Consider the following 57,093-nt stretch of genomic DNA (forward strand, 5'->3'; position numbering starts at 1 on the left):
CTGAGCAGGCTCTCGCCCTGGAAGTCCAACACCTGGCTGTCGCCGGAGTAGGCGAAGCCCTTGCCATCGGTGCCGACCCGGTTCACCGCCGCGACGAAGCACAGGTTCTCGATGCCCCGCGCCGGCAGCAGGCGGTTCCAGTGCAGGCGCCGCGCCGCCGGCCAGTTGGCGGTGTACAGCAGCAGGTCGGTGTCCTGGGCGTCACGGCTCCACACCGGGAAGCGCAGGTCGTAGCAGATCAACGGGCGGATCCGCCAACCCTTGAGCTCGAACTGCACCTGGCGCTCGCCAGGAGTGTAGTGCTTGTGCTCGCCGGCCATGCGGAACAGGTGACGCTTGTCGTAGTGCAGGATCTCGCCGTCGGGCCGTGCCCACAGCAGGCGGTTGCGGTGGCTGCCGTCGGCGGCCTGGATGATCACGCTGCCGGTGATCACCGCGTTGGCTTTCTTCGCCTGGGCCTTGAGCCACTTGTAGGTCGGGCCGTTTTCCGGCTCCGCCAGGCTTTCGGACTCCATCGAAAAACCGGTGGTGAACATTTCCGGCAGGACCACCAGGTCCACCTCGCCGGCCTGGCCGATCAGCTCCTCGAAGTGCGCGTAGTTGGCCTCGCGGTCGTGCCAGGCCAGGGTGGTCTGCACCAGGGCGATTTTCAGGTTCGACAGTTGGCTCAGATCGCGCATAGTTTCTCCGCTGCCTGGCGCAGCGTCTCCTCGCGTTTGGCAAAGCACAGGCGCACCAGGCGTTGCTCGGGGATGGGTTGCTGGTAGAACACCGACACCGGGATGCTGGCCACGCCATGCTCACGGGTCAGCCACAGGGCCATGTCGACATCGTTCAGGTCGGGGCGGATCTGCGAATAGTCCACCAGCTGGAAGTAAGTGCCCGGGGTGCGGGTGAAAGTGAAGCGCGAGGCCTGCAGCAAATCGCAGAACAGGTCGCGCTTGGCCTGGTAGAAAGCCGGCAGTTCGTCGATGTGCTCAGGGTGCTCGGCCATGAAGTCGGCCAGGGCGCACTGCAAGGGAGTCACGCCGCAGAAGTTGACGTACTGGTGCACCTTGCGCAATTCGGCGCTGAGCGCCGGTGGCGCAACCACGTAACCGGTTTTCCAGCCGGTGACGTGATAGGTCTTGCCAAACGAGCTGATGACGAAGGCTCTGCTGTACAGCTGCGCGTGGGCCAGCACGCTGGCGTGGCGCACGCCATCGTAGATCAGGTGCTCATAGACTTCGTCGCTGATCAGATAGATATCGCGGTTGCCGATCAACGCGGCCAACTGGTCCAGGTCTTCGCGGCTGATCAAGGCGCCGCTGGGGTTGTGCGGCGAATTGAGGATGACCATGCGCGTGCGCGGACTCAGGGCGTCGCTGAACCTCTGCCAGTCGATGCTGAAGCTGCCGTCGCGCAGCGGCACATGCACGCAGCGGCCACCGGCCAGCTCCACCGATGGCTCATAACTGTCGTAGCTGGGGTCGAAGACGATCACCTCGTCACCGGGGTGGATCACCGCCTGGATGGCGCAGAAGATCGCCTCGGTGGCGCCCGGGGTAATGGTCACCTCGTGATCGGCATCCACTGCCACGCCATACAGCCGGGCGATCTTGGCTGCAACCTGCTGGCGCAGGGCTGGCAGGCCGGTCATCGGCGAATACTGGTTGTGCCCGGCGGCCACATGCCGGCCAACGGCATCGAGCAGGGCCTGGGGTCCATTGAAGTCAGGGAAGCCCTGGGACAGGTTGAGTGCACCGGTCTGCATGGCCAGTTGCGACATGGTGGTAAAGATGGTCGTGCCGACGTTCGGCAGTTTGCTGCGGATCATGGAGCCCTCTTTCCTGGGGTTTGTCCGGCACGGGGTTGGGTCCGAGCATAGCGGATCGAGCAGTCAGGAAAAAGGTTGAAACAATAGGGGGATTGCGGTGGGTCAATCGTTGCAACCCAACAGCAGAATGAAGCGTGGGAGCGGCGGTGCGCCGATGCGACTTGCCCCGCGATGAGATCAGATCAGGCAGTCAACTGACCTGAACACTCTCATCGCGGGGCCCCTCCCAACGAGGGTTCTGCAAGCGTTGTTACTAACGCTTGTCGCGGCGCTTCTTCTCGGCCTTCTTGTGGTGCGACATCAAGCGGCGCTTTTTGTTGACCTGGCGATCGGTGAGGGTGTTCTTCTTGCCCTCGAACGGGTTGTCACCGCCCTTGTACTCGATGCGGATCGGCGTGCCGACCAGCTTGAGCACCCGGCGGTAGGTGTTCTCCAGGTAGCGCGAGTACGAGTTGGGGATCTTGTCGGTCTGGTTGCCGTGGATCACGATCAGCGGCGGGTTGGCACCACCGAGGTGGGCATAGCGCAGCTTGATGCGGCGACCGTTGACCAACGGCGGCTGGTGCACGCTGATGGCGTCTTCGAGGATCTGCGTCAGGCGGCTGGTCGGCCAGCGGGTGACCGCCGACTTGAACGCGGCCTGCACCGACTTGTACAGGTGGCCCACGCCGGTGCCGTGCAGCGCCGAGATGAAGTGGATGTCGGCGAAGTCGACGAAGAACAGCCGGCGTTCCAGCTCGGTCTTCACGTAGTCGCGCTCGCCCGGCTCCATGCCGTCCCACTTGTTCAGGGCGATGACCACGGCGCGACCGGCGTCCAGGGCGAAGCCCAGCAGGTTGAGGTCGTGGTCGACCACGCCTTCGCGGGCGTCCATGACGAAGATCACCACGTTGGCGTCCTTGATCGCCTGCAGGGTCTTCACCACCGAGAACTTCTCGACTTCCTCGTGGATCTTGCCGCGCTTGCGCACGCCAGCGGTGTCGATGAAGGTGTACTTCTCGCCATCACGCTCGAACGGGATGTAGATACTGTCGCGGGTGGTGCCCGGCTGGTCGTACACCACCACGCGCTCCTCGCCGAGCATGCGGTTGACCAGGGTCGACTTGCCGACGTTGGGGCGGCCGATGATGGCGATCTTGATGCCGTCTTTCTCGCTCGGGCCGGGAATGCGCGTGGCTTCCTCGCCTTCGGCGACATCCTCTTCGAGGGCTTCTTCCTCGGGGTCACGGGGAATATGGCCGAGCAGCGATTCCATCAGGGCGTTGATGCCGCGGCCCTGGGAGCCCGCCACCGGGATGGCGTTGCCCATGCCCAGCGGCGAGAACTCGGCGCGGGCGATATCGGGATCGATGTTGTCGATCTTGTTGGCGACCAGGATCGCTTCCTTGTTCCGCTTGCGCAGGTGATCGGCGATCATCTGGTCGGCGGCGGTCATGCCGGCGCGGGCATCGACCAGGAACAGCACGTAGTCGGCTTCCTCGATGGCCATCAGCGACTGCTCGGCCATCTTCTCGTCCATGCCCACTTCGTCACCGGTGATACCACCGGTGTCGATCAGGATGTAGGAACGACCTTGCCAGCTGGCATCGCCGTACTGGCGGTCACGGGTCAGGCCCGACAGGTCGCCGACGATGGCGTCGCGGGTCTTGGTCAGGCGGTTGAACATGGTGGATTTACCGACGTTCGGCCGGCCCACCAGGGCGATTACGGGAACCATGCGGCTCTCCACTCTTGAATTCTTGAAAATGCAAAGGCCGCTGCAAGGCAGCGGCCGGAGTTCGGGCGGCGCTTCATGCGCCGCGGCCTGAGCCCGCGAGCGAGCTCAAGCATAGCTTCAGCGGATGGTCAGTGCCTCGAGCTTGCCGCTGTTGCCGAAGACGTAGATGGTGTCGCCGACCACCAGGGGTCGGGCGCGCAGGCCATCGCTGTCGATACGCTCACGGCCGACGAAGCGGCCATCGACCTGGCTGAGCAGGTGCAGGTAACCCTCGAAGTCGCCCACCGCCACGTAGCTGGAGAACACTTCCGGCGCCGACAGCTGACGGCGGGCCATCGAATCGTTGCTCCACAGCGAGCTGGAAGAACGCTCGTCGACGCTCTGCACGGTACCCGACGCTTCGCTCACGTAGACGTTGCCGAAGCCTTGAGCGACACCCACATAGCTGGAAGCATCGCGCTGCCACAGCACGCGGCCGCTTTCCAGGTCCAGGCCGGCGACGCGGCCCTGGTAGGTGCTGACGTAGAGGGTGCCACCGGACAGCAGCAGGCCGCCGTCGATGTCCACCACACGGTCCAGCTCGGAACGGCCCTGCGGAATCGCCACGCGGCTCTCCCACACCGGCACGCCGTTGCTGATATCGACCGCCACCACCTTGCCGGTGGACAGGCCGGCCACGGCCAGGCGGTTGGTCACCACCGGCGCGCCGGTGCCGCGCAGGGTCAGCACGGCAGGGCTGTTCTCGTAGATCCAGCGACGGTCGCCGGTGGCGGCGTCGAAGCCGACCAGACGGTCGTCCTGGGTCTGTACCACCACCACGTCACCGTTGTTGGCGGGCGGCGCCAGCACTTCGCTGCTGACGCGCGAGCGCCAGCGCTCCTCGCCGGTGCTGGAATCCAGGGCGATGACCTCGCCCTTGAGGGTCCCCAGCATGACCAGGCCGTAGCCCACGCCCACCGCGCCGGATACCGGCAGCTCGAGGTCCTTCTTCCACACCACGTCGCCGGTGATGCGGTTCAGCGCGAAGACCTCGCCGTTGACGTCGGAGGCGTAGATGCGGTCGTTCTCGATGGCCGGCACCAGGGTGTTGTAGGTCTCGCCCTGGCCGTCACCGATCGAACGGCTCCACTGCTTCTTCAGCACCACTTCCTCGGTGAACTTGGTCAGCTCGGCCGGGGGCAGTTCCTTCTTGCTGTTGCTGCTGCAACCCGCCGCCAGCACGGCGAGGGTGAGCACTGCTGCTTGTTTCCAACCCTTCACTTCAGGCGTCCCCTTTGGCCAGGTCATCCAGCTTCAGTTGCAGGCCACCGATCGCGGCGTCGTCGGACAGCGCGGCCTTGGCTTTTTCGTAGGCGCTGTGCGCGTCGTCGGCGCGGCCCAGCTGTACCAGCAGGTCGCCCTTGAGTTCTTCGCGGCTGGCCAGGAAGGCCTTGTCGGTATCGCCCTCGAGCAGCTTGAGCGCGTCCTCGGCCTTGTCCTGGGCCGCGAGCACGCGGGCCAGACGCTGGCGCGAGATCTCGCCGAGGGTGGCGTCGGCCGGCTTGTCCAGCACGCTCTTCAGCTCACTGGCCGCATCGTCCAGCTTGCCGCTTTCGACCGCGACCTTGGCCACGAACAGGCTGCCGTACTGGGCGTAGGCGGTGCCGCCGAACTCGCTCTTGAGCTTGCCGGACAGCTCGGCGACCTTGCTCGCGTCGGGCTTGCCGTCAGGCGTCAACGAGGTTTCCAGCAGCGCCTGGTACAGCGCCGAGGCGCCCTGGGACTGGTTGGCCTGATACTTGTGCCAGGTCTGCCAGCCCAACACCACCACGCCAGCCAGCAGGGCGCCGGTCAGCAGCGGCTTGCCGTTGCGGTTCCACCAGTCCTTGGCTGCAGCCAGGCTCTCATCATCGGTACTCGACACCCCAATACTCCTATTCGCCTATTCGTTGTCAGACCGCGTCACGCCTGGGCGATCGCGGTTTCCAGGTGCGCGGCAAGCGCATCCCAGGCAATGTTCTGTTGTTCACCCTGGCCACGCAGGGGCTTCAGACCGATCTGCTGCTTCTCGAGCTCGTCGTCACCCAGAATCAGCGCGAACAACGCGCCGCTCTTGTCGGCCTTCTTGAACTGGCTCTTGAAGCTGCCGCCACCGGCATTGACCGCCAGGCGCAGGCCCGGCAGGCGATCGCGCAGGCTTTCGCTCAGGCGCAGGCCGGCCAACTCAGCCGGCTCGCCGAAGGCGCACAGGTAGACGTCGATGGTGCGGCTGATCGACTCGGGCACCTTGCCCAGGGTCTCCAGCAGCAGGATCAGGCGCTCGATGCCCATGGCGAAACCGACGCCCGGGGTCGGCTTGCCGCCCATCTGCTCGACCAGGCCGTCATAACGACCACCGGCGCAGACGGTACCCTGGGCGCCGAGCTTGTCGGTGACCCACTCGAACACGGTCTTGCTGTAGTAGTCCAGGCCGCGCACCAGCTTGGTATTGATCACGAACGGAATGCCGGCGGCGTCGAGGCGGGCCTTCAGGCCCTCGAAGTGCACGCGGGACTCTTCGTCCAGGTAGTCTTCCAACTTCGGCGCGCCGACCAGCACCGCCTGGGTGTTCGCATCCTTGCTGTCGAGGATGCGCAGCGGGTTGCTTTTCAGGCGGCGCTGGCTGTCCTCGTCCAGTTGCTCGAGGCGGGCCGAGAGGAACTCGACCAGCGCGTCGCGATAGCGGGCGCGGGCTTCGCTGGTGCCCAGGCTGTTGAGCTGCAGCTCGACCGCGTCCTGGATGCCCAGCAGGCCCCACAGGCGCCAGGTCAGCATGATCAGTTCGGCGTCGACGTCCGGGCCATCGAGGTTGAACACCTCAACACCGATCTGGTGGAACTGGCGGTAGCGGCCCTTCTGCGGACGCTCGTGACGGAACATCTGGCCGATGTACCAGAGTTTCTGCACCTGGCCGTTGCCGGTGATGCCGTGCTCGAGCACGGCACGCACGCAGGCTGCGGTGCCTTCGGGGCGCAGGGTGAGCGAGTCGCCGTTGCGGTCCTCGAAGGTGTACATTTCCTTCTCGACGATATCGGTGACTTCACCGATCGAGCGCTTGAACAGCTCGGTGAACTCGACGATCGGCGTGCGGATCTGGCTGTAGCCGTAGCTGTCCAGCAAGCCGGCCACGGTGCCCTCGAAATAGCGCCACAGCGGCGACTGGTCGGGCAGGATGTCGTTCATGCCACGGATGGCTTGCAGCGATTTGCTCACGAGTAGTCCTTACGAATCTGTGTCTCAGCCGCGGGCGATCAGCGCCGCGTCGGCCTCGGCCTTCTCGGCCGCTTTCTGGCGGATGAGCTTTTCCAGCTCGTCGACCAGGTTGTCGTTGTTCAGCTTCTGCGATGGCTTGCCATCGATGTAGACCAGGTTCGGCGTGCCGCCGGTCAGGCCCACGTGCGATTCCTTGGCCTCGCCCGGACCGTTGACCACGCAACCGATCACCGCCACGTCCAGCGGTACCAGCAGGTCCTCCAGGCGCCCTTCCAGTTCGTTCATGGTCTTGACCACATCGAAGTTCTGCCGCGAGCAGCTCGGGCAGGCGATGAAGTTGATGCCACGGGAACGCAGGTGCAGCGACTTGAGGATGTCGTAGCCGACCTTCACTTCCTCGACCGGATCGGCGGCCAGGGAGATGCGGATGGTGTCACCGATGCCTTCGGCCAGCAGCATACCTAGGCCGACGGCGGATTTCACCGTCCCCGAGCGCAGGCCGCCGGCTTCGGTGATCCCCAGGTGCAGCGGCTGGATGATCTGCTTGGCCAGCAGGCGGTAGGCCTCGACGGCCATGAACACATCGGAGGCCTTGACGCTGACCTTGAAGTCCTGGAAATCCAGGCGGTCGAGGTGCTCGACATGGCGCAGCGCCGACTCGACCAGCGCCGCCGGAGTGGGCTCGCCGTACTTCTTCTGCAGGTCCTTTTCCAGGGAACCGGCGTTGACGCCGATACGGATCGGGATGCCGCGGTCGCGGGCCGCGTCGACCACGGCGCGCACACGGTCCTCACGGCCGATGTTGCCCGGGTTGATGCGCAGGCAGTCGACGCCAAGCTCAGCCACGCGCAGGGCGATCTTGTAGTCGAAGTGGATGTCGGCGACCAGCGGCACACTGACCAGTTTCTTGATGCGGCCGAACGCCTCGGCGGCGTCCATGTCTGGCACCGAGACACGCACGATGTCCACGCCGGCATCGACCAGGCGCTGGATCTGCGCCACGGTGGCGGCGACATCGTTGGTGTCGGTGTTGGTCATGCTCTGCACCGCGATGGGCGCATCACCACCCACCGGCACATTGCCGACCCAGATTTTGCGGGATTCGCGACGTTTGATCGGAGATTCGCCGTGCATGACTTACTGTCCCAACTTCAGGCGAGCGGTTTCGCCACTGGTGAACGGGGCGACATCGACCGCCTGGCCGTTGTAGCTCACCTGGGCGCCGCGGGCGAAGCCCAGGCGCACCGCGAACGGTGGCTTGCCGGTCAGTTCCAGGCTGTCGCCCTTGCGCTTGATGGCGCTGAACAGCACCTTGCCGTTGCCGTCGGTGACCTGGGTCCAGCAATCGGCGGTGAATTGGATATGGACCTTGGCACTGCCGGCCGGGGCCGGTGCGGCATCAACGGGCGCAGCTGCTGCGGTCGGCGCGACAGGAGCGGCTGGCGCTGCAGCAACAGGCGCGGCAACCGGTGCCACGGGAGCGACGGCGGTCGGCGCGGCGCTGGTGGCTGGCGCGGCGGGTGTCACGGCCGCAACTGGCGCCTGGGCCTCGGCGACCGGCGCCTGCTCGGTAGCGTTAGGTTCCAGTGGCAGAGCCTGGCCCTCGGGCTGCTGGCCCTCGCTCACGGCCTGGTCTTCCGGCTCGTCCAGCGGATGAATCTGCGTGGTGCCGTCGGCGCTCTCGACTTCGACATGCTCCAGGGCGATCTTGGCCAAGTCCTTGCCGCGCAGGCTGCTCTGGTCCTGCCACCAGAAGAAGCCACCGCCGACCACCGCGACCAGCAGCAACAGGCTGACCACCCGCAGGATATTGTGCGACAGCCGCACCGGCTCTTCGATGCGACCGAGGGCGTGCACTTCGCTGCCCTGGGCGTGGGTGCCGGTGATCTGGTCGAAGGCCTCGACCAGGGGCGCCTGGTCCATGTCCATCAGCTTGGCGTAGGCGCGGATATAGCCACGGGCGAAGGTGTGCCCGGGCAGCTTGTCGAAGGCGCCGTTTTCCAGGTTGTTCAGCGAAGATACCGTGAGGTTGAGCTTGCGAGCGACCTCGGCCTGGCTCCATTCGCGCTTTTCGCGGGCCTGGCGCAAGACATCACCGGGGTTCTGGCGAGTCGCTGCTGCTACTTCAGTGTGCGCGGCTTTCATCGTTGCTCCGACAGGTATTGCTGATATTCCGGCGTACCGGGATAAAGTCGTTGTAATTGCTGGCCCAAACGGGTCGCGGTGCCCTGTTCGTCGAGGGCGATTGCCAGGCGATGGCCCAGCAGCAGGCTGCGGGCATCCTGGTCGCTCAGCTGGCTGAATCGATCGTAGTAATCCCGGGCCGGCACATAATGCCTGTTTTCGTAGGACAACTCAGCCATTTCGAGCAATGCCCTCGGTTGCCGCCGATTGAGCCGAAGGGCTTTTTCCAGGTAGACACGCGCCTGCTCACCCTGCCCCAGCTTCAAGGCGGTGAGCCCCAGGTTCTCGTACACGCGGGAACGCTCAGGATACAGGGTATCGGCGACAGCCTGGAGGAACATCGCCCGGGCCTCGTCGAAACGGCCCTGAGCATATAGGAAACTGCCGTAGTTGTTGCGGATTCGTGTGTCATCCGGGCGGATGGCCAAGGCCTTGGCGAAGTGCTCGCCGGCAAGTACCGGCTCATCCTCGGCCTGGAACACCAGGGCCAGTGCCGCATGGGCCTCGCCGTCACGAGCGTCCAGGGCCAAGGCCTTGCCCAGCGGCGCCTTGGCGCGCTCAGTTAAACCTTGTTGCAAATACCCCAGCCCCAACTGCACGTAGGCTTGCCCCGCCGCCTCACGCCCCTGGCGGCTGGCCAGAGGGTCACCCGCGCCGCCGGACACGCAGCCGGCCAGCAGCGAAAGCGTCAGGATCGACAGCGCGGCGCGCAGGCTCATGGGGCAGGTGCTCGTCAGGGGCGCGCGGCGCTGTCTTGCGGCTCGTCGGCAGCCAGCTGGCGTACGGCGATGTAGCGCTCGCTGCGGCGGGTACGGTCGTTGACCTGACCCACCAGCTGACCGCAGGCGGCATCGATGTCGTCACCGCGGGTGGTGCGCGTGGTCACGTTGAAGCCGCCGTGGTGCAGCAGGTCCTGGAAGCGACGGATGGCATTGTTGCTCGGTCGCTCGTAGCCCGAGTGCGGGAACGGGTTGAACGGGATCAGGTTGATCTTGCACGGCACATCACGCAGCAGCTCGATCATCTGCGCGGCGTGCTCGGGCTGGTCGTTGACGTCCTTGAGCAGGGTGTACTCGATGGTGAGCACGCGCTTGCCGCCGAGGGTGGACATGTAGCCCATGCACGACTCCAGCAGCATCTTCAGCGGGTACTTCTTGTTGATCGGCACCAGCTTGTTGCGCAGTTCGTCGTTCGGCGCGTGCAGCGACAGGGCCAGCGACACGTCGATGTGCTTGGCCAGTTCGTCGATCATCGGCACCACGCCCGAGGTGGACAGGGTGACGCGACGCTTGGAAATGCCATAGCCCAGATCTTCCATCATGATCTTCATGGCGGCGATGACATTGTCGAAATTCAGCAGGGGTTCGCCCATGCCCATCATGACCACGTTGGTGATGGCGCGGTCGATCTTGGCCGGAACGGTCCCGAAGGATTTGTTGGCAAGCCACACCTGGCCGATCACTTCGGCGGCGGTGAGGTTGCTGTTGAAGCCTTGCTTGCCGGTGGAGCAGAAGCTGCAGTCCAGGGCACAGCCGGCTTGCGACGACACGCACAGGGTGCCGCGATCGTCGGTAGGGATGTAGACGGTCTCGACGCAGCTGCCGGAGGCAACGCGGACCACCCACTTGCGGGTGCCGTCGGCGGAAATGTCTTCACTGACCACTTCCGGGCCCCGAATCTCGGCAACGGCCTCGAGCTTTTCGCGCAAGACCTTGCCGACATTGGTCATGGCGGCAAAATCATCGACGCCAAAATGGTGAATCCATTTCATCACCTGACCGGCACGGAAGCGCTTCTCCCCGATTGAGTCGAAGAACTGTTCCATTTCCGCCAGGGTCAGCCCCAGCAGGTTGATCTTGTCAGTCGATGTCGTCATGGATTCACCCTCACCCGTAAGCCTTCGCTTAGCGAGTGGTTACCTCGGTAGCAGCGAAGAAGTAAGCGATTTCGCGAGCAGCGGCGGCTTCGGAGTCCGAACCGTGAACGGCGTTGGCGTCGATCGACTCGGCGAAGTCGGCGCGGATGGTGCCGGCAGCCGCTTCTTTAGGGTTGGTGGCACCCATCAGCTCACGGTTGGCCAGAATGGCGTTTTCGCCTTCCAGAACCTGTACAACGACTGGGCCGGAAGTCATGAAGGCAACCAGGTCACCAAAGAAGCCACGCTCTTTGTGCTCGGCGTAGAAGCCTTCGGCTTCGGCTTTGGACAGCTGCTTCATTTTCGAGGCGACGACGCGCAGGCCGGCTTTTTCGAAGCGAGTGGTGATCTCGCCGATGACGTTCTTGGCAACGGCGTCAGGCTTGATGATGGAGAAAGTACGTTGAACAGCCATGGAAAACTCCAGAATATTGAGTGTTGCGAAAAATTAAACCCGCGAATTATACGCGGGTTCCAGGGGATTGCCTAACCTGCAGCGTGCGCTCAGTCGGCTTCTTCGATCCAGGCCGCCTGGATGGCCTCGAGAACCTTCTCGCCGCAACGCGACGGATCGTCATCGAAGTCCGGCAGCGCCATGACCCAGGCGCGCAGATCGACGAAATTCACGTAATGAGGATCGACCTCGGGCTTGCTTTCCGCAAGCTGGATGGCGATCTCAAGTACATCAACCCATTTCAGACTCATGTACAGGCCCTCAGTGCGGCGCTTCGGCGGCGTGGTTGAGCGAATACTTGGGAATCTCGATGGTGAGGTCCTCATCGCCGACAACCACCTGGCAACCCAGGCGCGACTGCGCCTCCAGGCCCCAGGCCTTGTCCAGCATGTCCTCTTCGAGCTCGTCGGCTTCTTCAAGCGAGTCGAAGCCCTTGCGGATGATGCAGTGGCAAGTGGTGCAGGCCTTGACACCGCCGCAGGCGCTTTCCATCTCGATGTGATGGTCGTGGGCCAACTCCAGGATATTGGTCCCGGTCGGCACTTCCACGGTCAAGCCCTCGGGGCAGAACTTCTCGTGCGGCAGGAATGTCACCAGCGGCATCGGTTACTCCTCGATCTCATTCAGGTTGCGCCCGGCCAGTGCGGCTTTGACCGTCGAATCAAGGCGACGGGCGGCAAATGCATCGGTCACCTGCGACAGACGCTTGGTCTGTTGCTCGATGGCGGCGCCATCGGTGCCGGTCAGCAAATCACGTAGTTCCTGCATCTGGAATTCGATCGCGTCGCGCTCGTCACTGCTGAGCAGGCGCTCGCCATCGGCGTCCAGGGCGCCCTGCACCGCCTCGAGCAGGCGCTCGGCGTCGACCTGGTGCTCGCGCAGTTGGCGGGCGTGCTTGTCGGAGCCTGCATGCTCGAAGGAGTCCTTGAGCATGCGGGCGATCTCGCCGTCGGTCAGGCCGTAGGACGGCTTGACCTGGATGCTCGATTCCACGCCCGAACCCAGTTCGCGGGCCGCGACGCTGAGCAGGCCGTCGGCGTCGACCTGGAAGGTCACGCGGATCTTCGCCGCGCCCGCGACCATGGCCGGGATGCCGCGCAGCTCGAAGCGCGCCAGGGAACGGCAGTCGCTGATCAGCTCGCGCTCGCCCTGCAGGACGTGGATCATCATGGCCGACTGGCCATCTTTGTACGTGGTGAATTCCTGGGCGCGGGCCACCGGAATGGTGGTGTTGCGCGGGATCACCTTCTCCATCAGCCCGCCCATGGTCTCAAGCCCCAGGGACAGCGGGATGACGTCGAGCAGCAGCAGCTCGCCGCCTTCGCGGCGGTTGCCGGCGAGGGTATCGGCCTGGATGGCGGCACCGATGGCCACCACCTGGTCCGGGTCGATCGAGGTCAGCGGGGTACGACCGAACAGCGCGCCGACCGCCTCGCGCACGCGCGGCACACGGGTCGAACCGCCGACCATGACCACCGCGCCGACCTCTTCCAGCTCGATGCCGCTGTCGCGCACGGCGCGGCGGCAGGCCTTGAGACTGCGGGCGATCATCGGTTCGATCATGGCTTCGAAGGCGGCACGGGTCAGCTCGCCCTGCCAGGCGCCATGGTGGACGCTGACCGCTTCACTGTCGGTCAAGGCTTCCTTGGCCGCGCAAGCGGTCTGCAGCAGCAGGCGCTGGGTGGCCGGATCGAGGTCGGCGGACAAACCGGCCTGCCCGATGATCCAGCCAGCGATCGCATGGTCGAAGTCATCGCCACCCAGGGCAGTGTCGCCACCGGTAGCCAGCACTTCGAAGACACCAGCGGTCAGGCGCAGGATGGAGATATCGAAGGTACCGCCGCCCAGGTCGAAAATCGCCACGACGCCTTCGGCATCCTGATCCAGGCCATAGGCCACGGCAGCCGCGGTCGGTTCGTTGAGCAAGCGCAGGACATTGAGGCCGGCCAGCTTGGCGGCGTCCTTGGTCGCCTGGCGCTGGGCATCGTCGAAATAGGCCGGGACGGTGATCACCGCGCCGACCAGCTCGCCACCGAGGGTTTCCTCGGCACGCTGACGCAGCACCTTGAGAATATCGGCCGACACTTCCACCGGGCTTTTCGGACCCTGGACGGTGTCGATGAACGGCATGTGCGACTCACCGCCGACAAAACGGTACGGCAGTTGCTCGCCCAACTGCTTGACGTCCGCCAGGCCACGCCCCATCAGACGCTTGACCGACAGGATGCTGTTGAGCGGGTCGCTGGGGGCAGCTTCGCGCGCGGCCAGGCCGACTTCGACAGCGTTGTCGAGATAACGCACGGCGGATGGCAGGATGACACTGCCCTGGGCATCGGGCAGCGGTTCGCTGCGCCCGCTGCGCACGGCGGCGACGAGAGAATTGGTGGTGCCCAGGTCGATGCCCACCGCCAGGCGGCGCTGGTGCGGCTGGGGGCTCTGACCGGGTTCGGCGATCTGCAGTAGGGCCATGCTTATCTGAGTACCTTAGGCGTCATCACGGGCAACGCCGGGGTTAATCGTCGAGGCGCTCTTCGAGTTGGCGCACTTCTTGGGCGAGCTTGTCGAGGAACTGCATGCGGCGCATCAGGCGCTCGGCCTGCTCACGCTCTGCAGCAATATCCCAGCAGGCGGCGAAATCCTCGTTCAGCGTGTCCTGGGCGACCCTGAGGCGCTTCTTGAACACGGCGACACCGTCGAGATCGGCTTCGTCCTGCAGGTCTTCGAGTTCTTCGCGCCACTGCATCTGCTGCAGCAGGAAGTCCGGGTCGTGCACCGTGACTTCCTGAGGCACCTCATGGCCGCCGATGGCCAGCAGGTAGCGGGCCCGGCGCGGCGCGCTGCGCAAGGTCTGGTAGGCGTCGTTGAGGGCCGCCGACTTTTCCAGCGCTACGCGCTGCTCGCGCTCGGAAGCGTCGGCGAAACGGTCCGGATGGACCTCGCGGGCCAGCTCGCGGTAGCGAACGGCCAATTTGTCGAGGTCCAGACGAAAACCAGGCTGCAGGTCAAACAGGGCGAAATGACAAGGAGTACCCACGGCCAGCCTCAAACGTTGAAGCTTTCGCCGCAGCCACACTCACCGCGCACGTTGGGGTTGTTGAACTTGAAGCCTTCGTTCAACCCTTCCTTGACGAAGTCCAGCTCGGTGCCGTCGAGATAGACCAGGCTTTTCGGGTCGATGATGACCTTCACGCCATGGTTCTCGAACACCTGGTCTTCGGCGGCGAGCTCGTCGACGAACTCCAGCACGTAGGCCAGGCCCGAGCAGCCGGTGGTGCGCACGCCCAGGCGAATGCCCTCACCCTTGCCGCGCCCGTCGAGGGAGCGGCGAATGTGGTTGGCGGCGGCTTCTGTCATGCTGATAGCCATCGGAACTCCTTACCTCGCGACAGTCGACTTAGATCAAGCCTTTCTTCTGCTTGTAATCGCGAACAGCTGCCTTGATGGCATCTTCGGCGAGCACGGAGCAGTGGATCTTGACCGGCGGCAGTGCCAGCTCTTCAGCCAGCTGGGTGTTCTTGATGGTTTCGGCCTCGTCCAGGGTCTTGCCCTTCATCCACTCGGTGGCGAGGGAGCTGGAGGCGATGGCCGAACCGCAACCGTAGGTCTTGAACTTGGCGTCTTCGATGACACCCTGCTCGTTGACCTTGATCTGCAGGCGCATCACGTCGCCGCAGGCCGGGGCGCCAACCATGCCGGTGCCGACATCCGGATCGTCGGCGTTCATCTTGCCGACGTTGCGCGGGTTTTCGTAGTGGTCGATGACCTTTTCACTGTATGCCATGGTGCAATTCCTTCCTCATCAGGGAGCCGCTCTTGCCGGCGACTGCTTAGTGGGCGGCCCACTCGATCTTGGAGATGTCGACGCCGTCTTTGTACATGTCCCACAGCGGCGACAATTCACGCAGCTTGTTCACGGCTTCGCAAACTTTCTGCGCGGCGTAGTCGACTTCTTCCTCGGTGGTGAAGCGACCGAAGGAGAAGCGGATCGAGCTGTGCGCCAGTTCGTCATTGCGGCCCAGGGCGCGCAGGACGTAGGACGGCTCGAGCGAAGCGGAGGTGCAGGCCGAACCGGACGAAACGGCGATGTCCTTCAGCGACATCAGCAGCGACTCGCCCTCGACGTAGTTGAAGCTCAGGTTCAGGTTGTGCGGCACGCGCTGGGTCTGGCTGCCGTTGACGTACAGCTCTTCGAGGTCCGAGACCTGCTTGAAGAAGCGGTCGCTCAGGGCCTTGATGCGCACGTTTTCAGCGGCCATTTCCTGCTTGGCGATGGCGAAGGCTTCGCCCATGCCGACGATCTGGTGGGTCGGCAGGGTGCCCGAACGCATGCCGCGCTCATGGCCACCGCCGTGGATGATGGCTTCCAGGCGCACACGCGGCTTGCGGCTGACGTACAGCGCGCCGATGCCTTTCGGGCCATACACCTTGTGCGCGGAGAACGACATCAGGTCGACCTTGAGCTTCTGCAGGTCGATCTCGACACGGCCGGCCGATTGGGCGGCATCGACGTGGAACAAGACGCCGCGCGAGCGGGCCAGTTCACCGATGGCGGCGATGTCGTTGATCGAGCCGACTTCGTTGTTCACGTGCATCAGCGAGACCAGGATGGTGTCGTCGCGCAGCACGGCCTCGACCATGGCTGGGGTGACGATGCCGTCTTCGCCAGGCTCGAGGTAGGTGACTTCGAAACCTTCACGCTCGAGCTGGCGAGCGGTGTCCAGGACCGCCTTGTGCTCGATCTTGGAGGTGATGATGTGCTTGCCCTTGGTCTGATAGAAGTGCGCCACGCCTTTCAGGGCGAGGTTGTCGGACTCGGTGGCACCGCTGGTCCAGACGATCTCGCGCGGGTCGGCGTTGATCAGTTCGGCGACCTGGCGGCGGCCGTTCTCGACTGCTTCCTCGGCCTTCCAGCCGAACACGTGGGAGCGCGAGGCCGGGTTGCCGAAGTTCCCGTCAACCAGCAGGCACTCGGCCATCTTCTGGGCGACACGGGGATCGACCGGCGTGGTCGCGGAGTAATCGAGGTAGATCGGCAACTTCATTGAGTATCTCCTATCAGGCGGTGGCGTCGCTCGTCGCTGTGGTTTCAGTCGACGGCGGACGTCTCAATCTTGTCCAACTGGGCAACTCGGCCTGCGACACGGCGCAGGTCCTGGCGCTGGGCGACTTCCTGCACCTCGCGGCGCATGACGAGGTCGGCCAGGCTGATGCCACTGAGGAATTCATGGATCTGCTGGCTCAGGTCGCACCACAGGTGGTGAGTCAGGCAGGTATCACCGGCGTGGCAGTCCCCCAGCCCCTGGCAACGGGTGGCATCGACCGATTCGTTGACCGCGTCGATGACCTGGGCCACCTGGATGGTTTCCATGCCCCGCGACAGCTGGTAGCCGCCGCCCGGACCGCGAACGCTGGATACCAGGCTGCTGCGGCGCAGCTTGGCGAACAGCTGTTCCAGATAAGAGAGGGAAATGCCCTGGCGCTCGGAAATGTCGGCCAAAGACACCGGCCCCTGCTGCGCGTGCAACGCCAGGTCGAGCATGGCGGTCACGGCGTATCGGCCTTTGGTAGTCAGTCGCATGGCGTATGGGTACCACGGGAGTTACAGGATGTGTGCGAGTATGCGATTCCCGAGCATTTAAGTCAACTATTAGACCTAGTGCTTTAGTCGGGTATGCATGCGGGAGGCGGGCGCGAGTGTAGCAGACAAGGGGCGCAAGCACACGCCCCTTGTGTCGGTCCGGCGCAATCAATGCGACTGAGTGTCGCCCTGCTTGAGTTCGGCGCAGGCCGCGGCGAAGTCGTCGTCGGGCAGCGCCGGCAGCTCCTTGGCACAGTAGTCACTGCCCATCCGGGTCAGCGCGCCGCACATGCCCTCCAGGCGCTCGTCGACGGCCTGCAGGTGGTCGAGCATCTGGCCGATGGCGCGGGCCACCGGGTCCGGCATGTCGCCGCTGACACCATAGGCATCGAAGCCGATCTTCTCGGCCATGGCCTTGCGCTTGGCCTCGACGGCGTCATCCTCGGTCTTGACGATGATCCGCCCCGGAATGCCCACCGCCGTGGCGCCGGCCGGCACTGCCTTGGTGACCACGGCGTTGGAGCCGATCTTGGCCCCGGCGCCGACGGTGAACGGGCCCAGCACCTTGGCCCCGGCACCGACCACCACGCCGTTTTCCAGGGTCGGGTGACGCTTGCCCTTGTTCCAGCTGGTGCCACCGAGGGTGACGCCCTGGTACAGGGTCACGTCGTCGCCGATCTCGGCGGTCTCGCCGATGACGATGCCCATGCCGTGGTCGATGAAGAAGCGCCGGCCGATGGTCGCGCCCGGGTGGATCTCGATGCCGGTCATCCAGCGACCGAAGTTCGACACCAGCCGCGCCAGCCACTTGAAGTCGCGTCGCCACAGGGCATTGCCCAGCCGATGCAGCCAGATGGCGTGCATCCCCGGGTAGCAGGTCAGGACCTCGAAGGCGTTGCGCGCCGCCGGGTCACGATGGAAAACGCTCTGGATATCTTCACGCAGACGTTCGAACATCTGTCAGTCCTTCCGTTTATGCGGCTCGCCCCGTGCGACCTTCTGGGTCTCGGTAAGGATGCCGCGCAAAATGCTCATTTCCGGACGCTCCACCGAGCTTCGCCCATACAGCCGGCGCAGGCGCGCCATCAGGTGCTTGGGTTTCTCGGGATCGAGGAAGCCGATGTCCACCAGGGTCTTTTCCAGGTGGTCGTAGAACAGCTCCATTTCGTCCATGGTCGCCAGCTCGCTGGCGTCGACCTTCTCGACCTTCGCCGCCCTGCCCTGCCCTGCCAGCCAGGCCATGCGCACCTCATAGGAGAGCACCTGGACGGCGGCGGCCAGATTCAGCGAGCTGAAGTCGGGGTTCGAGGGAATGTGCACGTGGAAGTGACATCGCTGCAGTTCTTCGTTGGTCAGGCCGGCGTGCTCGCGCCCGAACACCAGGGCGATCTCTTCGCCGCCCATGGCCTGGGCCACGGCCTTGGCCCCGCACTCGCGCGGGTCGATCAGCGGCCAGGGGATGCTGCGCTCACGGGCGCTGGTACCCATGACCAGGCTGCAGCCGACCAGTGCCTGCTCGAGGCTGTCGACCACCTGGGCGTTGTCCAGCACGTCGTCGGCGCCCGAGGCGCGGGCACTGGCGTCCGCGGCCGGAAACTCTTTTGGCTGCACCAGCACCAGACGCGACAAGCCCATGTTTTTCATGGCTCGCGCAGCGCCGCCGATGTTGCCGGGGTGGCTGGTATTGACCAGAACAACACGAATATTTTGCAGCAAGGTGTCGTGCTCTCGGATGCGGAAACAGGAGGGTTCGATCTTACAGAACCGACCAGCGTAACGCCATGAAAGCAAATGTGACACTTCTGTCGTGAAAGATTTCTGCTAGAATGATCGGCTTTCCTCTTTAACATCTCCAGGTGACCTTCCCATGCAGCCTATGCTGAATATCGCCCTGCGCGCCGCTCGCAGCGCCAGTGAACTGATTTTCCGCTCCATCGAACGCCTGGATAGCATCAAAGTCGACGAAAAGCAGGCCAAGGACTACGTGTCCGAGGTTGACCGCGCCGCGGAGAAGGTCATCGTCGAGGCCCTGCGCAAGGCCTACCCGAACCACTCGATCCAGGGCGAAGAGACTGGCCTGCACGCCGGCACCGGCGAAGAAGGCAAGGATTACCTGTGGATCATCGATCCGCTGGACGGCACCACCAACTTCCTGCGTGGCGTTCCGCACTTCGCCGTCAGCATCGCCTGCAAATACCGCGGCCGCCTCGAGCACGCCGTGATCGTCGACCCGGTTCGCCAGGAAGAATTCACCGCCAGCCGTGGCCGTGGCGCCCAGCTCAATGGCCGCCGCCTGCGCGTCAGCTCGCGCACCAGCCTGGAAGGCGCACTGCTGGGCACCGGCTTCCCGTTCCGTGACAACCAGATGGCCGACCTGGACAACTACCTGGGCATGTTCCGCGCCCTGACCGGCCAGACCGCCGGCATTCGCCGCGCCGGCTCCGCCAGCCTGGACCTGGCCTACGTCGCCGCCGGCCGCTTCGACGCCTTCTGGGAGTCGGGCCTGTCCGAGTGGGACATGGCCGCGGGCGTGCTGCTGATCCAGGAAGCCGGTGGCCTGGTGAGCGACTTCAACGGTGGCCACGACTTCCTCGAGAAGGGCCACATCGTCGCGGGCAACATCAAGTGCTTCAAGGCCGTGCTGACCGCCATCCAGCCGCACCTGCCAGAGCACATGAAGCGCTAAGCGCTGATTGCGAGCACAAAAAAGCACCCCTCGGGGTGCTTTTTTTGTATCTGCGATCGACGCCTTCTGTGGGGGCGGCCTGCGAAAGGTTTACTGACCTGGCTGGTTCTGGCTCAAGACCAGCTTGCCATTCTTGTCCAGCGGGATGGTTGAGCCCGGCTCGTGGTCCATCTTCACCTTGCCCACCTGGTCGCCGATGGAATAGGTCACGTTGTAGCCAACCACCTTCTCGCTGATGTCGTTGACCGTGTTGCAACGGGTTTGCGTGGTGGTGTAGGTATCACGCTCCTGCATGCCTTCCTGCACCTTGTTGCCGGCATAGCCGCCACCGACCGCACCGGCCACGGTGGCAATCTTCTTGCCGGTACCGCCACCGATCTGGTTGCCCAGCAGGCCACCGGCGATGGCACCGACCACCGTACCGGCAATCTGGTGCTGGTCCTTGACCGGCGCCTGGCGCGTCACGGTGACATCCTTGCAGACCTCACGCGGCGTTTTCACTTGCTGCTTGATCGGCTGCACGTCGGTGACCTGGGCGTACTCAGGCCCCTTGTTCACCAAGCTGTAGGTCGCCACAGCACCTCCGGCAGTCACACCGACAGCACCCAGAACCGCACCCACCAGCATTGACTTGTTCACGTGAACCTCCTGATCGTACCCGCGGACTCCGGCCCGCCTTCTCCCTGCCTTGGAGCAAAAAAAAAGGCGCGAGTTCAACACTCGCGCCTCTCTTTGCGCCGAATGGCGCGGAACAAGCCTTACGGACGGTCGTCCACACCCTCGGTCTTGACCGGCGGGATCAGGTCTTCGCTGCTCAGGTTCAGCCAGATCAGCACCACGTTGGCGATGTAGATCGACGAGTAGGTACCCGCCATGACACCGATGAACAGCGCCAGGGAGAAGCCAAACAGGTTGTCGCCGCCGAAGAACAGCAGCGCGGCGATGGCCAGCAAGGTCGACACCGAGGTGGCGACGGTCCGCAGCAGGGTCTGGGTGGTCGAGATGTTGATGTTCTCGATCAGCGAGGCCTTGCGCAGCACGCGGAAGTTCTCGCGCACCCGGTCGAACACGACGATGGTGTCATTGAGCGAGTAGCCGATGATCGCCAGTACCGCCGCCAGCACCGTCAGGTCGAAGGTGATCTGGAAGAACGACAGGATACCCAGGGTGACCACCACGTCGTGGACCAGCGAGATGATCGCGCCCACGGCGAACTTCCACTGAAAGCGGAACGCCAGGTAGATGAGGATGCCGCCCAGGGCCAGGAGCATGCCGAGGCCACCCTGGTCACGCAGTTCCTCGCCCACCTGCGGGCCGACGAACTCGACGCGCTTGACCGTGGCCGGGTTGTCGCCACCGATCTTCTGCAGCGCCTCGGCCACGCGGTTGCCCAACTGCGGGTCATCGCCCGGCATGCGCACCAGCAGGTCGGTGGTGGCGCCGAAGCTCTGCACCACGGCATCGTGGAAGCCGGAACCGACCAGTTCGGTACGGACCTTTTCCAGGTCCGCCGGACGCTCGTAGGTGAGCTCGATCAGCGTACCGCCGGTGAAGTCCAGGCCGAAGTTCAGGCCCTTGTGCCACCAGCTGAACAGCGCCAGCACGGTGAGGAGCACGGTAATGGCGAACGCGACATTGCGCACGCCCATGAAGTTGATGGTTTTCATCGCAGCTCCCTCAAACCCACAGCTTCTTGATGTCACGCCCGCCGCAGGTCAGGTTGACCAGTGCGCGGGTCACCATGACGGCGGTGAACATCGAGGTGAAAATCCCGAGGGACATGGTGACCGCGAAGCCCTTGACCGGGCCGGTACCCATGGCGAACAGGATGCCGCCGACCAGCAGGGTGGTCAGGTTGGCGTCGACGATCGCCGAGTAGGCGCGGTTGAAACCTTCGTGGATGGCGCGCTGCACCGACATGCCGGCGGCGATCTCTTCGCGGATACGCGAGAAGATCAGCACGTTGGCGTCCACCGCCATGCCCATGGTCAGCACGATACCGGCGATGCCCGGCAGGGTCAGGGTGGCACCCAGCAGCGACATCAGCGCCAGCAGCAGGACCATGTTGCCTGCGAGGGCAATGGTCGCCAGCACGCCGAAGGCGCGGTAGATGGCGATGATGAACAGCGAGACGAACAGCATGCCCCACAGGGACGCATCGATACCCTTGGTGATGTTGTCGGCGCCCAAGCTCGGACCAATGGTGCGCTCTTCGGCGAAGTACATCGGCGCGGCCAGGCCACCGGCACGCAGCAGCAGGGCCAGTTCGGACGATTCGCCCTGGCCGTTCAGGCCGGTGATGCGGAACTGGCTGCCCAGCGGCGACTGGATGGTCGCCAGGCTGATGATCTTCTTCTCTTCCTGGAAGGTCTGCACCGCGACTTCTTTCTCGACGCCGTCGACCACCTGCTTCTGATAGCGGGTGACCGGCTTCTGCTCGATGAAGATCACCGCCATGCTGCGCCCGACGTTGCTGCGGGTGGCGCGGCTCATCAGCTCGCCGCCGTGGCCGTCTAGGCGAATGTTCACCTGCGGGCGACCGTGCTCGTCGAAGCTGGCCTGGGCGTCGGTGACCTGGTCACCGGTGATGATCAGGCCGCGCTCTACAGGGGCGGAGCGGCCGCCTTCGCGGAACTCGAACACCTCGGTGGTGGCCTTGGACGCACCCGGCTCGGCACCGAAGCGGAACTCCAGGTTGGCGGTCTTGCCGAGGATACGCTTGGCTTCGGCGGTGTCCTGCACGCCCGGCAGCTCGACCACGATGCGGTTGGCGCCCTGGCGCTGGACCAGCGGCTCGGCCACGCCCAGCTCGTTGACCCGGTTGCGCACGGTGGTCAGGTTCTGCTTGATCGAGTATTCGCGGATCTCGGCGACTTTCGCCTGGGTCAGCGCCAGACGCAGCACGGCGAGCTCGTTGCGCTCGGTGGTGGTCAGGTCGAAATCATTGAAATTCTTGCGGATCAGGCTGCGGGCCTGTTCGCGGGTAGCATCGTCGGCGAAGCCCAGCATGATGCCGCCGTCCTGCTGGGGCAGGCTGCGGTAGCGGACGCGCTCTTTGCGCAGCAAGGTCTTGACCTCGCCTTCGTAGACTTTCATGCGAGCGGTCATGGCCTTGTCCATGTCCACTTCCAGCAGGAAGTGCACACCACCGGACAGGTCCAGGCCCAGCTTCATCGGGCTGGCACCCAGGTTGCGCAGCCACTGCGGGGTGGTCTGGGCCAGGTTCAGGGCCACGACGTAGTCGTCGCCGAGGGCCTTGCGCGCCACATCCTTGGCCGGCAGCTGGTCTTCCTGATTGGTCAGGCGCACCAGGGCACTGCCCTTCTCGCCCAGGCTGCCGCCTTTGACGGTGATGCCGGCATCGGTCAGGGCCTTGGTCACGCGATCGAGATCGGCCTGGCTGACATGCAGGGCGGAGCTGGCGCCGCTGATCTGCACCGCCGGATCATCCGGATAGAGGTTGGGTGCGGAATAAATGAAGCCGATCGCCAGTACCACCACGATCAGCAGGTATTTCCACAGAGGGTATTTGTTCAGCATCACGCCGCCCGTTCAAGACGCGGGGCGCTTTGCGCGCCCCGACTGGAAAAGAAAACCGGTAACTCAGATAGCCTTGAGCGTACCTTTCGGCAGGGTCGCCGCCACGGCACCCTTCTGGAACTTCAGCTCGACGTTGTCGGACACTTCCAGGACCACGAAGTCGTCGGCAACCTTGACGATCTTGCCGGCGATGCCACCGGTGGTGACTACTTCGTCACCTTTTTGCAGGTTGCTCAGCAGGTTTTTCTGTTCTTTGGCACGTTTGGCCTGCGGGCGCCAGATCATCAGGTAGAAGATGACCAGGAAACCAACCAGGAAGATCCACTCGAAGCCGGTACCGGCTGGGCCGGCGGCTGGGGCTGCAGCGTCCGCGTAGGCGGCGGTAATCAAGAAGCTCATTGGGCACTCCTAATGAATATTTTCTAATAATGGATGCGAACAGTCAGTCCAAGGGCGGCACAGGCAGCCCGCGCTTGGCGTAGAAGGCGTCGACAAAGGCGGCCAATTTACCCTGTTGAATAGCCTCGCGTAAACCGGCCATCAAGCGCTGGTAATGGCGCAAGTTGTGGATGGTATTCAGCATGCTGCTCAACATTTCGCCGCACTTGTCCAAGTGGTGCAGATAGGCGCGGGAGAAGTTGGTGCAGGTATAGCAATCGCAGGTCGGATCCAGCGGCGATTCATCGTGGCGATGGAACGCGTTGCGGATCTTGATCACCCCGGTATCGACGAACAGATGGCCGTTGCGCGCATTGCGCGTGGGCATCACGCAGTCGAACATGTCGACGCCGCGGCGCACACCCTCTACAAGATCTTCCGGCTTGCCTACCCCCATAAGGTAACGAGGTTTGTCAGCCGGCATCTGCGCGGGCAGGTAGTCCAGCACCTTGATCATCTCGTGCTTGGGTTCACCCACCGAAAGGCCGCCGATGGCCAGGCCGTCGAAGTCGATGTTGACCAGTGCTTCCAGCGAGCGCATGCGCAGGTCCTGGTACATGCCACCCTGGACGATGCCGAACAGTGCCGCGGTGTTGTCGCCGTGGGCGTTCTTCGAGCGCTGGGCCCAGCGCAGCGACAGCTCCATGGAGGTGCGCGCCACATCGTGCTCGGCCGGGTACGGCGTGCACTCGTCGAAGATCATCACGATGTCCGAACCCAGGTCGCGCTGGACCTGCATGGACTCCTCGGGGCCCATGAACACCTTGGAACCGTCCACTGGCGACGCGAAGGTCACGCCTTCCTCCTTGATCTTGCGCATGGCGCCCAGGCTGAACACCTGGAAACCACCGGAATCAGTGAGGATAGGGCCTTTCCATTGCATGAAATCGTGCAGGCCGTTGTGTTTCTTGATGACCTCGGTGCCCGGGCGCAGCCACAGGTGGAAGGTATTGCCGAGGATGATCTCGGCGCCGATGGCCTCGATGTCACGCGGCAGCATGCCCTTGACCGTGCCGTAGGTGCCCACCGGCATGAAGGCCGGGGTCTCGACGGTGCCACGGGGGAAGGTCAGCCGGCCACGACGGGCCTTGCCGTCGGTGGCCAGCAGTTCGAACGACATTCGACAGGTGCGACTCATGCTTGATCCTCTGGGCCGCGTGGCGCCGGATTGCGGGTGATGAACATGGCATCACCGTAACTGAAGAAACGGTACCCGTTCTCGACCGCCGCCGCGTAGGCGGCCATGGTCTCGGGGTAACCGGCGAAGGCCGAGACCAGCATCAGCAGCGTGGACTCCGGCAGGTGGAAGTTGGTGACCAGGCAATCGACCACATGGAACGGCCGGCCCGGGAAGATGAAGATGTCCGTGTCGCCACTGAAGGCCTTGAGCTCGCCATCGCGCGCCGCGCTCTCCAGCGAACGCACGCTGGTGGTGCCCACGGCGATCACCCGGCCGCCACGGGCGCGGCACGCGGCCACGGCGTCGACCACGTCCTGGCTCACTTCGAGCCACTCTTTATGCATGGTGTGGTCTTCGATCTTGTCGACCCGCACCGGCTGGAAGGTGCCGGCGCCCACATGCAGGGTGACGAAGGCGCGCTCGACGCCCTTGGCGGCGATCTTCGCCAGCAACTCTTCGTCGAAATGCAGGCCGGCGGTGGGCGCGGCCACGGCGCCGGCGCGCTCGGCGTAGACGGTCTGGTAGCGCTCGCGGTCGGCGCCCTCGTCGGGACGGTCGATGTACGGCGGCAGCGGCATGTGACCGACGCGCTCGAGCAGCGGCAGCACCTCTTCGCTGAAGCGCAGTTCGAACAGCGTGTCGTGGCGCGCGACCATCTCGGCCTCGCCTCCGCCGTCGATGAGGATCTGCGTGCCTTCTTTCGGCGCCTTGCTGGCGCGCACGTGGGCCAGCACGCGGTGGCTGTCGAGCACGCGCTCGACCAGCACTTCCAGCTTGCCGCCGGAGGCTTTCTGGCCGAACAGCCGCGCCGGAATCACCCGGGTGTTGTTGAACACCATCAGGTCGCCGGGGCGCAGGTAGTCGAGCAGGTCGGTGAACTGCTTGTGGGCCAGTTCGCCGCTGGGGCCATCGAGCACCAGCAGGCGGCTGCCATGACGCTCGGCCAGTGGATGGCGGGCGATCAAGGAATCGGGGAGTTCGAAAGAAAAATCGGCGACGCGCATGATGATGTTCGGGTTCGACAGGGCCGGGAAGTTTAGCCCAATGCGTGAAAATTGACCATGAAAGCCGATTGACCACCTTGGGCGACCTCTCTATACTGCGGCGCCACAAGCCCTGATGGCGGAATTGGTAGACGCGGCGGATTCAAAATCCGTTTTCGAAAGGAGTGGGAGTTCGAGTCTCCCTCGGGGCACCAAGATCCAGAAAAAACCGACCTTATGGTCGGTTTTTTTGTGCCTGCAAATCAGTGCATCCGTCGATGTGCTCGATCCCTCGTCTTTTCATCCCCTCCCTCGGTCATGCGCTTTACCAAAACCGTTTCAGATGCCGATAATGTCAGTTTGCAATCAGCCTAGCGCTTTATCCCAGCCTCGAAACGGAGTTCGCATGATCCAGGCAGAACAGACCTTGCCTTCCACACGTAGCAGCCGAATCACATCTCTCGTGGCCAAGGTAATGACAGGGATAGGTGTACTGCTCGGCGGCATGTGGGCTGTCATCACTTACCTGGTGCCTGATCCCAGCGTGTTTGGCTTTGGCTTCATCAACTGGCGCAATATCGTGCTGCTGGTGAGTACCTTCACGCTGCTTGGCAGCCTGTCGATCTGCTGGCAGATGCGCAACCTGCCCAAAGTACTGCACGGCACGCTGCTGACCTTCCTGATCGCCGCGGTCTCGTTCATTTTCTTCATTCTGGGTACGGAGTATGCGAAGCCTTCCTTCGAGTTCGCCAAGGTGCAATCGACCGTGGTCGAAAACGAAGGCAACAACCTGCTTGGCAAGCGCCTTGAGGTGGTGGATGACGTCAGGTTCGAACTGATCGGTTGCGAGAACATTGGCCGCTTCCCCAACTGCACCTTCGAGCTGACCAACCAGGGCATGGACCGTGATTTCCGCTTCGATAACGCTTCCCGCCTGTTCGACGAAGCAGGCGCCCCGTTGCGTGTCGGCGAAATGCGCGTAGGCCAGCAACGCAACAATCCATGGGGTGAGTTCCAGCTGATTCGTACTGTGCCCACCCGTGTCACGTTGGTTTTCCAGGAAGCTGATCGCAAGATCGAGCGCTCGCCATCCATCAAGCTCATCTTCCGTACTCGCATGAATGAAGAGCAGGCACTCAAGTTCAATGAAGTTTCGCTGAAGTGAATCAGGCGGCTGATAGCCGTACGAGTGATGCGATATACCTGTAGGTAGGCTCTCTCGGACATCAGGACTCGCAAAGAACCGACCTTATGGTCGGTTTTTTTGCGCCTGCAAATGGCAGCTGCCCTTCCCTCAGCTCTCGCCATTGCCTCGCACCTGGCAAAAATGCCAGTTACCCCGGCTCGAGACCATGGGTATGTTGACCGTGAAGGACGCAATCAGGCGCCCAACTGCCAGGGTATCAAGCGCATGTGTACACGGAACGTATCCATCCTGTTAGCAGGCGTGCTGTGCTGCCTGTCCACGACCAGCGTCATGGCCGCCACCGCCGAGTCGGTACAACACTTTATCGCCCCCTGCTTCAGCCCTGTACAGAAGGTCAATTGCGAGGTGTCCGGAGTTGTGCGCAGCGGTGCCGGGTTGATCCTCGTGAATGACAAGCGCATGCCCACCCCCGCTGGCTCCGCAGTGTTCACGATGCAGCTCAAGGACGACCGGGCCATCGGCCCTCCTACCTACTTGGAAAACCAGGTCTTGAGCCAGGCCGACAAATACGAAGCCCTGACCACCACCCTGGACGGCAAATTCGTCATCGCCAGTACTGCATTCAACAAGGAAGGCACCCTCGATAATCCCGGGCTCGATGTGCTCAATACCTTGGTGTACTGGCCTGTAATCGCGCCGGACCAGGCCAAGGTCCTGTCACCCTCAACGCGAGGCGGTATCACCAGCTCGCGCGAACTGCGGGAAAAGATCTTCAAGGCGATCGACTTGCACAAACAGCAGGAAGGAGGCGCCCATTCGCCCGCCACGTCTTATTTCCAGGTCGAAGCACTGACAACCGCCCCCGACGACACCTTGTTGATCGGCCTGCGCAAGTACGGTCAGGACAGCAAGACGGCCACTTTCTCATTCCTGCTGCTCTCGGTTTCGTTGAAGCAGCTCGATGGAGAACTGATGCTGGGCGATGCGTTCAAGGTCATCCTGAACCTCACACCCGACAAACTCGCGCGTGAACTGGGACTGCCCGACGGCTCGCTTGCGGAGCTTGGACTGTCAGGCATCGAGTTCGACCGTTACAACAATGACCGTTTCTATGCCGTCACCAGCTTCGAAAAAGGCGATGTCCTCGGTGGTTACCTGTGGATGCTACCTCTGGAAAAAGGCGCTGCAGGACAGCCACAACCCGTTAGAGGCAAGGATGGAGCACCGATAAAGTTCGCCAACAAGCCGGAAGGTGTCGAAGTACTCGATCAGCACCGAGTATTGGTCGTACACGATGATGATCGGGTCAAGGTGAAGGACGACGAAAACGGCAGCGTGCGCAAGGACTACGAGTTTACCTACAGTGTCATCAACCTCGCGCCAACGCAGTAGGTCTTGTATGCCAGGGCGCCAAGAGGCATGAAGCCTTGCTCACAGTAGCGACGCAGTGACCCACAGCCTGTACGGCAGAGAACCACTGGCTATGCCCGGCTCATCCGCCGATGGATTTTTAAGCTGCCTATACGGCAGTGAACCCGGAACAATTTCAAGCAGCCTTGGAGAGAATTATCTGAGCTGCCTACACGGCAGCTCAGATAATGATCGCAGAAGCCTGTTCCATGGCTGATTTGTTCACTGCCGCGTAGCAACTCAAAACTCGACCAGGTACGCAATAGCCGCCAGCGCCTTTTTCTAAGCTGACTACACGGGTGAGCGAGGGGAACAGGGCTGCAACCAAGTGAGAATTTCTGAGTGCCCCTTACAACAGCCCAGAAAACCTTCGCCGCTAGCCCCCTTCCTGCACAGAAAATCACACAAGGTACAACTTACTGTGTAGCCAGAGCTGCCGCTCTACACTAAGTTTCACAAACCGTGACTTTCTGTTGATCGATCCATGCCTGCGCAGCCGCTTCAGTACCTCTATCGAAGCCTGCACCACCTCGCCACGCCCCAGCGCTATCTGTTCACGCCAGCGGATATGCGTGCCCTGGTGCCCGGCTTGTCCGACGGCGCCTATCGCTCGCTGCTGAGCAGGGCGTCCAGCGACAGCATCCTGATCAGGGCGTGCAGAGGGCTTTACCTCTTCACTCCAGCCAAACCCAACCCTGGGCTCGTGCTCTATCACACCGCGGCCCGCTTGCGAGCTGACAACCTCAACTACATCAGCCTCGAGTGCGCCCTCAGCGATATCGGAGTGATCTCTCAGGTACCACAGAACTGGCTGACTATCATGTCGTCAGGACGAAGCCAGACCATAAGCTGCGCAGCTTTCGGCACGGTCGAGTTCGTCCATACCACCCGTACCGCTCTCGAACTCAACGGCCAACTCGACTACGACGACCGCTGCCGCCTATGGCGCGCCAAAGCCTCGCTGGCCTTGGCCGACATGAAGCGGACCAGACGCAATCTGGAGCTGATCGACTGGAAAACGGCCAATGAACTTGTTTGATCGACTTGTCCTGCACGCCCTGGGCAACACACCTGAGGTCGCTTCACTGTAAGCAGCCTGCCCAGAATTGACATCCCGCTATCAGTTGCACAGGGTTGGCAATTTCTCAAAACTGCGGAACATCATCCATGCCACTTAGCCATCGACCCGTTCGCCCTGCCGACATCGCCACGCTCTGCGACTTCCCTCAAGGCCCGGACGAACTGTTCTATATGTTCCCCAAAGCCACCTACCCGCTCACTCCCGCGCAACTGAGCGAAGCCATCGCCCAGCGCAGCGGCTCGACGGTGGTCGAAATCGACGGGGTGATCGTTGGCTTCGCCAATTTCTACAAGGCCGAGTATGAAGGCGTCTGCGCACTGGGTAATGTGGTTGTAGCCCCAACTGCGCGGGGTCAGGGCGTGGCACGTTATCTGGTGCAGTGCATGATCGACTTGGCTCTCCAAGCCTTTGCGGCGCGGGAGGTCTGGGTGTCGTGTTTCAATCACAACACCGCAGGGCTGCTACTTTATCCACAGCTGGGTTTTGTGCCGTTCGGGATCCAGGAGCGGCGGGCGCCGGATGGGTCCCGGGTAGCGCTGGTGCAGATGAAGCAGGAGTTGAGCTGAGGTTGAGGTGATTTACGTGTGTGCGGTGTGGCCTGGATTGGGGCTGCGTTGCAGCCCTTCGCGGGGCAAGTCCGCCTAAAATCGCCCGCGCAACCTTTGAGCGATCGGTAAATTCCCGTTACACCCTGCGACGAATCCCACCGAACCTTGCCCCTCCCGCGACGTCGGAACCTGCATCCCCCGCATCGAGGTTCCCCCACGTGAACGCCCTCCTCGCCCGCAAATTCCGCCTGGTGGTCAAGACCTTCGGCTACATCGGCTGGTCGCTGTTCTGGCTGTTGATCTGGGACGTGCTGGTCACCATCGACTTCATGCTGTTCTTCAACAGCAAGTTCAGCCTGCCGCTGATCCCGCTCACCCTGCTGGGCTCGGCGCTGGTGGTGCTGGTGAGCTTTCGCAACAGCAGCGCCTACAACCGCTGGTGGGAGGCGCGCACGCTATGGGGGGCGCTGGTGAACAGCTCGCGCAGCTTCGCCCGGCAGGTGCTGACGCTGGTCGATGATCCGGTCGATGGGCCGAACCCGGTGAAGGCGACCTTGCTGCGCCGGCATATCGCCTACGTGAACTGCCTGGCGGCGCACCTCAAGGGCGAGCAGTGCCCGGATGAGCTGATGGCCTTCATACCGCCCGGGGAGTTCGAGCGGCGCAATCGTTCGAACAATTTCGCCAATGATATCCTCGGCGGCTCGGCGGCCTTGCTGGCCCAGGAGTACCAGGCCGGTCGGCTGGACAGCATTCGCCTGGCGCGGCTGGAATCGACCCTGGTGGACATGTCCAACGCCCAGGGCGGGATGGAGCGGATCGCCAATACGCCGCTACCCTACCCTTATGTGTACTTCCCGCGGCTGTTCATCACGTTGTTCTGCCTGATCGTGCCGGTGGGGCTGGTGGAGTCGCTAGGCTGGTTCACGCCGCTGGCCTCGACGGTGGTCGGCTTCATGCTGCTGGCCATCGAGCGGATCGGCACGGACCTGCAGAGCCCGTTCCGCTTCAGCGAGCACCAGATCCCGATGGACACGATCTGCGAGACGATCGAACGCAACCTGGAGTCGATGCAACGGGAGGCGCAATGCGGCGCCTTGGCGCACTGATCCGCCCGCCCTTCTTTATTCCCGCCGGGCGTACTCCCGGCAATCCTCCCAGCCGATTCCGCTCTGGGCCGTGTGCTGCAGCAACCACTCCAGCGCCGGCTGCGCCTTGGGCTGGTTGTCGCGGAACTGGATCACGCCCTTGCGCCACAGCAGCATCAGCGTCAGCACCCGCTGTGCCGAGGCCTCGGCGGTCAGCGGCCCGTCATCCTGGGCATCGATGTCCCACAACGATACCCGCAACTGCTGGCTGTCCATGAACGCCTCGCCATCGGCGCGGCGCTGGCCGTAGGGCGGGCGGAACAAGGGCACGTACTGCTCCGCCAGGTCGGCCTGGACCCGTGCCTGGCTGCGTCGTAGCGAATCCTGCCAGTCCTGCCACTGGGCGTGGGAGCGGTACTCCCAACCCTGGACACCCACGCACTGGCCGGCATACAGCTCATCCACCGGGCCGGCGTCGCGACGTTGCTGCAGACGATTGCCGAGCACGAAGAAAATCCCGTCGAGCTTTTGCCGCCTCAGGTAGTCGGCCACCGCATCGGTGCTGCCGCCCTGCGGCCCCGGGCCGCCAACGAAGGTCAGGAGGAACATCCGGTCGTTGAGTGCCTCGCCATTGCGCTCGCGGCTGGATAGCTTGGCCACCTCGCTGGTGGTCTGCGGGAAAAGCGCGGCCTTGCGCAACTGCTCATCCAGGTACCGCGTGTGGAACTGGTGACTAGGTTCGACCCATCCCGCATAGAACGTGCCGACATCCTCGGCGAAAACGGCGGACTGCGTGCGCAGGTCGGCCATGGAATCGACCGGGTAGCAGAACGAGGCATCCTGCTCGCAACTCTTCTGCGCCTGTTGATAACTTGTCCACAGGCGCTGCCACAGACGTGCCCTTACGGCCCGCACGACGGTCAGGTTGACCTGGCGCAGGCCGAGCCGGGCCGTCAACGCCTGCTCGTCGAGCATCTCGCTTTCGTGCAGCACCCGGGCGAACGACAGGATCTCCGCCCGCGATGCCACGTCGAACAGCGTCGGGTTGTCCAGCTGCTCAGGCCACAGCGCTCGATCGAAACTGACGAAATCCGCCGGGGCCGCCTGCGCGCCCAGGCTGAGCAGCCCGGCGAACAGGGCAAACGCGATACGCACGATGAGCAATCTCCTTGAAGGCATGGCGCGCACTATAACGCGACCAACCGCGGTTTAATGTGGCGATGTTCGGTGACTATCGTCGCCATAGTTTGGCGTTGTGCCAGCGGCCCCGTAGAATTCGCCCGACGATTCCAGGAGCCGACCCGATGCTGACGGTGATTTCCCCCGCCAAGACCCTCGACTACGACACCCCGCCGGTAACCCAGCGCCACACCCTGCCCCAGTACCTGGACGATTCCCAGGAACTGATCGGGCAACTGCGCGAACTGGCGCCGGCGCAGATCGCCGAGCTGATGCACCTCTCCGACAAGCTCGCCGGCCTCAACGCCGCCCGCTTCGGCAGTTGGACCCCGGACTTCACCCCGGCCAACGCCAAGCAGGCACTGCTGGCGTTCAAGGGCGACGTGTATACCGGGCTCGACGCCGAGAGCCTTAGCGAGGATGACTTCAGCTACGCCCAGGACCACCTGCGCATGCTCTCGGGCCTGTACGGCCTGCTGCGCCCGCTGGACCTGATGCAGCCCTACCGCCTGGAAATGGGTACCAAGCTGGCCAATGCCCGTGGCAAGGACCTGTACGCCTTCTGGGGCACGCGCATCAGCGAGTGGCTGAACCAGGCCCTGGCCGACCAGGGTGACGACGTGCTGCTGAACCTGGCCAGCAACGAGTACTTCAGCGCGGTGAAGAAGAGCGCGCTCAAGGCGCGGGTGATCGATGTCGACTTCAAGGACCTGAAGAACGGCCAGTACAAGATCATCAGCTTCTACGCCAAGAAGGCCCGCGGAATGATGAGCCGCTTCGTGATCCAGGAGCGGATCAACGATCCGGAGCAGCTCAAGCGCTTTGATGTGCAGGGGTACTACTACAGCGCCGAGCAGTCGAAGCCGGATCATCTGGTGTTCCTGCGCGATCACGCTGAGGGTTGATGGCCCCGGGGGCTGCTTCGCAGCCCCACCCCACCCTTGCCCTGCAACGGGGCACGCGCTCACCCTTGAATTCGCCAAATTACAGACGCCAAAAAACCACCAGCCCTATCCATATTGCAAAACGCCATAAGACCGTTCGTAGTTTTTTGACGAAAATTGAAAAAAATTTTCGCATGATGGCCTAAAACCATCCCCCTGCGATTTCGCCCTTTATATACGGGGACGAAACTGCCGCGTGCTATCAGATTGAAAGTATTTCCCTCTGAAAAAATATTTAGAAATCTTTCATGGTGACGAAACCGCCCCCGGAACTTCTGCCAAGGGAGATGGCTCATAGCACCCGTAACGCGTTTCAAGCGCCCGGCGTGAGAGATGACTTACAGATGACAAAGGGCCGCCATTCTCAACCGGCCCGAAAACTTCAACGGCGGTACAGGAAGTGCCAAAAGCCATTATCCATGCAGGAGACAAGCGCCCCTAAAATTCGTCCTAGTGGTTGATTTCAAAGGATTTATCCACTTGAAAAAACAAGCACAGCACTTCACCAGCGGTGAATTGCAATAACGACGGCTGCATTTCAGGGCACGCCATTTTTAATATTGGCCTTTGACTGCCAACTTTGAGTGCATAACTTCTGCGCTCCGGATTTATTCATGCCTGCGTTCGGTGAAGTGTCAATTCGCCATGGATCCGTGCGCCCGAAAACTGCTGGTCAATCAACCCAGTCGGCTCTTCGCTGAAGGGCTGACGTGATAAACACATGAGGTGAATGCGATGCGTATCAGCATCTTTGGTTTGGGTTATGTGGGTGCAGTCTGTGCAGGTTGCCTGTCGGCACGAGGCCATGACGTGATTGGTGTGGACGTTTCCAGCACCAAGATCGACCTGATCAACCAGGGCAAGTCGCCCATCGTCGAACCGGGCCTCGAAGAACTGCTGCAACAGGGCATCGCCAACGGCCGCCTGCGCGGCACCACCGACTTCGCCGAAGCCATCCGCGCCAGCGACGTGTCGATGATCTGCGTGGGCACGCCGAGCAAGAAGAACGGCGACCTGGGCCTGGAATACATCGAGTCGGTATGCCGCGAGATCGGCTACGTGCTGCGCGACAAGGCCAGCCGTCACACCGTGGTGGTGCGCAGCACCGTGCTGCCGGGCACCGTGAAGAACGTGGTCATCCCGATTCTGGAAGACTGCTCGGGCAAGAAGGCCGGCGTCGACTTCGGCGTCGCGGTCAACCCGGAGTTCCTGCGCGAAAGTACCGCGATCAAGGACTACGACCAGCCGCCGATGACCGTCATCGGCGAACTGGACAGCGCCAGCGGCGACGTGCTGCAGGCCCTGTACGAAGAGCTCGACGCACCGATCATCCGCAAGCCGGTCGAAGTGGCCGAGATGATCAAGTACACCTGCAACGTCTGGCACGCGACCAAGGTCACCTTCGCCAACGAGATCGGCAACATCGCCAAGGCCGTCGGCGTCGATGGCCGCGAGGTGATGGACGTGGTCTGCCAGGACAAGGCGCTGAACCTGTCGCAGTACTACATGCGCCCAGGCTTCGCCTTCGGCGGTTCGTGCCTGCCGAAGGACGTGCGCGCCCTCACCTACCGCGCCGCCAGCCTCGACGTGCGCGCCCCGCTGCTCGACTCGCTGATGCGCAGCAACGAATCCCAGGTGCAGAACGCCTTTGACATCATCGAGAGCCACGACAAGCGCAAGGTCGCCCTGCTCGGCCTTTCGTTCAAGGCCGGCACCGACGACCTGCGCGAAAGCCCGCTGGTGGAGCTGGCCGAACGCCTGATCGGCAAGGGCTACCAGCTCGACATCTACGACCAGAACGTCGAGTACGCCCGTGTCCACGGTGCCAACAAGGACTACATCGAGTCGAAGATCCCTCACGTTTCCTCCTTGCTCAACGCCAACTTCGAGCAGGTGGTGGACAACGCCGAGATCATCATCCTGGGCAACCGTGACGAGCAGTTCCGTGCCCTGGCCCAGCAGGCACCGGAAGGCAAGCAGGTGATCGACCTGGTCGGTTTCATGAGCAAGCCGACCTGCGCCACCAGCCGCACCGAAGGTATCTGCTGGTAAACCCGGCCGGGCGGCGCGTCCCTCCCCAGCGCGCCGCTCGACCTCCCCCGAATTCTCGACGGATGCCGAACATGCAAAGGTTCCAGACCATGCTGCTGCAATGCGCCGGCTGGCTGCTCTACATGAGCCTGCTCATGCTGATCGCCCTGGCCCTGCCCAGCGACATCTTCGACTCGCAGTCGAAGCACTTCATCTTCCTGGTCGGTGCCGTCGGCATCTGGCGTTACTCCATGGGCGCCACCCATTTCATCCGCGGCATGATCTTCCTGTACATCGTGTACCCCTACCTGCGCCGCAAGGTGCGCACGCTGGGCCAGGCGGCCGACCCGTCGCACGTGTACCTGATGGTCACCAGCTTTCGTATCGAGGCCCTGACCACCGCCCAGGTGTACAGCTCGGTAATCCGCGAGGCCATCGACTGCGGCTTCCCCACCACCGTGGTCTGCTCGCTGGTGGAGAAGTCCGACGAGCTGCTGGTGAAAAGCCTGTGGGCCAAGTACAACCCACCGTCCCACGTGACCCTGGACATCGTGCGCATCGCCGGCACCGGCAAGCGTGACGGCCTGGCCTATGGTTTTCGCGCCATCTCGCGGATGCTGCCGGACGAAAACGCCGTGGTGGCGGTGATCGACGGCGACACTGTGCTGGCCGAGGGCGTGGTGCGCAAGACCGTGCCATGGTTCGGCCTGTACCCCAACGTCGGTGGCCTGACCACCAACGAGTTCTGCGAAGTGCGCGGCGGCTACATCATGAGCGAGTGGCACAAGCTGCGCTTCGCCCAGCGCCACATCAACATGTGCTCCATGGCACTGAGCAAGCGCGTGCTGACCATGACCGGGCGCATGTCGATGTTCCGCGCAAGCGTGGTGACCAACCCCGAGTTCATCGCCGACGTCGAGAGCGACTCGCTGATGCACTGGCGCCTGGGCCGCTTCAAGTTCCTCACCGGCGACGACAAGTCCAGCTGGTTCAGCCTGATGCGCCTGGGCTACGACACCTTCTACGTGCCCGATGCCGCGATCAACACGGTCGAGCACCCGCCGGAAAAAAGCTTCATCAAGGCCAGCCGCAAGCTGATGTACCGCTGGTATGGCAACAACCTGCGGCAGAACTCCCGCGCCCTGGGCCTGGGCCTCAAGCGCCTGGGGCTGTTCACCAGCATCGTGCTGCTCGACCAGCGCGTGTCGATGTGGACCAGCCTGCTGGGCCTGACCGTGGCGGTGATCGCCAGCTTCAAGTTCGGCCTGCAGTTCCTGCTGGTGTACCTGCTGTGGATCGGCATCACCCGGCTGATCCTCACCGTCATGCTGCTGTGCTCGGGCCACAACGTCGGCCCGGCCTACCCGCTGATCCTCTATTACAACCAGATCGTCGGCGCGGTGATGAAGATCTACGTGTTCTTCCGCCTCGACAAGCAGTCCTGGACCCGCCAGCCCACTGCCCTCAAGCGCGACCTCGCAAGTTTTCAACAATGGTTCAACACCTGGTCCTCGCGGACCATGACCTTCTCGGCCGCGAGCATCTTCGTCGCCGTGCTGTTCATGGTCGTGTGAGCCCCCGGATCGGACAACAGGAACGAATATCGCCATGAATACCGCCGTGAACGTCAATGTCGTGCATGAATCCGAAGCGCAGCGCCAGCACGCCCGGGTGCGCATCCCCGCCAAGCTGCGCTACCTGGATGGCAACCGCGAAGCGCAGGAGGTGAAGGTTGACGACCTGTCCGCCGGAGGCCTGTCCTTCCACGCGAAGAAACCACTGCCGGAAGGCGAAGTGCTGCGCGGTCGCCTGCAGTTCGTGGTCGACAACCTCGGCCTGTCGATGGACGTCGAACTGCTGGTGCGTACCAGCAGCCGCGAGACCGGCCGCACCGGTACCGAGTTCCAGAACCTCGAGCCGCGCGACATCGCCACCCTGCGCCACATCATCACCAGCCACCTGTCCGGCGAGCTGATCAGCGTCGGCGATGTGCTCAGTACCCTGCAGCGCGACAACTTCACCAAGGCGCGCAAGCAGAAGGACGGTGGCTCCGGTCTTTCCGCCTTCGGCCGCCTGCGTGCGGTCACCGTGACCGCCGGGGTGTTCGTGGTCGGCCTGGTGGCCTTCGGCTTCGTCGCCAAGTCGCTGTACGGCCTGTATTTCGTCAGCCATGCCGAGGCCGGCGTGGTCGCGGTGCCCACCACCAACGTCACCATGCCCCGCGACGGCAGTCTGCAAAGCCTGGTGGAGAACGGCGCGACCGTGGCCAAGGGCGCGCCGCTGGCGACCTTCAACACCAGCATGCTCGACCTGCTCAAGGGCCATCTGGACGACGCTCAGCTGGAGCCGGCCAAGGTCGAGGAACTGTTCGGCAAGCAGCTCTCCGGCACCCTCACCAGCCCGTGCGACTGCGTGGTCTCGCGCCAGCTGGTGGATGACGGCCAGTACGCCAGCAAGGGCCAGCCGGTGTTCGCGCTGATCCCGCGCACCAGCGTCCCGACCATCGAGGCGCGCTTCAGCTATCGCCAGTTCGACGAAGTGAAGCCGGGTACCCAGGTCAACTTCCAGATCGCCGGCGAGGACGAAGTGCGCACCGGGCGGATCACCGGTAGCTCCAGCCTGGACACCGACAACCTGGCCTCCGACATCCGCGTGCAGATCAAGCCCGACGGCAGCCTGCCGGCCGAGCTCGCCGGGCGCCCGGCCGCGGTCAACAGCGACCGTGGCCCGTCGCTGAACTGGCTGATCGACAAGGCCGTGGCCCGTGGGCTGTAAGAGGATCATGCCGATGACCAGCAGACACCCCGGCTCCCACAGTGAGGCCTTCAGCCTCGGGTTATGCACCCTGGCCCTGGCCATCACCCTGGCTGGCTGCGCCGGCCTGCCCGACCAGCGCCTAGCCAATGAAGCGCTCAAGCGTGGCGACACCGCCACCGCCGAGCGCAACTACAAGGCTCTGGCCGACCTCGGCTACAGCGACGCCCAGATCGGCCTGGCGGACATCCAGGTCGGTACCCGCGACCCGGCCAAGCTCAAGCAAGCCGAAGCCACCTACCGCGCCGCAGCCGCCACCTCGCCCCGTGCCCAGGCGCGTCTCGGCCGCCTGCTGGTGGCCAAGCCCGACAGCACCCAGGCCGAGCGTGAAGAAGCCGAGTCGCTGCTCAAACTCGCCGCGCAACAGGGCGAAGGCAACACCCTGATCCCCTTGGCGATGCTCTACCTGCAGTACCCGCAGAGCTTCCCCAAGGTCAACGCCCAGCAGCAGATCGACCAGTGGCGCGCCGCCGGCAACCCCGAGGCGGGCCTGGCCCAGGTCCTGCTGTACCGCACCCAGGACACCTACGACCAGCACCTGGGCGATGTGGAGAAGATCTGCAAGGCGGCACTGGCCAGCACCGACATCTGCTATGTCGAACTGGCCACCGTCTACCAGAAACGCGCCCAGCCCGACCAGCAGGCTGCCCTGCTCGAACAACTCAAAGCCGCTCATGCCCGTGGCGCCGTGCCGGCCACCCGGGTCGACAGCGTCGCCCGGGTACTGGCCGACCGCAGCCTCGGCCAGACCGACGAGAAGACTGCCAAGGACCTGCTCGAGCAGGTCGCACCGGCCAACCCGACATCCTGGGTAAGCCTGGCGCAACTGCTCTACGACTTCCCCGAGCTGGGCGACACCGACCAGCTGATGGCCTACATCGACAAGGGCCGCGAGGCCGAGCAGCCCCGCGCCGAACTGCTGCTGGGCCGGCTCTACTACGAAGGCAAGAGCGTGCCCGCCGACGCGCAGAAGGCCCAGGAACACCTGCAGGCCGCCGCCGATGCCGGCGAGGTGAGCGCCGACTACTACCTTGGCCAGCTCTACCGCCGTGGCTACCTGGGCCAGGTCGAGCCGCAGAAAGCCGTGGACCACCTGCTGGCCGCCGCCCGCGGTGGCCAGAACAGCGCCGACTACGCCCTGGCCCAGCTGTTCAGCGAAGGCCACGGCATCCGCCCGGCGCCGACCAATGCCTGGGTATTCGCCCAGCTCTCACAGGTCAACCCGACCCCGCAGTCGACCGAACTGCTGCAACAGCTCGACCAGCAGCTCACGCCCGACCAGCGCAACCAGGCGCAGAACCTGCTGGCGCAGGAGAAGCAGGCGCGCGGCAGCATGGCCCGGGGCGCCAACAGCACCCTGGCCATCGAAGCGCTGCAGGACGAGAAAGACGACGTAGACGCCGAGGATTCGCTATGACGCTCAACCCCTTCGTGAAAGCCGGCATCGGCCTGGGCTTCGCCCTGCTGTGGTCGATGCCGACCCTGGCGGCCGAAACCGCGCAGAAGAACTTCGGTCTCGACGTGAAGATCACCGGCCAGTCCGAGGACGACCGCGACCTGGGCACCCGCTCCGGCGGCGACGTCAACGGCCTGGGCCTGGACCTGCGGCCCTGGGTGTACGGCGAGCGCGGACACTGGAGCGCCTTCGCCATGGGCCAGGCGGTGGCCGCCACCGACATCATCGAGACCGACACCCTGCGCCAGAACGACGACGGCACCACCATCGACAACGGCGACGACAGCCGCAAGCCGGACAAGAGCTACCTGGCCATGCGCGAGTTCTGGATCGGCTACAGCGGCCTGACCCCCTACCCCGGCGAGCAGCTGCGTTTCGGTCGTCAGCGCCTGCGCAGCGACGACGGCATGTGGCGCGACACCAACATCGAGGCGCTGAACTGGACCTTCGACACCACCCTGCTCAAAGCCGACCTGGGCGTGGCCCAGCGCTTCAGCGAATACCGCACCGACCTCACCGAGCTAGCTCCAGAGGACAAGGACCGCACCCACGTCTACGGCAACGTCGCCACGCAGTGGACACCCGGCCACTGGGTCGGCCTGCGCGCCCACCACACTCATGATGGCGGCAGCCTGAAGAGCCCCGGCGAGACCGTCGACGCCCTCGACAAGACCCGCACGGGCGATCTGACCTGGCTGGGCCTGGAAGCCAACAGCGACGCCTACAACTGGCGCAACGACCACACCGTCAACTACTGGGGCAGCGTCACCTGGCTGACCGGCGACCGCGACACCCTCAGCAGCCAGGCGGTGGGCAACGAACAGGTCGCCACCGGTAAACAGAGCGGCGACGTCAACGCCTGGGCCACCGACCTCGGCATCCGCTTGCGCCTGGACCCGCAATGGCAGGTCGGCGCGGCCTATGCCCGGGGCAGCGGTGGTGGCGGCAGCGACGGTTCGAACAACTTCGAGCAGACCGGCCTGGAGAGCAACCGCTCCAACTTCACCGGCACCCGCTCGCGCGTGCACCGCTTCGGCGAAGCGTTCCGCGGCGAGCTGGGCAATCTGCAGGCGGCCACCCTGTTCGCCTCCTGGCAGCTGCGCGACGACTACGACGCCAGCTTCATCTACCACAAGTTCTGGCGCGTCGACGGCAAGCAGAACATCGGCTCCAGCGGCATCAACGCGGTGGTCGACGACGGCGGCATCAGCCGCCCGCTGGTGCAGGGCGAGAAAGACCTGGGCCAGGAGATGGACGTGGTCGTCACCAAGTACTTCAAGCAAGGCCTGCTGCCGGCCTCGATCAGCCAGTCGATCGACGAACCGTCGGCCTTGGTACGCCTGCGCGCCGGTGTGTTCAAGCCGGGCGACGCCTATGGCAAAGAGGCCGACTCGTACATGCATCGCGCCTTCGTCGACGTAATCTGGCGCTACTGAGGCCGGGAGAGGATAGCCATGAACCTGCACCCGAACCTTCGCCACAGCCTGCTCGCCAGCGCCCTGCTGCTGGCCGGCGGCCTTGCCCAGGCCGCCGAGCCCGAGATGGCCAAGGGGCTGCAACAGGCCAAGACCTACACCGTGTCCAGCGCGCCAATCGAGCCGCTGAAGATGGCCCCGCCCAAACTGCCTGACCTGTCCGGCTACACCGCCGAGGCCGTGCAGAAGAAGATCGACCGCCGCCACAAGGGCAAGGTCAGCGTGCGCCGCATGCTCCAGGAGGACACCCTCAAGGAGTTCATCGGCGGCGACAACAAGGGCGCCGAGTGGGTGCGTCGCCAGCACGGCATTCCCCAGGCGATCTTCGTCGACGACGGGCATGTCGACTTGGCGGAGCTGAGCAAAAAGGTACCCGACCAGTACCTGCGCGAGACCGCGCCAGGTGTCTACCTCGCCCGCCTGCCGATCGTGGTCGGGCGCAAGGGCGTGCTGGAGATCGACGGCAAGGTCAAGGAGCTGCGCCTGTCCGAAGAAGGTGGGTCGTTCATCGTCAACGACGGCAAGCTGTTTGTCAGCGACACCCAGGTGACCGGCTGGCGCGAGCAGGCCAATGGCCCGGCGACCTTCCGCAAGCCCGATGAATTCCGCCCGTTCCTGCTCAGCTGGGGCGGCACCGAGACCTATATCGTCAACAGCAAGATGGCCAGCTTCGGCTACGCCAAGTCCAAGTCGTACGGGGTGAGCATCTCGCAGTACACACCGAACATGGCCAAGCAGATGGGCCGCCCGGAACCCACCGGCTGGATCATCGGCTCCGAGTTCAGCGACATGTGGTACGGCTTCTACTGCTACGAGACCCAGGACTTCGTGATCAAGGACTCGACCTACCGCGACAACATCGTCTACGGCATCGACCCCCACGACCGTTCGCACCGCCTGATCATCGCCGGCAACACCGTGTACGGCACCAAGAAGAAGCACGGGATCATCGTTTCGCGCGAGGTCAACGACAGCTGGATCATCAACAACAAGAGCTACGACAACAAGCTCTCGGGGGTGGTGATCGACCGCAACAGCGTCAACAACCTGATCGCCTACAACGAGATCTACCGCAACCACACCGACGGCATCACCCTGTACGAGAGCGGCGACAACCTGATCTGGGGCAACAAGCTGATCAACAACCGTCGCCACGGCATCCGCGTGCGCAACAGCGTGAACATCCGCCTGTACGAAAACGTCGCCATGGCCAACGGCCTGGTGGGCGTGTACGGGCACATCAAGGACCTCTCCGACACCGACCGCGACATCGCCCTCGACCCGTTCGACACCAAGGTGTCGCTGATCGTGGTCGGCGGCGAGCTGGCGGCCAACGGCTCCGGCCCGCTGTCGATCGACTCGCCCCTGTCGGTGGAGCTGTACAAGGTGTCGATGCTGATGCCGCGCAAGGCCAACGGCATCAGCTTCAACGGCGTGCTCGGCGAGCGCCAGGACGAAATCCTCGACCTGCTGGTGCGCCAGCAGAAGGCCGTGCTGATCGACCCGGTCGAACGCCAGACCGAAATGATCGACTAAGGAAGCCCAGACCATGACTCCACACCTGATGAAACTGCTGGGCCTGTCCGCCGCCCTCCTGGCCATCAGCCAGGGCGTGCGCGCCGATGAGGTCAAGGCGCCGACCTTCAGCGCCGAGCCCTGCTGCCAGCTGTGCCCCGAGGCCCACGACGCCAGCCGCTACACCACGCGCTACCAGCAGAACTTCACCACCCTGGTGCAGGCCCAGGGCGACTGGCTGTTCCGTACCCGCGAAGACCTGCGCACCGAGTTCGACACCACCCCGGGCGGCTACAAGCGCCTGCAGCAGGTGCACGACGCCTTCAAGAAGCGCGGCGTCGAGCTGGTGGTGGTGTACCAGCCGACCCGGGGCCTGGTGAACCGCAACATGCTCAACCCCGAGGAGAAGGCCGCCTTCGATTACCAGAAGGCACTGCGCAACTACCAGGCCATGCTCCAGCGCTTCGCCAAGATGGGCTACAACGTGCCCGACCTGTCGCCGCTGACCAACGAGCAGCTGGCCGCGGCCGACCAGGGCAAGGACTTCTACTTCCGTGGCGACCAGCACTGGACGCCCTATGGCGCCGAGCGCGCGGCGAAGATCGTCGCCGACACCGTGCACCAGATGCCGGCCTTCGAAGGCATCCCGCGCAAGGAATTCGAGACCAAGAAGTCCGGCCGCATGGGCAAGACCGGCACCCTGCACAACGTCGCCGGCCAGCTGTGCGGCACCAGCTATGCGGTGCAGTACATGGACCAGTTCGCCACCGAGCCCAAGGGCGGCGCCAGCGGCGGCGACGACCTGTTCGGCGATTCGGGCAACGCGCAGATCACCCTGGTCGGCACCAGCCACAGCGGCAAGAACTACAACTTCTCGGGCTTCCTCGAGCAGTACATCGGTGCCGATGTGCTCAACGTCGCCTTCCCCGGCGGCGGCCTGGAAGGTTCGATGATCCAGTACCTGGGCAGCGAGGAGTTCCAGAACAACCCGCCGAAGATCCTGATCTGGGAGTTCTCCCCGCTCTACCGTCTCGACCAGGAAACCATCTGGCGGCAGATCCTCGGCCTGCTCGACGACGGCTGCGACGACCGACCGGCCCAGATGAGCGCCAGCGCCACCCTCAAGCCCGGCAAGAACGAGCTGATGGTCAACGGCAAGAACGGCGTGATCAAGGACCTGGTCAACCGCAACCACCAGCTCGACATCAAGTTCGAGGACACCTCGGTGAAAGTGCTGCAGGCCACCCTGTGGTACCTCAACGGCCGCCACGAGGACATCAAGATCGAGAAGCCCGAGACCTCCGACACCGATGGGCGCTTCGTCTTCCAGATGCGCGAGGACGAAGACTGGGCAGGCCAGAACCTGCTAGCCCTGGAGGTCCAGGGGCCGGAAAGCGGCACGCAGAAAGTCGAAGCCAAACTCTGCAAACGCAACAACTTCGCCAGCCCCGCGCAGCACACCGCGCAAGCTGGCCAGTGAGGCGACCATGACCACCATCAGCAGCAAGACCGCTCCCGCCCTGCTCGCCCTCGCCCTGTTCGGCGGCGCGGCGCAGGCCGCGCTGGTACCGCCCCAGGGTTACTACGAGGGCATCGAAAAACTCAAGACAGGCGACGGCAATTTCCGCTGCGAAGCCGCGCCCAAGCCCTATACCGGCGCGCTGCAGTTTCGCAGCAAGTACGAAGGTTCGGACAAGGCCCGGGCGACGCTCAATGTCGCCTCGGAAAAAGCCTTCCGCAAATCCACCGAGGACATCACCACCCTCGAGAAAGGCGTCAGCAAGATGGTAGGCCAGTACATGCGCGACGGCCGCCCGGCACAACTGGACTGCGCCTTGACCTGGCTCGACACCTGGGCACGCGCCGATGCGCTGATGTCCACCGATTACAACCATACCGGCAAGTCCATGCGCAAATGGGCCCTGGGCAGCATGAGCGGCTCGTGGCTGCGCCTGAAGTTCTCCAACTCGCAGCCACTGGCGGCGCACCGCGCCGAAGCCGAGCAGATCGAGAAATGGTTCGTGCGCCTGGCGCGCCAGACCGTGCGCGACTGGAGCGACCTGCCGCTGGACAAGATCAACAACCACAGTTACTGGGCGGCCTGGTCGGTGATGGCCACCGCCGTCGCCACCGGCCAGCAGGATCTGTTCGACTGGGCGGTGAAGGAATACAAGGTCGGTGTCAACCAGATCGACGAGCAGGGCTTCTTGCCCAACGAGGTCAAGCGCAAGCAACGCGCCCTGGCCTACCACAACTACGCCCTGCCGCCGCTGGCGATGATCGCCAGCTTCGCCCAGGCCAACGGCGTGGACCTGCGCAAGGAAAACAATTTCGCCCTGCAACGGCTTGGCGAAGGCGTGCTGGCCGGTGCCCGCGACCCTGTTCATTTCAACACCCGCGCCGGCGTGAAGCAGGACCTGAAGGACCTGAAGATCGACAGCAAGTACGCCTGGCTCGAGCCGTGGTGCGCGCTGTACCAGTGCGTCGGCGACACCCTCGAGCGCAAGCATGACATGCAGCCGTTCAACAGTTTCAGGCTGGGGGGCGATGTGACGCGGGTCTATGACCCGGGCGCAGAAAAGAAGTAAGGCCAGGGGCCGCTTTGCGGCCCATCAATGGTTTAGGCAACAAAGGTTTCCCCTGCATTGTCGCGGGGGGTTTGGGGGGCGCTGTGCCCCAGGTGCTGTGCATAACTAGGAGAACCGGGATGGTCTTCTCGTCCAACGTGTTCCTGTTCCTGTTCCTGCCGGTTTTCCTCGGCTTGTACTACGTGAGCGGGAACCGCTATCGCAACCTGCTGCTGCTGGTTGCCAGCTACATTTTCTACGCCTGGTGGCGGGTGGACTTCCTCGCCCTGTTCGCCGGGGTCACCCTGTGGAACTACTGGATCGGCCTGAAGGTCGGCGCCGCCGGCGTGCGCACCAAGCCCGCGCAGCGCTGGCTGCTGCTGGGCGTGGGCGTCGACCTGTGCATCCTCGGCTACTTCAAGTACGCCAACTTCGGCGTCGACAGCCTCAACGCGATCATGACCTCGATGGGGCTGGAGCCGTTCATCCTCACCCACGTGCTGCTGCCGATCGGCATCTCGTTCTACATCTTCGAGTCGATCAGCTACATCATCGACGTGTACCGCGGCGACACCCCGGCCACCCGCAACCTGATCGACTTCGCCGCCTTCGTGGCGATCTTCCCGCACCTGATCGCCGGCCCCGTGCTGCGCTTCAAGGACCTGGTCGACCAGTTCAACAACCGCACCCATACCCTGGACAAGTTCTCCGAAGGCTGCACCCGCTTCATGCAGGGCTTCATCAAGAAAGTGTTCATCGCCGACACCCTGGCGGTGGTCGCCGACCACTGCTTCGCCCTCGAGAACCCAACCACCGGTGACGCATGGCTCGGCGCGCTGGCCTACACCGCGCAGCTGTACTTCGACTTCTCCGGCTACAGCGACATGGCCATCGGCCTGGGCCTGATGATGGGCTTTCGCTTCATGGAGAACTTCAAGCAGCCCTACATCAGCCAGTCGATCACCGAGTTCTGGCGGCGCTGGCACATCAGCCTGTCGACCTGGCTGCGCGACTACCTGTACATCACCCTGGGCGGCAACCGCAAAGGCACCTTCAACACCTACCGCAACCTGTTCCTGACCATGCTGCTGGGCGGGCTGTGGCACGGCGCCAACTTCACCTACATCATCTGGGGCGCCTGGCACGGCCTGTGGCTGGCCATCGAGCGCGCACTGGGGCTGGACACCAACCCGCAGCGCTTCAACCCGGTGAAATGGGCCGTCACCTTCCTCCTGGTGGTGGTCGGCTGGGTGATCTTCCGCGCCGAGAACCTGCACGTGGCGGCGCGCATGTACGGCGCCATGTTCAGCTTCGGCGACTGGCAGCTGTCGGAACTCAACCGCGCCAACCTCACCGGCCTGCAGGTGGCCACGCTGATCGTCGCCTACCTGAGCCTGGCGTTTTTCGGCCTGCGCGACTTCTACCGCAATGCAACGCCCGCGCCCAAGGCCACCCCGGTGCAGATCAACGCCGACGGCTCGGTGGGCCTGGACTGGACGCGGATCATGACCCGCGCCCTGGTCCTGCTGCTGTTCGCCGCCTCGGTGCTCAAGCTCTCGGCGCAGAGCTACTCACCGTTCCTGTACTTCCAGTTCTGAGGCCTGAATCATGAACCGGACACTTCGCATCACCTATTCGCTGACGTTCATGGGCCTGCTGGTCGGGCTGGGCGCATGGTCGGTCGGCGGGCTGGAAAGTTTCAACCGCACAGGGCAGATGACCCTGCTCGACGGCAAGCTGGCCAAGGCCGCCGAGACCCACTACGACGAGCAGTTCCCGATCAAGCGCGTTGGCACCAACCTGTGGGCCGCGCTGGACTTCAAACTGTTCAACGAAGGCCGCCCCGGCGTGGTGCTGGGCCGCGACCAGTGGCTGTTCACCGACGAGGAGTTCAAGCCCACCGCCGGCGCGCAGCAACAGATACAGGACAACCTGGCACTGGTGCGTGGAGTGCGTGACGCACTGCAACGCCAGGGCGTGCAACTGGTGCTGGCGATCGTCCCGGCCAAGGCCCGCCTCTATTCCGAATACATCGGCAAGGAGGCGCCGGCCAGCCTGCACGACGAGCTGTTCAACCAGTTCCACGCCCAGGCGCGCCAGGCCAATGTGTTCGCCCCCGACCTGCTGGCGCCGCTGGAGCAGGCCAAGGCCCGCGGCCAGGTGTTCCTGCGTACCGACACCCACTGGACGCCGATGGGCGCCGAAGTGGTCGCGCAATCGCTGGCCGAAGCCGTCGATCGCCAGCAGCTGCTCACCGGCGAGCCCCAGGCGTACATCACCGAGGCCGGCGCCAGCGCGCCGTACAAGGGCGACCTGACCAACTTCCTGCCGCTGGATCCACTGTTCAGCAACCTGCTACCCACTCCCGACACCCTGCAACAACGCAAGACCCACCCGGTGCAGGCCGAAGGCGACGATGCGCTGTTCACCGACAGCCGGATCCCGGTGGCGCTGGTGGGCACCAGCTACAGCGCCAACCCGCACTGGAACTTCCTCGGCGCCCTGCAGCAGGCGTTGCACAGCGACGTCGCCAATTACGCCGAGGACGGCCACGGCCCGCTGCTGCCGATGCTCAAGTACCTGCAGAGCGACGCTTTCAAGAACGCCCCGCCACAGGTCGTGGTGTGGGAATTCCCCGAACGGTATCTGCCAATGAAGAACGACCTCAGCGCCTTCGATCCGCAGTGGATCGCGCAGCTGAAGAACTCCCGTCAATCCGAAGAAAACCTGGCCCTGTCGTCCAATCGGACGGACCACTGAAGATAGAGAGGAATACGCACATGACCACCAAGACTTCCATTGCCAAAGCCCTCACCCTCGCCGCCGGCCTGTCCCTGGCCTCGCTGCAGGCCTTCGCCGGCGCCGATGCCGCCCTCTATGGCCCGAGCGCGCCGAAAGGCTCGACCTTCGTGCGCCTGTACAACGCCGCCGGCAGCCCCGCCGCCGCGTCGGTCGGCAACACCCAGATCAAGCAGGTCGGCGCCCAGGCCAGCAGCGACTTCAGCTTCCTGCCCGGCGGTGACTACACCGCCCAGGTCGGCGGCAAGAGCGTCCCGGTGAAGCTCGCCGCCGACAAGTACTACACCCTGGTCAACAGCAGCAGCGGCAACCCGCAGCTTATCGAAGAGCCGCCGTTCAAGAACAAGCAGAAGGCCCTGGTGCGGGTGCAGAACCTCAGCGACCAGTCGCTGACCCTGAAGACCGCCGACGGCAAGACCGAAGTGGTCAGCCCGGTGGCCGCCAAGGGCCGTGGCGAGCGCGAGATCAACCCGGTCAAGGTCAACCTGGCCCTGTATCAAGGCGACAAGAAAGTCGGCGACGTCAAACCCGTCGCCCTGGCGCGCGGCGAAGCCGCCGTGCTGTATGTCACCGGTTCCGGCAATAGCCTGTCGCCGGTATGGGTCACTCGCCCCGTGGCTAGCAACTGATTCCCCTGCCTCTAAATGACTATTGGAGAAACATGATGATCCCGGTAATTCTTTCTGGTGGTAGCGGTTCGCGTCTGTGGCCTCTGTCGCGCAAGCAGTTCCCCAAGCAGTTCCTGGCCCTGACCGGCGAACACACCCTGTTCCAGCAGACCATCGAACGCCTGGTGTTCGATGGCATGGACACGCCTATCGTGGTCTGCAACAAGGACCACAAGTTCATCGTCCAGGAGCAGTTGAACGCACTGCAACTGCAAACCCAGGCCATCCTCATGGAGCCGTTCGGCCGCAACACCGCGCCGGCGGTGGCCATGACTGCAATGAAACTGGTCAACGAAGGCCGTGACGAGCTGATGCTGGTGCTGCCGGCCGACCACGTGATCGAGGACCAGAAGGCCCTGCAACGCGCCCTGGCCCTGGCCACCGTGGCCGCCGAGCGCGGCGAGATGGTGCTGTTCGGCGTACCGGCGACCAAGCCCGAGACCGGCTACGGCTACATCCGCTCGAGCCAGGACGCGCTGCTGCCCGAGGGCGTGGCGCGGGTCGCGCAGTTCGTCGAGAAACCCGACGAGAAGCGCGCCAACGAGTTCGTCCGCGCCGGCGGCTACTTCTGGAACAGCGGCATGTTCCTGTTCCGCGCCAGCCGCTTCCTCGAAGAGCTGAAAAAGCACGACCCGGACATCTACGACACCTGCCTGCTGGCCCTGGAGCGCAGCCAGGAGGACACCGATGCGCTGAGCATCGACGAAGCCACCTTCGCCTGCTGCCCGGACAACTCCATCGACTACGCGGTAATGGAGAAGACCCAGCGCGCCTGCGTGGTGCCGCTGTCGGCCGGCTGGAGCGACGTCGGTTGCTGGTCGTCGCTGTGGGACGTGCACGAGAAGGATGCCGACGGCAACGTCACCAAGGGCGACGTGGTGGTGCAGGACAGCCGCAACTGCATGATTCACGGCAACGGCAAGCTGGTGTCGGTGATTGGCCTTGAGAACATCGTGGTGGTCGAGACCAAGGACGCCATGATGATCGCCCACAAGGACAAGGTTCAGGGGGTCAAGCAGCTGGTCAACACCCTTGACGCCCAGGGCCGCACGGAAACCCAGAACCACCTGGAGGTGTACCGCCCGTGGGGCTCGTACGACTCGGTGGACATGGGCGGGCGCTTCCAGGTCAAGCACATCACCGTCAAACCCGGCGCCAGCCTGTCGCTGCAGATGCACCACCACCGTGCCGAGCACTGGATCGTGGTGTCCGGCACCGCCGAAGTAACCTGCGACGAGAACGTGTTCCTGCTCACCGAGAATCAGTCCACGTACATTCCCATCGCCTCGGTGCACCGCCTGCGCAACCCGGGCAAGATCCCGCTGGAGATCATCGAGGTGCAGTCCGGGAGCTACCTGGGCGAGGATGATATCGAACGGTTCGAGGATGTGTATGGGCGGACTTCGACGCCAGTGGAGCGTGGGGTTTCGGTGAAGACCATCGCGCAGTAACAGCCGCAAGTCATAAGCTGCAAGCGGCAAGAAAAAGCGAAACGGCGGTGAATCGAAATGTTCGATTCGCCGCCGTTTCGCTTTTTCTTGTGGCTTGCAGCTTGCAGCTCGGCGCTCCAAGATAATCGAACCCCCGCCACCAAGGCCTGCCCCACCATGATCATCGGCGCCCTGCTCGTTCTCACCTGGCTGGTCCTGCTGCTGCGCTACCCGGCCAAGGCCCTGCCGATTTCCATGGCTGGCGTCTGTGGCCTGGGGCTGGTGGCGCTGTACGTGGTCTGGCAGGACACCCGCGAAGCCTCGCAACTGGCCCGCCTCGATATCCGCCTGGTCTACGCCCCCGACCAGTGCCCCGCCGACCGCGCCCTGCAGGTGCGCATGAAGAACGGCAACCAAGTCCCGCTCAGTGAACTGCGCTGGCGCGTCGGCGCCTATGCGCCGGGCGATACCGTGAACCTGGCCGAGAACACCTACGCCGCACCGCGCTATCGTGGCCCCGGGGAACTGCAGCCGGGCGCCGAATGGACCGATTGCCTGCCATTGCCACCGCTGCGCTCGGGCTATCGGCCACAAACACTGGAGTTCCGTGCCGAGCACCTGCAAGGTACATTCGCCAACTGAATCCTCTCTTCCGAACACAGGCCCGCCCCATGCCCACCGTCCTGATCACCGGTTGTTCCAGCGGCATCGGCCGCGCCCTGGCCGACGCCTTCCGCGATGCCGGCCATGAAGTCTGGGCCACCGCCCGCAAGGCACAGGATGTCGAACAACTGGCCGCCGCCGGTTTCAATGCCCGTCAACTGGACGTGAACGACGCAGAAGCCCTCGCCCGTCTGGCCGAGGAGCTGCAAAGCCTCGACATCCTGATCAACAACGCCGGCTACGGCGCCATGGGCCCGCTGCTCGACGGCGGCGTCGAGGCCATGCGCCAGCAATTCGAGACCAATGTCTTCGCCCTGGTCGGCGTGACCCAGGCACTGTTCCCGCTGCTGCGCCGTTCCCGGGGGCTGGTGGTGAACATCGGCAGCGTGTCGGGTGTGCTGGTGACGCCCTTCGCCGGTGCCTATTGTGCCTCCAAGGCCGCCGTGCACGGGCTGAGCGATGCCCTGCGCCTGGAGCTGGCGCCTTTCGGGGTCAGGGTCATGGAGGTGCAGCCGGGCGCGATCGCCTCGCAGTTCGCCAGCAATGCGCAACAGCAGGCCGAGCAGGTGCTGGCGAGCAGTTCGCCGTGGTGGCCGCTGCGCGAGCAAGTTCAGGCCCGGGCGAGGGCCTCGCAGGATCGGCCGACACCGGCGGCGGTGTTTGCCCAGGGATTGTTGGCGGCGACCCGCAAGTCGCCGGTGCCTGCGCTGGTGCGTATCGGCAATGGCAGCACGGCCTTGCCGTTGATGGCCCGGCTGTTGCCGCAGCGCCTGCTGGATTGGGTGTTGCGCAAGCGCTTCGGATTATTGCGACCGCTCTGACGTCATCGCGGGGCAAGTCGCATCGGCGCACCGCCGCTCCTACGCATACCTGGGAGCCCCCGCGATACTGCTCAGACCTGATCGAACGCCTGCCAGCCGCCACCCAGCGCCTTGTACAGCCCCACCAGCGCCTGCGATACCGCCGCCGAACTGTCGATCCACTGCTCCTCGCTGGCCAGCAACGCCGACTGCACCGTCAGCACGTTGAGAAAGTCCACCGCCCCTTCCACGTACTGGCGCTGCGCGGTCTCCAGGGCGATGCGGTTCTGCCGCACCGCCTCGGCCAGGTGATCACGGCGCAACTGGCTGGCGTTGTACAGACGCAGCACATCGTCGATCTCATGCCAGGCGCCCAGCACCACCTTGCGGTAGTTCAGCGCCGCCTCCTGCTGCTGGGCCTCGCGAAGCTCCAGCTGGCCCTTGAGCCGACCGCCTTCGAAGATCGGCAACGACAGCTGCGGCCCGAAGGCGAACCGGCGCGAGTCCCAGGCCCCGAAATCGGACAGTTGCATGGCCTGGAAACCGACACTCCCGGACAGACGGATGCTTGGATAGAAATCGGCCTTGGCCACGCCGATGCTGGCGGTGGCCGCATGCAGCCGGGCCTCGGCCTGGCGGATATCCGGGCGGCGCTCGGCCAGCTCCGACGGCACGCCGATGGCGAAACGCTGCTGCGGCGCGGGCAGCTCACCGCCTTGCAGCAGCTGGGCCTGCAAACAGCGCGGCGGTTCGGCGGCGAGCAGGCTCAGGGCATTGATCAGGTCGTCGCGACGCGCCTCCAGAGTCGGCAGGCGCGCCTCGATCGATGCCACCTGGGCGCTGGCCTGGGCGACATCGAGCCGGGTGGCGACACCTTCGGCCTGGCGGCCTTGGGACAGTTTCAGACTGTGCCGGGCGACCTTGAGGTTGTCCTGGGTGATATCCAGGGTGTGCTGCACGGCCCGCAGCTGGATGTAGTTGCCGGCAGTCTCCGACAACAGCGCCAACAGCACGCCTCGGCGGTCGTTTTCGGCCACCGCCACGCTCGCGTCGGCGGCCTCGACCTGGCGGCGCACGCGCCCCCACAGGTCCAGTTCCCAACCGGCGACCAGGTCACCCTGCCACAAGTTGTACGCCGACTTGCCGGCCTTGCCGGAGGGGTCGTTCAACCCTTCGGCGCTGTTGCGCGCCCGGCTGTAACCTGCGTTTGCATCCACCGTGGGCATCTCGTCAGCCGCCACGGTGCTGCGCAAGGCGCGGCTCTGCAGCAGGCGGGCACTGGCCATCTGCAGGTCGAGGTTGCGCTCGGTGACTTTCTGGATCAGCGCGCTCAACTGGGCGTCGTGGAAACTGTCCCACCAGCGCAGTTCCATTGGCTCGGCGACCGGCTGGCTGGCCGCGGCCTCACCTTGCAACGAGGCCCAATCCTGAGGCGCTTCGCTGGGCGGGCTCTGGAAGTCCGGTCCTAGTGTGCAGCCGGCAAGCAACATGGCCAGCAGCAAAGGACTCAAGCGTGATGCCGCTTTCATCGCGCAGTCACCTCTTTACCGGCCAGCGTGTCACCCTGGGTGTCGATGACCGCCTCCACCGACATGCCCACCCGCAAGCGCTCCAGCAACGGCTGGCCGTCGTCGAAGACAATCTTCACCGGAATGCGCTGCACCACCTTGGTGAAGTTGCCGGTGGCGTTGTCCGGCTTCACAGCGGCGAAGGTCACGCCCGTTGCGGGGGCGATGCTCTCGACGCGGCCGTGGAGTTTCTCGCCGGAGAAGGTATCGACGCTGATGCTCACCGGCTGGCCCGGCTGCACATGGGTCAACTGGGTCTCCTGGAAGTTGCCGACGATGTAGGCGCGCGCCAGCGGCACCACCGACAACAGCCGCGCGCCCGGGTTTACGTAGGCGCCTACACGCAGGGCGCGCTCGCCGACCATGCCGTCCACCGGCGCGGTGATGCGGGTGTAGGACAGATCCAGTCGGGCTTTCTCCAGGCCGGCCTCGGCCCGTTTCAGCTGGCCATCGGCACTGGCCACCTGGGCGCCGAGGATATCCACCTGCTTGCGCGTCGCCACCAGCGCCGCCTGGGTGTTGGCCAGCCGGGCGCGGGCCTGGTCAACGCCACTTCGCGCCTGCTGGGCATTCTGCACAGTGCCGGCGCCCTGCTCGGCCAGGCGGCTGTAGCGGGTCACCTCATGATCGGCGAAGGCCGCTTCGGCCTGGGCCGCCTTCACCGCGGCCTCGGCCTGGGCGATCAGCGAGGCCTGGCGCTCGAGGGTGGCGCGGGCATCCAGGCTCTGCGCCCTGGCCACCAGCAACTGGGCCTGGGCCGCGTCGAGGGCGGCCTGGTAGTCACGCGGGTCGATGGTCGCCAGCAACTGGCCGGCCTTCACCTGCTGGTTGTCCTCCACCAGCACCTCCTTGATAAAGCCCGCCACCTTCGGCGCGACCACGGTGTAGTCGGCGGTTACATAGGCATCGTTGGTGCTCTGGCGATGGTCGCTGCCGAACATCCAGGGGCCGACGATGGCGGCCAGCACGGCCACGGCGAGCACCGAGCCGATAAGGATTGTCTTGCGCTTGTTGGTCATTTCAAGGTCTCGGATTCATCCACGGATCAGGCCACCGCACGCGGCGGGAAAATCCGGGTAGGCACGAAGGGGATCAGGCAGATCAGGGCGACGGCGATACCCGCCATCACCAGGTACAGGTCGGCCGAGGTCAGCACCAGGGCCTGTTCATGGATGCGCTTGGCCAGGCCAGCGGCGTTGTCGTCGATCAGCGGCGCGTTGCCCAGACTGTCGACCAGGTGGTTGGAATGAAAATGCCGGCGCAGGGTGCCCAGGGCATCGAGCAGACCACCGGCGATCACCGCCGACAGCCCCTTGACCGTGTTGAACCAGGCGGAGGCGAACGGGCCTTCCTGCGGGGGCATGCCGTTGGTCGACAGCATCAGCAGCGGCAGCACCGCCATGGGCTGGCCGAACACCTGCAGCAGGTAGAACGGGTAGAAGTCGCCGCGGATCCACTGCGAGGTCAGCAGGCTGCTGCCCACGCACGAGGCCGCCAGCATGGCCAGGCCCATCGCCAACACCCAGCGGCAGTCCACCGCACGGATGTTGCACAACGCCGCGGTCAACGGCAGGGCGATCAGTTGAGGCATGGCCACCAGCATCATCAGCGGGCTGGTCTGCGCCGGGCGGTAGCCCTGGATCTGCGCCAGGTAGGCGGACGGAATGCTGCCCACGCCCGAGAGCACGACCAGCACCCCGGCCAGGGTTACCAGGGCGAAGCTCAAGTTGCGTCGCGTGAGCATGCGCAACTGGAAGAACGGCAGCGGCTCGGACCATTCATTGAACATGAACAGCGCCAGCAGCAACACGCCAACGCCGAGCAGCCAGCAAATCAGCGGCGAGTCGAACCAGCCCCAGCGGTCGCCCAGCGACAGCCCGAGGACGATGCAACTGATCGCTGGCAGACCGAGCAACACGCCGCGCCAGTCCAGTTGCCTGAAGCGCTCGAGGCGCAGCGGATCCTGGGGCAGGCCCCAGCCGACGCAGGCGATCGCCAGCAGCGAGGGCAGGATGATCTGCCAGAACGCCCACTGCCAGCCGACGTACTCGGTCCACAGGCCCGCCAACGGCGTGCCGAGGTTCGGCCCGAAGGTGGCGGTCAGGGCGTAGCAGGCCAGGCCGTAGACCTTGATCCCCGGCGGCAGGAAACGCAGCGCCACGCTCATCAGCATCGGCGGCAAGGCGCCCGAGGCGAAGCCCTGCAGCACACGCAGCAGCATCAGGCTATGCAGGTTGGGGGCGAAGGGCTGGATCAGGCCAAGCACGGCGAACACGCCGACGGCGCTCATGGTGAAGCGGCGCAACGAGAAGGTGGTGGCCAGCCAGGGCGCGAAGGCCATGGCCGAGACCGAGGCGGCGGCATACACCGCCAACAGCCAGGCACCTTCGTCGGCGCCGATGCCCATGGCGCCACGAATGTCGCTCAGGGAAATCTTGGTCACCGCCTCGTTTAGCCCGGCGCACAGCACCGCCAGCAACACGCCGAACAGCCCGACCACTACCCGCAGGCCGAACGCCGTCTGCGCGGGGGCGGCCGGTGCGGGAGCGGCGGCCAGCGCGGCGCAGGGCGCGGTCAGGGAACTCATGGATAGACATCTCCAGCAACAAATTCAGGGCTGGAGCAAGTCTAAGTAGGTCGAATACTGACGAAAACTGACTTGTTGGCAGGTTTATGTTGCGTCAGACGCAATCCATGGAGATCGGCGGCGCCCGCTTCGTGGGCCCCCTCCCACCGGTTCACCGTTGCACTCGAGCCTTGCTGGGACTCTGTGGGAGCGGCCTTGTGTCGCGAAAGGGCTGCGCAGCAGCCCCAGGATTTCAGCGTTCATGCAAAGATCGTCGGGGCCGCTTTGCGGCCCTTTCGCGACACAAGGCCGCTCCTACAGGGAACGCGCAGGGTTTGAGGCCGGCGTGGGCTCGCCCGCGCAGCAGGCGCGCATGGTCTGGCGCAACCAGCGATGCGCCGGATCGTTGTCGAAACGCGGATGCCAGGCCTGCATCACCCGCACCCGCTCCAGCGGCACCGGGATCTCGAACGAGCGCAGCGGCAGGCCGAACTTGGTCACGCTGCCGAGGATGTTCGCCGGCATCGGCAGGATCAGGTCCGACTCTGGCAACGAGAACATCGCCGAATGGAAACTCGGCGTGATCAGCGCCACCCTGCGCTGCACGCCATGGGTACCCAGCTCCACATCGATGGGGCCGTTGGCCCGTCCGCGTCGTGACACGCTGATCTGCGGATAGCGGGCAAAGCGCTCCGGGGTGATCTCGGCGTCGAAGATCGGGTGGTCGGCCCGCGCCAGCCCGACGAACCAGGTGTCGAACAGGCTCTGCACCTTGATCTCCGGCCCCATGTCGATACTCGAACTGACCACCAGGTCGATCTGCCCGTGGCGCAGCACCAGGTCATCGTCGCCCTGGTGCTCGGGGACGAAGCGCAGCACGGTGTTCGGCGCCTGCTCGAGCATCATGTGCAGCAGGCGCGCGCCATACAGGGCGATGAACAGGTCGTTGGTGCGGATGTTGAAGGCCCGGTCGAGGTTCGGCAGGTCGACCTCGTCGCCACTGCGAAACACCAGACCGGCCTGCTCCACCAGCGCCCGGACCTGGTCGCGCAGGGCCAGTGCCCGTGGTGTCGGCACCAGACCACGGCCAGCGCGTACCAGGATCGGGTCGCCCATGGCCTCGCGGATGCGCCCCAGCGTGCGGCTCATGGCCGCCGGGCTCAGGTTCATGCGCTGGGCGGCGCCGACCACGCTGCCTTCGTCGAGCAGGGCATCGAGGGCGACGAGCAGGTTCATGTCCGGGAGTTGCATGGCCGTTTTCCGTGACAGCTGTGGGAAACGCGATGGTATCAGGTTGGTGGATTGCGTCAGGCGCAATGGCACCGTGCGTGGGCGGCCATTTATCCATGTGGGCGAATGAACCGAGAATGGTGTGGCCTCATCGCCGGCAAGCCGGCGCCCACTGGCAGCGCATCTCCCTGTGGGAGCCGGCTTGCCGGCGATGAGGCCAACACTGCCATCCATTCTCCAAAGGATTGCCCATGCCCCACCCGGTCCTGATCGCCATCGACGCCTCCCCCGCCAGCCACGCCCTGCTCGACCTAGCCCGCCGCTACTGCCGCCCGGGCGAACACACCCTGCACGTGCTGCTGGCCATCGACTCGACCTTCGCCGTGCACGAT

54 protein-coding genes and 1 tRNA gene (2 of these 55 running past the window's edge) are annotated in these 57,093 nt (G+C 64.2%); 23 read left to right on the forward strand and 32 right to left on the reverse strand.

Translation table 11 applies throughout. The features are described from left to right. From K5H97_RS24405 to trmJ, 21 genes are all read right to left on the reverse strand, one after another. On the reverse strand, positions 1-680 hold the 5' portion of the coding sequence (locus K5H97_RS24405) for an amidohydrolase (RefSeq protein ID WP_028689603.1). 112 nt of this gene lie to the left of the window's left edge; 680 of the gene's 792 nt are visible here — the first part of the coding sequence; it begins with the start codon at positions 678-680; its stop codon lies off the left edge, out of view. Continuing rightward, a complete protein-coding gene (locus K5H97_RS24410) occupies positions 668-1,816 on the reverse strand; it encodes a pyridoxal phosphate-dependent aminotransferase (protein WP_028689602.1) in 1,149 nt (382 codons plus the stop codon). Before K5H97_RS24410 ends, K5H97_RS24405 begins: the two co-directional genes overlap by 13 nt. 253 nt (positions 1,817-2,069) lie before the next feature. After that, the gene (gene der / locus K5H97_RS24415) at positions 2,070-3,533 is read right to left on the reverse strand and encodes a ribosome biogenesis GTPase Der (protein WP_028689601.1); all 1,464 of its coding nucleotides are present in this window, start codon (positions 3,531-3,533) and stop codon (positions 2,070-2,072) included. A 117-nt stretch (positions 3,534-3,650) separates the two neighbouring features. Continuing rightward, a complete protein-coding gene (gene bamB, locus K5H97_RS24420; protein ID WP_088852385.1) occupies positions 3,651-4,820 on the reverse strand; it encodes an outer membrane protein assembly factor BamB in 1,170 nt (389 codons plus the stop codon). After that, entirely contained in the window at positions 4,795-5,436 is a 642-nt protein-coding gene (locus K5H97_RS24425; RefSeq protein ID WP_028689599.1) for a tetratricopeptide repeat protein, read from the reverse strand. The genes bamB and K5H97_RS24425 overlap by 26 nt, the downstream gene beginning before the upstream one ends. A 38-nt stretch (positions 5,437-5,474) precedes the next feature. After that, positions 5,475-6,764, reverse strand: coding sequence for a histidine--tRNA ligase (hisS, locus tag K5H97_RS24430; protein WP_028689598.1), 1,290 nt, complete (start codon positions 6,762-6,764; stop codon positions 5,475-5,477). A gap of 24 nt (positions 6,765-6,788) precedes the next feature. Further along, positions 6,789-7,898, reverse strand: coding sequence for a flavodoxin-dependent (E)-4-hydroxy-3-methylbut-2-enyl-diphosphate synthase (gene ispG / locus K5H97_RS24435; protein ID WP_028689597.1), 1,110 nt, complete (start codon positions 7,896-7,898; stop codon positions 6,789-6,791). Between the two features lie 3 nt (positions 7,899-7,901). Next, positions 7,902-8,909, reverse strand: a complete 1,008-nt coding sequence (locus K5H97_RS24440; RefSeq protein WP_028689596.1) for a RodZ domain-containing protein — start codon at positions 8,907-8,909, stop codon at positions 7,902-7,904. After that, the gene (gene pilW, locus K5H97_RS24445; protein WP_028689595.1) at positions 8,906-9,667 is read right to left on the reverse strand and encodes a type IV pilus biogenesis/stability protein PilW; all 762 of its coding nucleotides are present in this window, start codon (positions 9,665-9,667) and stop codon (positions 8,906-8,908) included. The genes K5H97_RS24440 and pilW overlap by 4 nt, the downstream gene beginning before the upstream one ends. 14 nt (positions 9,668-9,681) lie before the next feature. Further along, the gene (gene rlmN / locus K5H97_RS24450; protein ID WP_028689594.1) at positions 9,682-10,824 is read right to left on the reverse strand and encodes a 23S rRNA (adenine(2503)-C(2))-methyltransferase RlmN; all 1,143 of its coding nucleotides are present in this window, start codon (positions 10,822-10,824) and stop codon (positions 9,682-9,684) included. 28 nt (positions 10,825-10,852) lie between these two features. Next, entirely contained in the window at positions 10,853-11,278 is a 426-nt protein-coding gene (gene ndk, locus K5H97_RS24455) for a nucleoside-diphosphate kinase (RefSeq protein WP_023630072.1), read from the reverse strand. Between the two features lie 89 nt (positions 11,279-11,367). Next, positions 11,368-11,568, reverse strand: a complete 201-nt coding sequence (gene iscX, locus K5H97_RS24460) for a Fe-S cluster assembly protein IscX (RefSeq protein ID WP_028689593.1) — start codon at positions 11,566-11,568, stop codon at positions 11,368-11,370. 10 nt (positions 11,569-11,578) lie between these two features. Next, positions 11,579-11,920: an ISC system 2Fe-2S type ferredoxin gene (gene fdx, locus K5H97_RS24465; protein ID WP_028689592.1), complete on the reverse strand. Its 342-nt coding sequence runs from the start codon at positions 11,918-11,920 to the stop codon at positions 11,579-11,581. A gap of 3 nt (positions 11,921-11,923) precedes the next feature. Next, positions 11,924-13,786, reverse strand: coding sequence for a Fe-S protein assembly chaperone HscA (gene hscA / locus K5H97_RS24470; RefSeq protein WP_028689591.1), 1,863 nt, complete (start codon positions 13,784-13,786; stop codon positions 11,924-11,926). A gap of 43 nt (positions 13,787-13,829) precedes the next feature. Beyond that, a complete protein-coding gene (gene hscB, locus K5H97_RS24475; protein WP_028689590.1) occupies positions 13,830-14,351 on the reverse strand; it encodes a co-chaperone HscB in 522 nt (173 codons plus the stop codon). Between the two features lie 8 nt (positions 14,352-14,359). After that, positions 14,360-14,683, reverse strand: coding sequence for an iron-sulfur cluster assembly protein IscA (gene iscA / locus K5H97_RS24480; protein WP_023630636.1), 324 nt, complete (start codon positions 14,681-14,683; stop codon positions 14,360-14,362). A 28-nt stretch (positions 14,684-14,711) separates the two neighbouring features. Beyond that, the gene (gene iscU / locus K5H97_RS24485; RefSeq protein WP_011532337.1) at positions 14,712-15,098 is read right to left on the reverse strand and encodes a Fe-S cluster assembly scaffold IscU; all 387 of its coding nucleotides are present in this window, start codon (positions 15,096-15,098) and stop codon (positions 14,712-14,714) included. 46 nt (positions 15,099-15,144) lie between these two features. Continuing rightward, entirely contained in the window at positions 15,145-16,359 is a 1,215-nt protein-coding gene (locus K5H97_RS24490) for an IscS subfamily cysteine desulfurase (RefSeq protein WP_028689589.1), read from the reverse strand. Positions 16,360-16,403: 44 nt separating this feature from the next. Continuing rightward, positions 16,404-16,895 carry a Fe-S cluster assembly transcriptional regulator IscR gene (iscR, locus tag K5H97_RS24495; protein ID WP_028689588.1) on the reverse strand — a complete coding sequence of 164 codons (492 nt, stop codon included), beginning with the start codon at positions 16,893-16,895 and terminating at the stop codon, positions 16,404-16,406. 168 nt (positions 16,896-17,063) lie between these two features. Next, positions 17,064-17,852 carry a serine O-acetyltransferase gene (gene cysE / locus K5H97_RS24500; protein ID WP_028689587.1) on the reverse strand — a complete coding sequence of 263 codons (789 nt, stop codon included), beginning with the start codon at positions 17,850-17,852 and terminating at the stop codon, positions 17,064-17,066. Positions 17,853-17,855: 3 nt separating this feature from the next. After that, the gene (gene trmJ, locus K5H97_RS24505) at positions 17,856-18,611 is read right to left on the reverse strand and encodes a tRNA (cytosine(32)/uridine(32)-2'-O)-methyltransferase TrmJ (RefSeq protein WP_028689586.1); all 756 of its coding nucleotides are present in this window, start codon (positions 18,609-18,611) and stop codon (positions 17,856-17,858) included. 151 nt (positions 18,612-18,762) lie between these two features. On the opposite strand from trmJ, the gene suhB reads away from it, so the two are divergent. After that, positions 18,763-19,581, forward strand: coding sequence for a type III secretion system regulator SuhB (suhB, locus tag K5H97_RS24510; RefSeq protein WP_028689585.1), 819 nt, complete (start codon positions 18,763-18,765; stop codon positions 19,579-19,581). A gap of 90 nt (positions 19,582-19,671) precedes the next feature. Here suhB and K5H97_RS24515 read toward each other — a convergent pair whose 3' ends face one another. The 6 genes from K5H97_RS24515 to queA all read right to left on the reverse strand — a co-directional run bounded on the left by K5H97_RS24515 (position 19,672) and on the right by queA (position 25,743). Then, positions 19,672-20,220 (reverse strand): glycine zipper 2TM domain-containing protein, encoded by a 549-nt coding sequence (locus K5H97_RS24515; protein ID WP_028689584.1) that lies wholly within the window; start codon positions 20,218-20,220, stop codon positions 19,672-19,674. A 119-nt stretch (positions 20,221-20,339) separates the two neighbouring features. Continuing rightward, entirely contained in the window at positions 20,340-21,248 is a 909-nt protein-coding gene (gene secF / locus K5H97_RS24520) for a protein translocase subunit SecF (protein WP_028689583.1), read from the reverse strand. A 10-nt stretch (positions 21,249-21,258) separates the two neighbouring features. Beyond that, positions 21,259-23,121, reverse strand: coding sequence for a protein translocase subunit SecD (secD, locus tag K5H97_RS24525; RefSeq protein WP_028689582.1), 1,863 nt, complete (start codon positions 23,119-23,121; stop codon positions 21,259-21,261). Between the two features lie 63 nt (positions 23,122-23,184). Next, positions 23,185-23,520 (reverse strand): preprotein translocase subunit YajC, encoded by a 336-nt coding sequence (gene yajC, locus K5H97_RS24530; protein WP_028689581.1) that lies wholly within the window; start codon positions 23,518-23,520, stop codon positions 23,185-23,187. Between the two features lie 43 nt (positions 23,521-23,563). Beyond that, a complete protein-coding gene (gene tgt, locus K5H97_RS24535) occupies positions 23,564-24,679 on the reverse strand; it encodes a tRNA guanosine(34) transglycosylase Tgt (protein WP_023629281.1) in 1,116 nt (371 codons plus the stop codon). Positions 24,680-24,693: 14 nt separating this feature from the next. Beyond that, entirely contained in the window at positions 24,694-25,743 is a 1,050-nt protein-coding gene (gene queA, locus K5H97_RS24540; protein ID WP_028689579.1) for a tRNA preQ1(34) S-adenosylmethionine ribosyltransferase-isomerase QueA, read from the reverse strand. A 109-nt stretch (positions 25,744-25,852) separates the two neighbouring features. Here queA and K5H97_RS24545 point away from each other — a divergent pair. From K5H97_RS24545 to K5H97_RS24570, 6 genes are all read left to right on the forward strand, one after another. Further along, positions 25,853-25,937 (forward strand) — tRNA-Leu (locus tag K5H97_RS24545). Between the two features lie 191 nt (positions 25,938-26,128). Further along, positions 26,129-26,887 (forward strand): hypothetical protein, encoded by a 759-nt coding sequence (locus K5H97_RS24550; RefSeq protein WP_028689578.1) that lies wholly within the window; start codon positions 26,129-26,131, stop codon positions 26,885-26,887. A 312-nt stretch (positions 26,888-27,199) separates the two neighbouring features. Then, the gene (locus K5H97_RS24555; protein ID WP_232108777.1) at positions 27,200-28,261 is read left to right on the forward strand and encodes a hypothetical protein; all 1,062 of its coding nucleotides are present in this window, start codon (positions 27,200-27,202) and stop codon (positions 28,259-28,261) included. A 502-nt stretch (positions 28,262-28,763) separates the two neighbouring features. Next, complete coding sequence (gene abiEi, locus K5H97_RS24560; protein WP_028689576.1) at positions 28,764-29,318, forward strand: type IV toxin-antitoxin system AbiEi family antitoxin; 555 nt, start codon at positions 28,764-28,766, stop codon at positions 29,316-29,318. 128 nt (positions 29,319-29,446) lie between these two features. Continuing rightward, complete coding sequence (locus tag K5H97_RS24565) at positions 29,447-29,926, forward strand: GNAT family N-acetyltransferase (RefSeq protein ID WP_028689575.1); 480 nt, start codon at positions 29,447-29,449, stop codon at positions 29,924-29,926. A 200-nt stretch (positions 29,927-30,126) separates the two neighbouring features. Continuing rightward, on the forward strand, positions 30,127-31,017 hold the full coding sequence (locus K5H97_RS24570; RefSeq protein WP_028689574.1) for a bestrophin family protein: 891 nt from the start codon (positions 30,127-30,129) through the stop codon (positions 31,015-31,017). A gap of 15 nt (positions 31,018-31,032) precedes the next feature. Here K5H97_RS24570 and K5H97_RS24575 read toward each other — a convergent pair whose 3' ends face one another. Next, a complete protein-coding gene (locus tag K5H97_RS24575) occupies positions 31,033-32,151 on the reverse strand; it encodes a polysaccharide deacetylase family protein (RefSeq protein ID WP_028689573.1) in 1,119 nt (372 codons plus the stop codon). A 149-nt stretch (positions 32,152-32,300) separates the two neighbouring features. Here K5H97_RS24575 and yaaA point away from each other — a divergent pair, with 149 nt between their 5' ends. From yaaA to K5H97_RS24650, 15 genes are all read left to right on the forward strand, one after another. Beyond that, entirely contained in the window at positions 32,301-33,080 is a 780-nt protein-coding gene (yaaA, locus tag K5H97_RS24580) for a peroxide stress protein YaaA (RefSeq protein WP_028689572.1), read from the forward strand. 774 nt (positions 33,081-33,854) lie between these two features. Further along, positions 33,855-35,171: a nucleotide sugar dehydrogenase gene (locus K5H97_RS24585; protein WP_028689571.1), complete on the forward strand. Its 1,317-nt coding sequence runs from the start codon at positions 33,855-33,857 to the stop codon at positions 35,169-35,171. Between the two features lie 71 nt (positions 35,172-35,242). Continuing rightward, the gene (locus tag K5H97_RS24590) at positions 35,243-36,724 is read left to right on the forward strand and encodes a glycosyltransferase family 2 protein (RefSeq protein ID WP_036985902.1); all 1,482 of its coding nucleotides are present in this window, start codon (positions 35,243-35,245) and stop codon (positions 36,722-36,724) included. A gap of 34 nt (positions 36,725-36,758) precedes the next feature. Continuing rightward, the gene (locus K5H97_RS24595; protein ID WP_028689569.1) at positions 36,759-37,925 is read left to right on the forward strand and encodes an alginate biosynthesis protein Alg44; all 1,167 of its coding nucleotides are present in this window, start codon (positions 36,759-36,761) and stop codon (positions 37,923-37,925) included. 7 nt (positions 37,926-37,932) lie between these two features. Beyond that, positions 37,933-39,381: an alginate biosynthesis TPR repeat lipoprotein AlgK gene (gene algK, locus K5H97_RS24600; RefSeq protein WP_081791542.1), complete on the forward strand. Its 1,449-nt coding sequence runs from the start codon at positions 37,933-37,935 to the stop codon at positions 39,379-39,381. Beyond that, the gene (locus K5H97_RS24605) at positions 39,378-40,856 is read left to right on the forward strand and encodes an alginate export family protein (protein WP_028689567.1); all 1,479 of its coding nucleotides are present in this window, start codon (positions 39,378-39,380) and stop codon (positions 40,854-40,856) included. The genes algK and K5H97_RS24605 overlap by 4 nt, the downstream gene beginning before the upstream one ends. An 18-nt stretch (positions 40,857-40,874) precedes the next feature. Continuing rightward, a complete protein-coding gene (algG, locus tag K5H97_RS24610) occupies positions 40,875-42,431 on the forward strand; it encodes a mannuronan 5-epimerase AlgG (protein ID WP_028689566.1) in 1,557 nt (518 codons plus the stop codon). A gap of 13 nt (positions 42,432-42,444) precedes the next feature. Next, complete coding sequence (locus K5H97_RS24615) at positions 42,445-43,890, forward strand: alginate O-acetyltransferase (protein WP_028689565.1); 1,446 nt, start codon at positions 42,445-42,447, stop codon at positions 43,888-43,890. A gap of 7 nt (positions 43,891-43,897) precedes the next feature. After that, positions 43,898-44,998, forward strand: a complete 1,101-nt coding sequence (locus K5H97_RS24620) for a mannuronate-specific alginate lyase (protein ID WP_028689564.1) — start codon at positions 43,898-43,900, stop codon at positions 44,996-44,998. A gap of 119 nt (positions 44,999-45,117) precedes the next feature. Continuing rightward, the gene (locus K5H97_RS24625) at positions 45,118-46,575 is read left to right on the forward strand and encodes an MBOAT family O-acyltransferase (protein ID WP_028689563.1); all 1,458 of its coding nucleotides are present in this window, start codon (positions 45,118-45,120) and stop codon (positions 46,573-46,575) included. Between the two features lie 10 nt (positions 46,576-46,585). Then, positions 46,586-47,737 carry an alginate O-acetyltransferase gene (locus K5H97_RS24630; RefSeq protein WP_028689562.1) on the forward strand — a complete coding sequence of 384 codons (1,152 nt, stop codon included), beginning with the start codon at positions 46,586-46,588 and terminating at the stop codon, positions 47,735-47,737. Positions 47,738-47,757: 20 nt separating this feature from the next. Continuing rightward, on the forward strand, positions 47,758-48,405 hold the full coding sequence (locus K5H97_RS24635; RefSeq protein WP_028689561.1) for an alginate O-acetyltransferase AlgF: 648 nt from the start codon (positions 47,758-47,760) through the stop codon (positions 48,403-48,405). Between the two features lie 35 nt (positions 48,406-48,440). Further along, positions 48,441-49,895 carry a mannose-1-phosphate guanylyltransferase/mannose-6-phosphate isomerase gene (locus K5H97_RS24640; RefSeq protein WP_028689560.1) on the forward strand — a complete coding sequence of 485 codons (1,455 nt, stop codon included), beginning with the start codon at positions 48,441-48,443 and terminating at the stop codon, positions 49,893-49,895. A 156-nt stretch (positions 49,896-50,051) separates the two neighbouring features. After that, positions 50,052-50,516 carry a hypothetical protein gene (locus K5H97_RS24645; protein WP_028689559.1) on the forward strand — a complete coding sequence of 155 codons (465 nt, stop codon included), beginning with the start codon at positions 50,052-50,054 and terminating at the stop codon, positions 50,514-50,516. 29 nt (positions 50,517-50,545) lie between these two features. Further along, entirely contained in the window at positions 50,546-51,358 is an 813-nt protein-coding gene (locus K5H97_RS24650; RefSeq protein WP_028689558.1) for an SDR family oxidoreductase, read from the forward strand. Positions 51,359-51,429: 71 nt separating this feature from the next. On the opposite strand, the gene K5H97_RS24655 is transcribed toward K5H97_RS24650, so the two are convergent. From K5H97_RS24655 to K5H97_RS24670, 4 genes are all read right to left on the reverse strand, one after another. Next, positions 51,430-52,866, reverse strand: coding sequence for an efflux transporter outer membrane subunit (locus K5H97_RS24655; RefSeq protein WP_028689557.1), 1,437 nt, complete (start codon positions 52,864-52,866; stop codon positions 51,430-51,432). Beyond that, positions 52,863-53,924: an HlyD family secretion protein gene (locus tag K5H97_RS24660; protein WP_028689556.1), complete on the reverse strand. Its 1,062-nt coding sequence runs from the start codon at positions 53,922-53,924 to the stop codon at positions 52,863-52,865. The genes K5H97_RS24655 and K5H97_RS24660 overlap by 4 nt, the downstream gene beginning before the upstream one ends. 26 nt (positions 53,925-53,950) lie before the next feature. After that, on the reverse strand, positions 53,951-55,492 hold the full coding sequence (locus K5H97_RS24665) for an MFS transporter (RefSeq protein WP_028689555.1): 1,542 nt from the start codon (positions 55,490-55,492) through the stop codon (positions 53,951-53,953). 294 nt (positions 55,493-55,786) lie between these two features. Then, positions 55,787-56,722, reverse strand: a complete 936-nt coding sequence (locus tag K5H97_RS24670; RefSeq protein WP_028689554.1) for a LysR family transcriptional regulator — start codon at positions 56,720-56,722, stop codon at positions 55,787-55,789. 230 nt (positions 56,723-56,952) lie between these two features. Between K5H97_RS24670 and K5H97_RS24675 the strand changes: the two genes are divergently transcribed. Beyond that, a protein-coding gene (locus K5H97_RS24675) for a universal stress protein (RefSeq protein WP_028689553.1) crosses the window boundary here: on the forward strand, positions 56,953-57,093 show its start. 318 nt of this gene lie beyond the right edge of the window; the window shows 141 of its 459 coding nt (coding positions 1-141); it begins with the start codon at positions 56,953-56,955; the stop codon falls past the right edge of the window.

Origin of the sequence: Pseudomonas mosselii (assembly GCF_019823065.1) — a bacterium.
Taxonomy (GTDB): Bacteria; Pseudomonadota; Gammaproteobacteria; order Pseudomonadales; family Pseudomonadaceae; genus Aquipseudomonas; species Aquipseudomonas mosselii.

Bases quoted from the DNA above. Each gene is read 5' to 3' on its own strand.
- K5H97_RS24410 (WP_028689602.1), bottom strand. From the start codon at position 1,816: ATGATCCGCAGCAAACTGCCGAACGTCGGCACGACCATCTTTACCACC.
- der (WP_028689601.1), bottom strand. From the start codon at position 3,533: ATGGTTCCCGTAATCGCCCTGGTGGGCCGGCCGAACGTCGGTAAATCC.
- bamB (WP_088852385.1), bottom strand. From the start codon at position 4,820: ATGACCTGGCCAAAGGGGACGCCTGAAGTGAAGGGTTGGAAACAAGCA.
- ispG (WP_028689597.1), bottom strand. From the start codon at position 7,898: ATGCACGGCGAATCTCCGATCAAACGTCGCGAATCCCGCAAAATCTGG.
- K5H97_RS24440 (WP_028689596.1), bottom strand. From the start codon at position 8,909: ATGAAAGCCGCGCACACTGAAGTAGCAGCAGCGACTCGCCAGAACCCC.
- pilW (WP_028689595.1), bottom strand. From the start codon at position 9,667: ATGAGCCTGCGCGCCGCGCTGTCGATCCTGACGCTTTCGCTGCTGGCC.
- rlmN (WP_028689594.1), bottom strand. From the start codon at position 10,824: ATGACGACATCGACTGACAAGATCAACCTGCTGGGGCTGACCCTGGCG.
- ndk (WP_023630072.1), bottom strand. From the start codon at position 11,278: ATGGCTGTTCAACGTACTTTCTCCATCATCAAGCCTGACGCCGTTGCC.
- iscX (WP_028689593.1), bottom strand. From the start codon at position 11,568: ATGAGTCTGAAATGGGTTGATGTACTTGAGATCGCCATCCAGCTTGCG.
- fdx (WP_028689592.1), bottom strand. From the start codon at position 11,920: ATGCCGCTGGTGACATTCCTGCCGCACGAGAAGTTCTGCCCCGAGGGC.
- hscA (WP_028689591.1), bottom strand. From the start codon at position 13,786: ATGGCCCTACTGCAGATCGCCGAACCCGGTCAGAGCCCCCAGCCGCAC.
- iscA (WP_023630636.1), bottom strand. From the start codon at position 14,683: ATGGCTATCAGCATGACAGAAGCCGCCGCCAACCACATTCGCCGCTCC.
- iscU (WP_011532337.1), bottom strand. From the start codon at position 15,098: ATGGCATACAGTGAAAAGGTCATCGACCACTACGAAAACCCGCGCAAC.
- K5H97_RS24490 (WP_028689589.1), bottom strand. From the start codon at position 16,359: ATGAAGTTGCCGATCTACCTCGATTACTCCGCGACCACGCCGGTCGAT.
- iscR (WP_028689588.1), bottom strand. From the start codon at position 16,895: ATGCGACTGACTACCAAAGGCCGATACGCCGTGACCGCCATGCTCGAC.
- cysE (WP_028689587.1), bottom strand. From the start codon at position 17,852: ATGTTCGAACGTCTGCGTGAAGATATCCAGAGCGTTTTCCATCGTGAC.
- suhB (WP_028689585.1), top strand. From the start codon at position 18,763: ATGCAGCCTATGCTGAATATCGCCCTGCGCGCCGCTCGCAGCGCCAGT.
- secF (WP_028689583.1), bottom strand. From the start codon at position 21,248: ATGAAAACCATCAACTTCATGGGCGTGCGCAATGTCGCGTTCGCCATT.
- secD (WP_028689582.1), bottom strand. From the start codon at position 23,121: ATGCTGAACAAATACCCTCTGTGGAAATACCTGCTGATCGTGGTGGTA.
- yajC (WP_028689581.1), bottom strand. From the start codon at position 23,520: ATGAGCTTCTTGATTACCGCCGCCTACGCGGACGCTGCAGCCCCAGCC.
- tgt (WP_023629281.1), bottom strand. From the start codon at position 24,679: ATGTCGTTCGAACTGCTGGCCACCGACGGCAAGGCCCGTCGTGGCCGG.
- queA (WP_028689579.1), bottom strand. From the start codon at position 25,743: ATGCGCGTCGCCGATTTTTCTTTCGAACTCCCCGATTCCTTGATCGCC.
- K5H97_RS24550 (WP_028689578.1), top strand. From the start codon at position 26,129: ATGATCCAGGCAGAACAGACCTTGCCTTCCACACGTAGCAGCCGAATC.
- K5H97_RS24555 (WP_232108777.1), top strand. From the start codon at position 27,200: ATGGCCGCCACCGCCGAGTCGGTACAACACTTTATCGCCCCCTGCTTC.
- abiEi (WP_028689576.1), top strand. From the start codon at position 28,764: ATGCCTGCGCAGCCGCTTCAGTACCTCTATCGAAGCCTGCACCACCTC.
- K5H97_RS24565 (WP_028689575.1), top strand. From the start codon at position 29,447: ATGCCACTTAGCCATCGACCCGTTCGCCCTGCCGACATCGCCACGCTC.
- yaaA (WP_028689572.1), top strand. From the start codon at position 32,301: ATGCTGACGGTGATTTCCCCCGCCAAGACCCTCGACTACGACACCCCG.
- K5H97_RS24585 (WP_028689571.1), top strand. From the start codon at position 33,855: ATGCGTATCAGCATCTTTGGTTTGGGTTATGTGGGTGCAGTCTGTGCA.
- K5H97_RS24590 (WP_036985902.1), top strand. From the start codon at position 35,243: ATGCAAAGGTTCCAGACCATGCTGCTGCAATGCGCCGGCTGGCTGCTC.
- K5H97_RS24595 (WP_028689569.1), top strand. From the start codon at position 36,759: ATGAATACCGCCGTGAACGTCAATGTCGTGCATGAATCCGAAGCGCAG.
- algK (WP_081791542.1), top strand. From the start codon at position 37,933: ATGCCGATGACCAGCAGACACCCCGGCTCCCACAGTGAGGCCTTCAGC.
- K5H97_RS24605 (WP_028689567.1), top strand. From the start codon at position 39,378: ATGACGCTCAACCCCTTCGTGAAAGCCGGCATCGGCCTGGGCTTCGCC.
- algG (WP_028689566.1), top strand. From the start codon at position 40,875: ATGAACCTGCACCCGAACCTTCGCCACAGCCTGCTCGCCAGCGCCCTG.
- K5H97_RS24615 (WP_028689565.1), top strand. From the start codon at position 42,445: ATGACTCCACACCTGATGAAACTGCTGGGCCTGTCCGCCGCCCTCCTG.
- K5H97_RS24620 (WP_028689564.1), top strand. From the start codon at position 43,898: ATGACCACCATCAGCAGCAAGACCGCTCCCGCCCTGCTCGCCCTCGCC.
- K5H97_RS24625 (WP_028689563.1), top strand. From the start codon at position 45,118: ATGGTCTTCTCGTCCAACGTGTTCCTGTTCCTGTTCCTGCCGGTTTTC.
- K5H97_RS24630 (WP_028689562.1), top strand. From the start codon at position 46,586: ATGAACCGGACACTTCGCATCACCTATTCGCTGACGTTCATGGGCCTG.
- K5H97_RS24635 (WP_028689561.1), top strand. From the start codon at position 47,758: ATGACCACCAAGACTTCCATTGCCAAAGCCCTCACCCTCGCCGCCGGC.
- K5H97_RS24640 (WP_028689560.1), top strand. From the start codon at position 48,441: ATGATCCCGGTAATTCTTTCTGGTGGTAGCGGTTCGCGTCTGTGGCCT.
- K5H97_RS24645 (WP_028689559.1), top strand. From the start codon at position 50,052: ATGATCATCGGCGCCCTGCTCGTTCTCACCTGGCTGGTCCTGCTGCTG.
- K5H97_RS24650 (WP_028689558.1), top strand. From the start codon at position 50,546: ATGCCCACCGTCCTGATCACCGGTTGTTCCAGCGGCATCGGCCGCGCC.
- K5H97_RS24655 (WP_028689557.1), bottom strand. From the start codon at position 52,866: ATGAAAGCGGCATCACGCTTGAGTCCTTTGCTGCTGGCCATGTTGCTT.
- K5H97_RS24660 (WP_028689556.1), bottom strand. From the start codon at position 53,924: ATGACCAACAAGCGCAAGACAATCCTTATCGGCTCGGTGCTCGCCGTG.
- K5H97_RS24665 (WP_028689555.1), bottom strand. From the start codon at position 55,492: ATGAGTTCCCTGACCGCGCCCTGCGCCGCGCTGGCCGCCGCTCCCGCA.
- K5H97_RS24670 (WP_028689554.1), bottom strand. From the start codon at position 56,722: ATGCAACTCCCGGACATGAACCTGCTCGTCGCCCTCGATGCCCTGCTC.